This window comes from Ruegeria sediminis (assembly GCF_005938215.1).
Lineage (GTDB): Bacteria > Pseudomonadota > Alphaproteobacteria > Rhodobacterales > Rhodobacteraceae > Ruegeria > Ruegeria sediminis.
In genome coordinates this window covers 678,324-735,994 of the sequence record NZ_VCPD01000002.1, presented here as the reverse complement: position 1 = coordinate 735,994, position 57,671 = coordinate 678,324, and the positions used below count along the sequence as shown (strand labels likewise).

At 60.2% G+C, this 57,671-nt stretch carries 46 protein-coding genes and 4 pseudogenes (2 of these 50 cut by a window edge); 26 read left to right on the top strand and 24 right to left on the bottom strand.

From position 1 onward, the window contains the following. On the bottom strand, positions 1-205 hold the 5' portion of the coding sequence (locus FGK63_RS08105) for a GlxA family transcriptional regulator (protein WP_138841098.1). The gene continues 881 nt to the left of window position 1, outside the view; only the first 205 of its 1,086 coding nucleotides appear in the window; the start codon lies at positions 203-205; the stop codon falls past the left edge of the window. Between the two features lie 134 nt (positions 206-339). On the opposite strand from FGK63_RS08105, the gene FGK63_RS08100 reads away from it, so the two are divergent. The 10 genes and pseudogenes from FGK63_RS08100 (at position 340) to FGK63_RS08055 (ending at position 11,443) form a co-directional block, all read left to right on the top strand. Further along, the gene (locus FGK63_RS08100; protein WP_138841097.1) at positions 340-1,230 is read left to right on the top strand and encodes a beta-keto acid cleavage family enzyme; all 891 of its coding nucleotides are present in this window, start codon (positions 340-342) and stop codon (positions 1,228-1,230) included. Continuing rightward, positions 1,231-2,232 carry an ABC transporter ATP-binding protein gene (locus FGK63_RS08095; protein ID WP_138841096.1) on the top strand — a complete coding sequence of 334 codons (1,002 nt, stop codon included), beginning with the start codon at positions 1,231-1,233 and terminating at the stop codon, positions 2,230-2,232. It begins immediately after the preceding gene. Positions 2,233-2,311: 79 nt separating this feature from the next. Further along, entirely contained in the window at positions 2,312-3,421 is a 1,110-nt protein-coding gene (locus FGK63_RS08090; protein WP_138841095.1) for an extracellular solute-binding protein, read from the top strand. Between the two features lie 59 nt (positions 3,422-3,480). Continuing rightward, positions 3,481-4,329 carry an ABC transporter permease gene (locus FGK63_RS08085; RefSeq protein WP_138841094.1) on the top strand — a complete coding sequence of 283 codons (849 nt, stop codon included), beginning with the start codon at positions 3,481-3,483 and terminating at the stop codon, positions 4,327-4,329. Then, positions 4,326-5,123 carry an ABC transporter permease gene (locus tag FGK63_RS08080; protein ID WP_138841093.1) on the top strand — a complete coding sequence of 266 codons (798 nt, stop codon included), beginning with the start codon at positions 4,326-4,328 and terminating at the stop codon, positions 5,121-5,123. The genes FGK63_RS08085 and FGK63_RS08080 overlap by 4 nt, the downstream gene beginning before the upstream one ends. Positions 5,124-5,136: 13 nt before the next feature. After that, positions 5,137-6,297 carry an acyl-CoA dehydrogenase family protein gene (locus FGK63_RS08075; protein WP_138841092.1) on the top strand — a complete coding sequence of 387 codons (1,161 nt, stop codon included), beginning with the start codon at positions 5,137-5,139 and terminating at the stop codon, positions 6,295-6,297. Then, a complete protein-coding gene (locus FGK63_RS08070) occupies positions 6,294-8,387 on the top strand; it encodes an acetate--CoA ligase family protein (RefSeq protein WP_138841091.1) in 2,094 nt (697 codons plus the stop codon). The genes FGK63_RS08075 and FGK63_RS08070 overlap by 4 nt, the downstream gene beginning before the upstream one ends. Before the next feature lie 2 nt (positions 8,388-8,389). Then, the gene (locus FGK63_RS08065; RefSeq protein ID WP_138841090.1) at positions 8,390-9,535 is read left to right on the top strand and encodes a serine hydrolase domain-containing protein; all 1,146 of its coding nucleotides are present in this window, start codon (positions 8,390-8,392) and stop codon (positions 9,533-9,535) included. Between the two features lie 289 nt (positions 9,536-9,824). Then, positions 9,825-10,496 (top strand): annotated as a pseudogene (locus FGK63_RS08060) (IS6 family transposase). Positions 10,497-10,733: 237 nt separating this feature from the next. After that, positions 10,734-11,443 (top strand): annotated as a pseudogene (locus tag FGK63_RS08055) (IS6 family transposase). Here the strand turns inward: FGK63_RS08055 and FGK63_RS08050 are convergent. Continuing rightward, a protein-coding gene (locus FGK63_RS08050) for an IS5 family transposase (RefSeq protein WP_246043983.1) occupies positions 11,431-12,155 on the bottom strand; the annotation gives its coding sequence in 2 pieces (ribosomal slippage) (positions 11,431-11,859 and positions 11,862-12,155; 723 coding nt in all). The pseudogene FGK63_RS08055 and the gene FGK63_RS08050 sit on opposite strands and share 13 nt — an antisense overlap. Positions 12,156-12,463: 308 nt before the next feature. Here FGK63_RS08050 and FGK63_RS21190 point away from each other — a divergent pair. After that, on the top strand, positions 12,464-13,399 hold the full coding sequence (locus tag FGK63_RS21190; RefSeq protein WP_138841216.1) for an IS110 family RNA-guided transposase: 936 nt from the start codon (positions 12,464-12,466) through the stop codon (positions 13,397-13,399). Between the two features lie 207 nt (positions 13,400-13,606). On the opposite strand, the gene FGK63_RS08040 is transcribed toward FGK63_RS21190, so the two are convergent. Both FGK63_RS08040 and FGK63_RS08035 read right to left on the bottom strand, forming a co-directional pair. Continuing rightward, positions 13,607-15,835: a glycosyltransferase gene (locus FGK63_RS08040; protein WP_138841089.1), complete on the bottom strand. Its 2,229-nt coding sequence runs from the start codon at positions 15,833-15,835 to the stop codon at positions 13,607-13,609. Then, positions 15,832-17,901, bottom strand: a complete 2,070-nt coding sequence (locus FGK63_RS08035; RefSeq protein ID WP_218961117.1) for a class I SAM-dependent methyltransferase — start codon at positions 17,899-17,901, stop codon at positions 15,832-15,834. Before FGK63_RS08035 ends, FGK63_RS08040 begins: the two co-directional genes overlap by 4 nt. Positions 17,902-18,212: 311 nt before the next feature. Here FGK63_RS08035 and FGK63_RS08030 point away from each other — a divergent pair, with 311 nt between their 5' ends. Further along, positions 18,213-19,208: a hypothetical protein gene (locus tag FGK63_RS08030; RefSeq protein WP_138841087.1), complete on the top strand. Its 996-nt coding sequence runs from the start codon at positions 18,213-18,215 to the stop codon at positions 19,206-19,208. After that, on the top strand, positions 19,205-20,329 hold the full coding sequence (locus tag FGK63_RS08025; RefSeq protein WP_138841086.1) for a hypothetical protein: 1,125 nt from the start codon (positions 19,205-19,207) through the stop codon (positions 20,327-20,329). Before FGK63_RS08030 ends, FGK63_RS08025 begins: the two co-directional genes overlap by 4 nt. A 567-nt stretch (positions 20,330-20,896) precedes the next feature. Here the strand turns inward: FGK63_RS08025 and FGK63_RS20945 are convergent. The 3 genes and pseudogenes from FGK63_RS20945 to FGK63_RS08010 all read right to left on the bottom strand — a co-directional run. Beyond that, positions 20,897-21,049: pseudogene (locus FGK63_RS20945) on the bottom strand (IS5/IS1182 family transposase); the annotation flags it as partial. A 46-nt stretch (positions 21,050-21,095) separates the two neighbouring features. Beyond that, positions 21,096-22,877, bottom strand: coding sequence for a DUF4422 domain-containing protein (locus FGK63_RS08015; protein ID WP_138841085.1), 1,782 nt, complete (start codon positions 22,875-22,877; stop codon positions 21,096-21,098). Positions 22,878-23,140: 263 nt separating this feature from the next. Beyond that, complete coding sequence (locus tag FGK63_RS08010) at positions 23,141-25,864, bottom strand: glycosyltransferase (protein ID WP_171052597.1); 2,724 nt, start codon at positions 25,862-25,864, stop codon at positions 23,141-23,143. Between the two features lie 499 nt (positions 25,865-26,363). On the opposite strand from FGK63_RS08010, the gene FGK63_RS08005 reads away from it, so the two are divergent. After that, complete coding sequence (locus tag FGK63_RS08005) at positions 26,364-27,656, top strand: hypothetical protein (protein ID WP_138841083.1); 1,293 nt, start codon at positions 26,364-26,366, stop codon at positions 27,654-27,656. 674 nt (positions 27,657-28,330) lie between these two features. Here the strand turns inward: FGK63_RS08005 and FGK63_RS21015 are convergent. Beyond that, positions 28,331-28,551 (bottom strand): annotated as a pseudogene (locus FGK63_RS21015) (transposase); the annotation flags it as partial. Between the two features lie 309 nt (positions 28,552-28,860). On the opposite strand from FGK63_RS21015, the gene mtnA reads away from it, so the two are divergent. From mtnA to FGK63_RS07955, 9 genes are all read left to right on the top strand, one after another. Beyond that, positions 28,861-29,964: an S-methyl-5-thioribose-1-phosphate isomerase gene (gene mtnA, locus FGK63_RS07995; protein ID WP_138841081.1), complete on the top strand. Its 1,104-nt coding sequence runs from the start codon at positions 28,861-28,863 to the stop codon at positions 29,962-29,964. Next, positions 29,964-32,000, top strand: a complete 2,037-nt coding sequence (locus tag FGK63_RS07990) for a bifunctional aldolase/short-chain dehydrogenase (protein WP_171052596.1) — start codon at positions 29,964-29,966, stop codon at positions 31,998-32,000. The genes mtnA and FGK63_RS07990 overlap by 1 nt, the downstream gene beginning before the upstream one ends. A gap of 385 nt (positions 32,001-32,385) precedes the next feature. Next, positions 32,386-33,369 (top strand): AAA family ATPase, encoded by a 984-nt coding sequence (locus tag FGK63_RS07985; RefSeq protein WP_138841080.1) that lies wholly within the window; start codon positions 32,386-32,388, stop codon positions 33,367-33,369. Between the two features lie 7 nt (positions 33,370-33,376). Next, positions 33,377-34,321 (top strand): DUF58 domain-containing protein, encoded by a 945-nt coding sequence (locus tag FGK63_RS07980; protein WP_138841079.1) that lies wholly within the window; start codon positions 33,377-33,379, stop codon positions 34,319-34,321. Further along, the gene (locus FGK63_RS07975; protein ID WP_138841078.1) at positions 34,318-34,800 is read left to right on the top strand and encodes a DUF4381 domain-containing protein; all 483 of its coding nucleotides are present in this window, start codon (positions 34,318-34,320) and stop codon (positions 34,798-34,800) included. The genes FGK63_RS07980 and FGK63_RS07975 overlap by 4 nt, the downstream gene beginning before the upstream one ends. Further along, a complete protein-coding gene (locus tag FGK63_RS07970) occupies positions 34,797-35,780 on the top strand; it encodes a VWA domain-containing protein (protein WP_138841077.1) in 984 nt (327 codons plus the stop codon). The genes FGK63_RS07975 and FGK63_RS07970 overlap by 4 nt, the downstream gene beginning before the upstream one ends. Beyond that, positions 35,780-37,306 (top strand): vWA domain-containing protein, encoded by a 1,527-nt coding sequence (locus tag FGK63_RS07965; RefSeq protein WP_138841076.1) that lies wholly within the window; start codon positions 35,780-35,782, stop codon positions 37,304-37,306. The genes FGK63_RS07970 and FGK63_RS07965 overlap by 1 nt, the downstream gene beginning before the upstream one ends. Then, positions 37,303-38,571, top strand: coding sequence for a BatD family protein (locus FGK63_RS07960; RefSeq protein WP_171052595.1), 1,269 nt, complete (start codon positions 37,303-37,305; stop codon positions 38,569-38,571). Before FGK63_RS07965 ends, FGK63_RS07960 begins: the two co-directional genes overlap by 4 nt. Positions 38,572-38,686: 115 nt before the next feature. Beyond that, the gene (locus FGK63_RS07955; protein ID WP_138841074.1) at positions 38,687-39,592 is read left to right on the top strand and encodes a complex I NDUFA9 subunit family protein; all 906 of its coding nucleotides are present in this window, start codon (positions 38,687-38,689) and stop codon (positions 39,590-39,592) included. Between the two features lie 10 nt (positions 39,593-39,602). Here FGK63_RS07955 and FGK63_RS07950 read toward each other — a convergent pair whose 3' ends face one another. From FGK63_RS07950 to FGK63_RS07885, 14 genes are all read right to left on the bottom strand, one after another. Continuing rightward, positions 39,603-40,298: an RraA family protein gene (locus FGK63_RS07950; RefSeq protein WP_138841073.1), complete on the bottom strand. Its 696-nt coding sequence runs from the start codon at positions 40,296-40,298 to the stop codon at positions 39,603-39,605. Then, entirely contained in the window at positions 40,295-40,993 is a 699-nt protein-coding gene (locus tag FGK63_RS07945; protein ID WP_138841072.1) for an alpha/beta fold hydrolase, read from the bottom strand. Before FGK63_RS07945 ends, FGK63_RS07950 begins: the two co-directional genes overlap by 4 nt. Next, complete coding sequence (locus tag FGK63_RS07940) at positions 40,990-42,108, bottom strand: cobalamin-independent methionine synthase II family protein (RefSeq protein WP_138841071.1); 1,119 nt, start codon at positions 42,106-42,108, stop codon at positions 40,990-40,992. The genes FGK63_RS07945 and FGK63_RS07940 overlap by 4 nt, the downstream gene beginning before the upstream one ends. 67 nt (positions 42,109-42,175) lie before the next feature. After that, positions 42,176-43,138, bottom strand: a complete 963-nt coding sequence (locus tag FGK63_RS07935; protein WP_138841070.1) for a cupin domain-containing protein — start codon at positions 43,136-43,138, stop codon at positions 42,176-42,178. Between the two features lie 154 nt (positions 43,139-43,292). Further along, the gene (locus tag FGK63_RS07930; RefSeq protein WP_138841069.1) at positions 43,293-44,267 is read right to left on the bottom strand and encodes a nuclear transport factor 2 family protein; all 975 of its coding nucleotides are present in this window, start codon (positions 44,265-44,267) and stop codon (positions 43,293-43,295) included. Beyond that, positions 44,264-45,307 (bottom strand): LacI family DNA-binding transcriptional regulator, encoded by a 1,044-nt coding sequence (locus tag FGK63_RS07925; protein WP_425471838.1) that lies wholly within the window; start codon positions 45,305-45,307, stop codon positions 44,264-44,266. Before FGK63_RS07925 ends, FGK63_RS07930 begins: the two co-directional genes overlap by 4 nt. Beyond that, positions 45,307-46,071: an SDR family NAD(P)-dependent oxidoreductase gene (locus FGK63_RS07920; RefSeq protein WP_138841068.1), complete on the bottom strand. Its 765-nt coding sequence runs from the start codon at positions 46,069-46,071 to the stop codon at positions 45,307-45,309. Before FGK63_RS07920 ends, FGK63_RS07925 begins: the two co-directional genes overlap by 1 nt. Continuing rightward, positions 46,068-47,087 (bottom strand): ester cyclase, encoded by a 1,020-nt coding sequence (locus FGK63_RS07915; protein WP_246043975.1) that lies wholly within the window; start codon positions 47,085-47,087, stop codon positions 46,068-46,070. The genes FGK63_RS07920 and FGK63_RS07915 overlap by 4 nt, the downstream gene beginning before the upstream one ends. 47 nt (positions 47,088-47,134) lie before the next feature. Further along, positions 47,135-48,463, bottom strand: coding sequence for a histidinol dehydrogenase (gene hisD, locus FGK63_RS07910; protein WP_138841066.1), 1,329 nt, complete (start codon positions 48,461-48,463; stop codon positions 47,135-47,137). Positions 48,464-48,475: 12 nt separating this feature from the next. Next, on the bottom strand, positions 48,476-49,006 hold the full coding sequence (locus FGK63_RS07905) for an ester cyclase (RefSeq protein ID WP_138841065.1): 531 nt from the start codon (positions 49,004-49,006) through the stop codon (positions 48,476-48,478). 3 nt (positions 49,007-49,009) lie between these two features. Next, on the bottom strand, positions 49,010-49,891 hold the full coding sequence (locus FGK63_RS07900) for a carbohydrate ABC transporter permease (RefSeq protein ID WP_138841064.1): 882 nt from the start codon (positions 49,889-49,891) through the stop codon (positions 49,010-49,012). A 3-nt stretch (positions 49,892-49,894) separates the two neighbouring features. After that, the gene (locus FGK63_RS07895; protein ID WP_138841063.1) at positions 49,895-50,920 is read right to left on the bottom strand and encodes a carbohydrate ABC transporter permease; all 1,026 of its coding nucleotides are present in this window, start codon (positions 50,918-50,920) and stop codon (positions 49,895-49,897) included. Positions 50,921-51,005: 85 nt separating this feature from the next. Next, positions 51,006-52,232, bottom strand: a complete 1,227-nt coding sequence (locus FGK63_RS07890) for an ABC transporter substrate-binding protein (protein WP_138841062.1) — start codon at positions 52,230-52,232, stop codon at positions 51,006-51,008. A 79-nt stretch (positions 52,233-52,311) separates the two neighbouring features. Further along, positions 52,312-53,361, bottom strand: a complete 1,050-nt coding sequence (locus tag FGK63_RS07885; RefSeq protein ID WP_138841061.1) for an ABC transporter ATP-binding protein — start codon at positions 53,359-53,361, stop codon at positions 52,312-52,314. 226 nt (positions 53,362-53,587) lie between these two features. On the opposite strand from FGK63_RS07885, the gene FGK63_RS07880 reads away from it, so the two are divergent. From FGK63_RS07880 to FGK63_RS07870, 3 genes are all read left to right on the top strand, one after another. Next, positions 53,588-54,589, top strand: coding sequence for an ester cyclase (locus tag FGK63_RS07880; RefSeq protein WP_138841060.1), 1,002 nt, complete (start codon positions 53,588-53,590; stop codon positions 54,587-54,589). Beyond that, positions 54,586-55,473, top strand: a complete 888-nt coding sequence (locus FGK63_RS07875) for an amidohydrolase family protein (protein WP_138841059.1) — start codon at positions 54,586-54,588, stop codon at positions 55,471-55,473. The genes FGK63_RS07880 and FGK63_RS07875 overlap by 4 nt, the downstream gene beginning before the upstream one ends. Before the next feature lie 130 nt (positions 55,474-55,603). Beyond that, positions 55,604-56,563 carry an asparaginase gene (locus FGK63_RS07870; RefSeq protein WP_138841058.1) on the top strand — a complete coding sequence of 320 codons (960 nt, stop codon included), beginning with the start codon at positions 55,604-55,606 and terminating at the stop codon, positions 56,561-56,563. A gap of 22 nt (positions 56,564-56,585) precedes the next feature. Here the strand turns inward: FGK63_RS07870 and speB are convergent, their stop codons facing one another. Both speB and FGK63_RS07860 read right to left on the bottom strand, forming a co-directional pair. After that, positions 56,586-57,575 carry an agmatinase gene (gene speB, locus FGK63_RS07865; RefSeq protein WP_246043974.1) on the bottom strand — a complete coding sequence of 330 codons (990 nt, stop codon included), beginning with the start codon at positions 57,573-57,575 and terminating at the stop codon, positions 56,586-56,588. 84 nt (positions 57,576-57,659) lie between these two features. Then, positions 57,660-57,671, bottom strand: partial view of a LysR family transcriptional regulator gene (locus FGK63_RS07860; protein ID WP_138841057.1) — the end only. The gene runs 882 nt beyond the window's last position; 12 of the gene's 894 nt are visible here — the last part of the coding sequence; its start codon lies off the right edge, out of view; the stop codon is at positions 57,660-57,662.

Below are 57,671 nucleotides of genomic sequence, written 5' to 3'. Positions count from 1 at the left end.
GCACCCGCACGCCGTTGCTGGCCCCCAAGTTCAACCCGTCGAACGAGGTCACCTCCCACGAGAACAAGCGCTCGGATGACAGGTAGTTTCCGATCCGCATGGTCTCGATCATCGTGATCAGGGTCGTCAGGTTGAACCGCGGCACCACCACGAAAACCGAATGGACCTGACCTCTGTCCTGAGGGTTCAACAAGTCGAGCTGCATGACGTTTCCCGAGGTTACAATTCTTTGCACCGTATCAGTATTTTTCGACATGAACACGTCAAATGCGGCGAATAATCGATAGTTTTCGAGGGGATCGGGCCAGCAAATTGGAGTAAACAACAGGGAAAATTCGCATGAACTACGAAGTCGTGCTGACCTGCGCCGTTACCGGCGCCGGTGACACAACCGGAAAAAGCCCGCATGTCCCGGTCACGCCCAAAGCGATTGCCGAGGCCGCAATCGAAGCCGCAAAGGCCGGCGCGGCCATCGCCCATATCCACGCCCGCGATCCGGAAACCGGCCAGGGCTCGCGCGATCCAAAACTGTTCAAGGAGATCGTCGACAGGGTGCGCGACAGCGGCACCGACGTCGTGATCAACCTGACCGCAGGCATGGGCGGTGACTGGACTTCCGACCCCGCCAATCCGGCCATGCCCGGACCGGGCACCGACATGATCGGCCCCGAGGACCGGCTGGCCCATATCGAGGAATGCCGCCCCGATATCTGTTCGCTGGATTGCGGGACGCTGAACTTCTCGGATACCGACATGATCTACATTTCCACCCCACCGACCCTGCGCCGGATGGCGGCGCTGGTGCAGGAATGGGGTGTGAAGCCCGAACTGGAAGTGTTCGACCTCGGCCATATCCGGTTTGCAAAGGCGATGATCGCCGAGGGCCTGATCGACGCGCCGCCGATGTTCCAGCTGTGCCTCGGCATCCCCTGGGGCGCGGAACAGGATGTCGAAACCATGGTGGCGATGAAATCGAAACTGCCGGCAGGGGCCAGCTGGGCCAGTTTCGGCATCGGGCGCGGCCAGATGCCGATGGCCGCCTCCGCAGTTGCGCTAGGCGGCAATATCCGCGTCGGGCTGGAGGACAACATCTATCTCGAACGTGGCGTCATGGCGACCAACGGTCAATTGGTGACCCGCGCGCGCGAGATCATCGAACGCATGGGCGCGCGCCTGCTGACACCGAGCGAGGCCCGCAACAAGCTGAAACTGCGCGGGGCGGAGGGGTAGATGGCCGACGCGTTCTCCGGTGGGAGCCTGCGGATCGAGGGGGTGTCGAAGTATTTCGGCGCGTTCCGGGCCGTCAATGAGGTCGAACTGGAAATCCGCAGGGGTGAGTTCCTGACCCTGCTTGGCCCCTCGGGCTCGGGCAAGACGACTCTGTTGATGATGATCGCGGGGTTTCTGGACATCACCAGCGGCGATATCGCGCTGGACGGAACCTCGATCGCCAACGTCCCTGCCGAAAAGCGCAACTTCGGGATGGTGTTCCAGGGCTATGCCCTGTTCCCGCACATGACGGTGCGCGACAATATCGGCTATGCGCTCAGCGTGCGCAAACGGGCTGAGGGCGAGATCCGGGCCCGCGTCGACGAGATGCTGGAACTGGTGCAGTTGCAGGATTTCGCCACGCGCAAGCCCGGCCAGCTTTCGGGTGGTCAGCAACAGCGGGTGGCGCTGGCGCGGGCGCTGTGTTTCGCGCCGCCGGTCCTGCTGCTGGACGAGCCGCTGGGCGCGCTCGACAAGAAACTGCGGGTCGAGGTGCAGGAACAGCTCAAGGACATTCACCGCCGGGTGGGGACGACCTTCATCTATGTCACCCACGACCAGGAAGAGGCGCTGTCGATGTCCGACCGCATCGTCATCATGCGCGACGGCGCCATCGAACAGGTGGGCTCGCCGCAGGAGCTGTACGAACGGCCCGCAACCCGCTTTGCCGCCAGTTTCCTGGGCAAGTCGAACTTCGTTCAACAGAACGGCGCCGTCTTCGCGCTGCGCCCGGAGAAGATCGACATTCACCTGGGCACCGGCCATCCGCAGGCCCGGCGCCGGGGCACGATCGCCAGCATCACCTATTTCGGGTCGATGCAGCGGATCATCGTCGAGACCACCCAGGCGGAACAGATCGAGGTGGATATCGACGTCTGGCGCAACCGTCAGGCTTTGCACGAGGGCGAAACCGTCGAGCTGAGCTGGCAGGACGAGGCGGCGGTGGAACTAAACGAAAGCTGAATGAGCACCCGAAGAACGCCGGTCAAGGCGTCGCAACAATCGCCCGGCAAGGCCTTGGGCATCTGACAAGGAGGACGAAATGCAAGACAAGCAATTCATGAAGGAAATGCTCACCGAAAGCGCCCATGCCTACAAGGAGGGGCGCATGGACCGGCGGACCTTTCTGGCGCTCTGCGGTGCCTCGGGTGTCGCCATGAACGCCGTGCTGGCGGGCGACGCGCAGGCGGCGGCCGACCATGTCGTGATGTGGAACTGGGGCGGCCAGTCGGTCGAATGCCACGGTTCGGCCATTGGCGATGCCTTTACCGCGGCCACCGGCAAGGGGGTGAAATTCGACACCTCCGGCCCGCTCGAAGGCAAGATCAAGGAAATGGTGGACAGCGGCAACGTGACCGCCGATGTGGCCGATGCGGACCTGTTCAACGCCGTGTCGCTTGGCCCGACCGGGCACCTGGAACCCATCGACTATGACATCGTCAGCAAGGACAAGACCCTGCCGGGCTATGCGCTGGAATACGGGGTGTCGGTGATCCTCTACGGCTATGCCTTCGTCTATGACACCGAGGCCTATGGCGACAACCCGCCCAAGGACTGGAAGGACTTCTTCGACACCGCCAATTTCCCGGGCACACGGGCGCTTTACAAATGGGCCAACGGCTCGCTCGAGGCGGCGCTGATGGCCGATGGTGTGGCTGGCGACGCGCTGTATCCGCTCGACATGGATCGGGCGCTGAACAAGATCAAGTCGATCAAGGATGACAGCATCTATTGGGGCTCGGGCTCCGAAGTGCATTCGATGGTAGTCAACAACGAGGTCACCATGGCCATCATCTGGCAGAATCGGGGGCGCAATATCGAGAACGATACCGACGGCCGTTTCAAGCTGGTCAACAACCAGGCCATGGCCATGCCCGGCGCCTATATCGTGCCCAAGGGCAACCCGGCCGGCCGCGAGGCGGTGATGCAGTTCATCGCCACCGCACAGGAGGTCCCCGCGCAGCTGAAACTGCTCGATTGCCTTGGCATGACGCCGTCGAACCCGGCGGCCTTTGGCGAAATCCCCGAGGACCAGCAGCCCTATGCGATCACCTCGGCGATGAACATCGACAAGATCGTCTACAACGACCCGACCTGGTGGGGCGAGAATGGCGGCGACGCGGTGAACGCCTTCCTCGAGGCCATCAGCTAGGACCCTGCGGCCGCGCCCGCCGCCCGCGGCGACCGGGCGCGGCCGTTCGGAACACGGACATGAACGCAGTGGCAAGACATATCCACCCCGGCTGGGCCATCGTCGCACCGCTTCTGGTGCTCGTGGTCGCGCTCTATCTCGGCCCGATCCTGAACATCATGTGGCTCAGCGTGACCGATCCCGAACCGGGGCTTGGAAACTATCGCAAGCTATATGAAAGCGACTCGCTGTTGCGGATCGTCTGGACGACCCTGCGTATCTGCGTGATCACGACCATCTTCAGCGTGTCGCTGGGCTATTCGATCGCCTATGCCATGGTGCACTGCCATCTGCGGCAGAAGAACTACATGCTCACCCTTCTGCTCGTCTCGTTCTGGATCTCGATTCTGGTGCGGACCTTTTCCTGGCTGATGCTCTTGGGGCGCAACGGGCTGGTCAACAACACGTTTGAGACACTCGGCCTGATCTCGGCCCCGATCGCCTTCATGCGCAACGAGCTGGGGGTGCTGATCGGCATGGTGCATTACATGATCCCCTATGCGGTGCTGCCGCTGCTGGTCAGCATGCAATCGCTCGATTCACGGGTCATGGACGCGTCGCGCAACCTAGGCGCCAGCGGCAGCCAGACCTTCTGGCGCATCTACCTGCCGCTGACCCTGCCGGGCATCGTCGCCTCGACCCTTCTGGTCTTCATCCTCAGCCTCGGCTTCTACGTCACCCCGGCGGTGTTGGGCGGTGGCAAGGTTCTGATGGTGGCCGAATACATCTCGGTCCAGCTACTCGTCACCTTGAAATGGGGCACCGCGGCGATGCTGGCGGCGCTGATGCTGGCGGGCGTTCTGGCCATGCTGTGGATCATGTCGCGCTTCATGAAACTCAGCGCCGTCTTCGGAGGCAGCACGCGATGAGACCGGGCCTGTTTTCCCTGTTCAACCGCGCCGGCGCTTGGGTGCTGCTGCTGTTCCTGGTGACGCCGGCGCTGATCGCCATCCCGGTCTCGCTGACGCCCAAACGGTTCCTGTCGATGCCCGGGAACGAGCTGTCGCTGCGGCATTTCCAGCACCTTTTCACCAGCGAGGAATGGCTGTCGAGCTTCTTTCAAAGCGGGGTCATCGCGCTGTCGACCTCGGTGCTGGCCACGTTTCTGGGCACACTCTGTGCCATTGGCCTGTGGCGTGTCTCGTCGAAATACAGCGAGCTTGTCCGCGCCTTCCTGCTGCTGCCGCTGATCATTCCGCAAATCATCTCGGCCATGGCCTTCTACCGGCTCTGGATTCCCCTTGGCCTGCTGGACAGCTATCTCGGGCTGATCCTGGCCCATACGATCCTGGCCGCGCCGATGGTGCTGATCACGGTCAGCGCCTCGCTTGCCACATTCGATCCCCGGCTCGAGCAGGCGTCAAAGAACCTGGGAGCATCGAACTGGACCACCATGCGGCGGGTCATCCTGCCCTCGATCCGGCCAGGAGTCTTTGCCGGGGCGCTCTTTGCCTTCATCCTGAGTTGGGACGAGATCGTCGTGACGCTCTTCATCTCCAAGTTCAGCGTCTACACGCTGCCGCGCCGCATGTGGAACGGGATCCGCGAAAACACCGACCCGACCGTGGCCGCCGCGGCCGTAGTTCTTATCGCGATCACGATCATCGCCTTTGTCGTCTCGGCCATCCTGTCGCGGCGCAACGCGGGTGAGAGCAGAAGCTGAGAAAGGTTCCGAAATGTACATGGAAACCAGCCACGAGCACGAATTGCTTACAGCCACGGTCCGCAAGTTCGTGGAAACCGAAATGATGCCGCACGAGGACGAGGTCGACCGGCTGGGATATGTCCCCGAAGAGATTGGCCGGCGTATCGAGGCAAGGTCCCACGAGCTTGGCCTTTTTTCCTGCAACCTGCCCGAAGAGGTCGGCGGCGGCGGTCTTGACCTGTCGGCGCAGCGCATCATCGAGCAGGAATACGGCAAGACCACCCACGCCCTGCACAGCTGGGCCGCCCGCCCGACCGAGATCCTGCTGGCCTGTGAGGGCGACCAGCGCGAGAAATACCTGCTGCCCAGCGTGCGCGGCGAGAAGCGCGAATTGTTCGGCCTGACCGAACCCGATGCCGGGTCGGATGCGATGGCGATGAAATCCAACGCCCGCCGGGATGGGGACGACTGGATCCTGAACGGCTCCAAGCATTTCATCTCGGGCCCCTGCATGCCCGATTTCGCCATCGTCTTTGCCGCCACCGGTGCGGATGACACACCGCGCGGGCCGCGCAAGCGCGTCACCGCCTTTCTGGTGGATGTCGGCACGCCCGGATTTGTCTGTCGCGAAGGCACGAAATCGGTCAGCTATCGCGGCTACAAGACGTTCGAACTGCATTTCGACAATGTCCGTCTTGGCCCCGGCCAGGTCCTGGGCGAAGAAGGCAGGGGCTTCGAGATCGCCGGTCAGTGGCTGGGCATGGGGCGCATCTGGGTCGGGGCGTCCTGCTGCGGCAAGGCCGAGCGCATTCTGGACATGGCGACCGAATGGGCCGCCAGCCGCCGCCAGTTCGGCAAGCCGATCGGCGCGTTCCAGGCAACCGGGTTCCGGCTGGCGGACGGGGCGATGAACCTGCGCGCGGCCAACCTGATGGTGACGGACGCGGTTGCCCGCCATCAGGCCGGCCGGATCGCCGATCAGGATGCGGCGATGGTCAAGGTCTTCTGCTCGGAAATGCTGGGCCGGATCGCCGATGACGCGGTGCAGATCTTTGGCGGCATGGGGCTGATGGAGGAGTTGCCGGTTCAGCGTCTGTGGCGGGATAGCCGGCTGGAACGGATCTGGGACGGAACCAGCGAGATCCAGCGCCATATCATCACCCGCTCGATGCTGAGGCCGCTTGGTGCATGAGACTGGCGCAGCGTGAGAATTTCCAGCGCCTGCTGACACCGCGCCATATCGCGTTCATTGGCGGGCGCGATGCGGCGATTGCCATCCGCGAGGCGCGCCGGCGTGGCTTTGCCGGGCAGATGTGGGCGGTGAACCCCAAACGCGACAGGCTGGAAGGGGTGCCCTGCGTGCCGACCATCGCGGATCTGCCCGAGGCACCCGACGCGGCCTATCTGGCCATTGCCGCCGGTGCGGTTACCGAAGCGTTGGCGCAATTATCGGCGATGGGCGCGGGTGGTGTTGTCTGCTTTTCCGCCGGGTTCAAGGAAACCGGTGACGCCGCCGCGGAACAGGCGCTGATCGAGGCGGCGGGCGATTTGGCGTTGGTCGGACCCAATTGCTATGGTCTGATCAACTATGTGGGCAATTCCGCGCTGTGGTCATTTGAGCACGGCGGCTGGTCGCCGGGATATGGCGCGGCGATCGTCACCCAATCGGGCATGTTCTCGTCGGATATCACGATGAGCCAGCGTTCGCTGCCAATGGCCTACATGGTGTCGGCGGGAAATCAGGCGGTTCTTGGGCTCGAGGACTACCTCGACGCCTTTGCGACCGACCCGGCGGTGCGCGCCATCGGCCTGCATATCGAGGGGCTGCAGGATGTCGCCCGGTTCGAACGCGCCGCGCTGCGCGCGCTGGAACGCGGGCTGCCGGTGGTCGCGCTGAAATCCGGCAGATCCAGGATCGGGGCCGCGCTGACGATCAGCCATACCGGCTCGCTGTCCGGGGCGAACGAGCTTTACGAGGCGCTTTTTGACCGCTGCGGCGTGATCTCGGTGACCAACCCCTCGCAATTTCTGGAAACGCTCAAGCTATTGTGCGTGACCGGCGCTCCTCGGGGTGCGCGGGTGGCGGGATTCACCTGTTCGGGCGGCGGGGCCACGATGCTGGCCGATCACGCCGAAAAGATCGGCCTGAGCTTTCCGGCCATCGAAGGTGCGGATCGCGCCGGGCTGAAGGCCCTGCTGCCCGAGATCGCCACCGTGTCCAATCCGCTTGACTACACGACACCGATCTGGGGCCAGCCCGAACACACCTATCCGGTGTTCTCCCGAACGCTCGAGGCCGTGGCACCCGATTTCACGGTGCTGGTGCAGGATTACCCCGCCGCAGGACTGGACGACTCCAAGGTGTATTATCTGAACGACGCCGAGGCCTTTGCCCGCGCTGCCACGGAACGTCAGGTGCCCGCCGCGATCCTTGCCACCATTCCCGAGAACATGGATCCCGATACCCGCCGGATGCTGATCGAACAGGGGGTCGCGCCGATGCAGGGCATACACGAAACCCTGAATGCGATCCGGGATGCAGCGTGCTGGAACGCGGCACGAGCGCGGATCCTGACCTCCCCGCCTGCGCCGCTGATCCCGCCCCATGCCCCCGCCGCACTGACCGGGCAGACAGAGGATGTGGGCAAGGATTGGCTGCGACGGGCCGGTGTGCCGGTGCCCGAGGGCCGCGTCGTGCCCGCCCGAGAGGTCGGGAGCGCTGCTGGTGAGATCGGCTTTCCCGTCGCGCTGAAGATGATGAGCCGGCGACTGGCCCACAAGACCGAGGCGGGAGCCGTCGCGCTGAACATCAGGGACCAGGCCGGTCTGAAGGCGGCGATTGTGCAGATGAACGACGCGGTTGCTGCATATGACGCCGAGGCGATCAGCGACTGCTTTTTGGTCGAGACAATGTCGCCGCCCCCATTGGCGGAACTGATCCTGACCTTGCGGCGCGATGCTCAATTCGGGCATGCGCTGGTGCTTGGCAGCGGTGGCGTTCTGGTAGAGCTTCTGGGCGACGCGGTGACATTGCTTCTGCCGTGCAGCGACGCGGATGTACGGCGCGCATTGGAGGGGTTGCGCTCGGCAGCGCTCTTGCGAGGTTATCGCGGGCGTCCAGCAGCCGATCTGGCACGGATCGCCCGCGACATTCATGCGCTCACTCAAGCCTATCTGGCGGACTGCGCCGAGATTGCCGAGATCGAGATCAACCCGCTTTTCATCTTTCAGGACCGGATCGCTGCGGTGGACGTGCTCCTGCATCGCGAGGCCCGTTGCTGACCATGCTCTCCCGCATCCCGAACCCGGACCTTTCCGTCGACCACACCAACAAGCAACGCTGGAACCGCCCGGCCCATCGGCGCCACGGGTTTCACAACGCGCATCGCCTGTTCCGCCGGGCATTGATGGTCAGGTCACGTACGGTCCTGCCGCTCGAACCGGCACCGATCGACCTGCCGGCAGAAGTAACCGAACTGCGCGCGTTGCTGGACCACCCGGCATTTTCCGCCTTCTGCTGCCTGAGGGGCGGCACGCTCGTTCACGAGGCAGCGGCCAGCGATTTCAGCCCCGTAGCCCCCCATTCGATCCAGTCGGTCACAAAGCTGCACATGCATCTGATTGTCGGACGGCTGCTTGCGCAAGGCCTCTTGTCTCTGGATGCGCGGGTGGCGGATTATCTGCCAGGAATTGGCAGCGGCTATGCCGAAGCGCCGGTTCGCGCCGTTCTCGACATGGCGGTTCACAACGATTTTTCAGAGGATTACTCCAATTCGCAGTCGGACTGCTACGCCGAGGAAATGGCGCTCGGCTGGCGGCTTCCGCCCGGTGGCGCCCCGGAGCCAAGCCTGGCCGAATTCGCCGCGCGTGTCACCGGCTACAAACCCGGGCCGCAACCGGACCGAGCCGACTACAAGTCGGCCAACACCGACGTTCTGACGTTGATCGCGGCGGCGGCGTCACCGGTGCCCCTGGCAAAGCTGATTGAAGAGATCGCCGACGCCGCCGGCTATGAGGGCGCGTTTCACATCAGCCTGAGTCCCGAGAACCTTCCCGCGTTTTCCGGAGGAGGCTGCCTTTGTGCGCGCGATCTGGCACGGTTCGGACTGCTGTTTGCTGGAATGTCCGGCGACGCAAGATACCCGAACAAGGGCTTCCTGAACGATTGCCTCGACCGCCCCGCGCCATCGCTTGAACCTCCGAGGGACTGGCTCAGGTACTCGGGCCACATGATGACCGATGGCCGTCTTCTGGGTCATGCCGGATATGGCGGCCAGTTCCTGATGGTCGATTCAGCCTCCGGGACCTCCTGCGCTTTTCTCAGCGTGCTTGAAAACGAAGACGGGTACGATCAGGACTACATGTCCCGGGTGGCCGATTGTCTGAGGAAACTGTGCAAGTTCCTTGAAGAGCTCCCCAAGTGTTCTTGATCCGGCAAGCGCATTGGCGTCAGGATCTGTGATTTGCGCAGCTCTACGGTGTTTCCCTTGAGGGTTCAAGGATCTCTCCGGGCGCTGTCAAAGCAAACCAACTTCAGGCGAGGAGGGCGGTTTTGTAGCGTCGCGCCATGATCAAACGATCGCCTTTGCGCTGTTTCAAGAGCACTGTCAGAGAGATGTCGCTTGAGACGGGCAGGGCGGTTTCGTAGCGTTTTGCAATTACGAATCCGAACCCGTTTCGCTATTTCCGATTCACCCCGAGATCATCCGCTTGGCGGTGATGATGTGCGTTCGGTTTCCGCGTTCGCTTCGGAATGTGGAGGATCTTCCAAATGAGCACGGTATCGGCGTTAGCTGTTGATTGGTGCGGTTTTGGTGGCAACGGTTTGGGCCGAAATCTGCGGCTGAGCTCCGAAGGAAACGCGTCCAATAACTGCACGCTTGTTCGAATTGGCGATGCCACATGGATGAGATGTTCGTGAAGATCAACGGTGAGATGCACTACCTCTGGCGCGCCGTTGACCACGAAGGTGAGGTCCGGGAGGGCTTCGTCACCAAAAAGCGGGACAAGAAGGCGGCGCTGAAATTCTTAAGGAAAGCAATGCGCAAGCACGGACGGCCTGAGACAATTGTTACCGATCGATTGCGCTCCTATGGCGCTACTCTGAAAGAAATTGGTGCATCGGAACGGCAGGAAACGGGAAGCTGGTTAAAAAAATATCGGGCCGAGAATTCGCACCTGCCATTCCGTCGACGCGAACGGGCGATGCTACGCTTTAGGCGGATGCGAAGTTTGCAGAAATTCTCCGCCGTCCACGCCTCGGTCTACAACTGGTTCAACGCGGCGCACAGCCTCACCTCCAGATCAAATTTCAAGCTGAACCGCGCGGCTGCTCTCGCCGAGTGGGCGGTCTCCGCGCAGAATATGCGACAGCGATCCTGCCCTTGGTGAGACTGGTTAGAATCCGTCAGGCAGTACCGCACCCATGCCTGCCTCACTTCAGTGGTGTTTGTTGACCCGAAATTGTGCCACGATTCCCGCGGGTTGTCGTGTCCATTTCCCATCCGGGACGATCCAACAAGCACACCCAGGGCGCGGTACTGGCGGGTGTCTCTGTTGGGCGTATTGGCGGGCTTTGTCAGAGAAATTTGCCTTGAGCTGGGCAGGGCGGTTTCGTTGCGTCTATCGATGATCAAGCGCAGCCCCTTCCGCTATTTCCGAGCCTCGCCCGAAATCATCCGCCTGGCGGTGATGATGTATATCCGGATTCCGCTGTCGCTTCGGAATGTGGAGGATCTCCTACGCGAGCGCGGCATCGACGTTGGCCATGAATCCGTACGGTTCTGGTGGCAGCGGTTTGGGCAGAAGTTTGCGGCTGAGATTCGCAAGAAGCGCGTTGAAAACCTTCGCTCGTATTCGAGTTGGAAGTGGCATCTGGACGAGATGTTCGTGAAGATAAATGGAGGGCCGTGGACCACGAAGGCGAGGTTCTGGAAAGCTTCGTGACGAAGACACGCGACAAGAAATCCGCGTTGAAATTCTTAAGGAAATCAATGAAGCGCTATGGTGGGCCTCAGATCATTGTGACCGACAAGCTTCGGTCCTACGGTGCTGCAACGAAGGACATTGGCAATGCCGTTACGCAGAAAACTGACCGCTGGCTGAACAATCGAGCGGAGAATTCTCACCTGGCATTCCGACGACGGCGACGGGCGATGCAGCGCTTCCGTAGAATGCGAAGTTTGCAGAAATTCGCCGCTGTTCACTCGTCCGTCTCATACCATTTCGATCAGGAGTGCCACCTCTGTACCCGGGCAAACTTCAAGCTGATCTGCAACGCAGCTCTTGCTGAGTGGCGTCAACTCTGTCCCCCTAGGGTCAGGATTCATAACCAGTAGATGACGGTTGCTGCGAGGGCGATGGCTGAGAGGAAGACTTTCGGACAGCGATCATAACGTTTTGCCACGCGCCTCCAGTCCTTGAGCCTACCAAACATGATCTCAATACGGTTGCGCCGTTTGTATCGGCGCTTGTCATACTTCACGGTTGTCTTGCGTTGCTTTCGACCCGGGATGCAGGCGCGTATCCCTTTGTCTTTCAAGGCGTCCCGGAACCAGTCTGCATCATAGCCACGATCCCCGAGCAGCCAGTCCACATTTGGTATGCTGCTGAGCAAAGCCCGAGCACCGATGTAATCGCTGACTTGCCCCGCGGTGACAAAAAGGCTGAGCGGCCGCCCTTGGCTGTCACAGATGGCATGCAATTTGGTATTCATGCCGCCCTTGGTTCGGCCAATCAGGCGACCACGCCCCCCTTATTCGCGGCCATGCTGGTCGCAGTACGGTGTGCCTTCAGATAGGTCGCATCGATCATCACGGTCTTTTCCTCGCCGTGTTCGACAGCCAGGCCGACCATCATCTGGGCGAAGATGCCTTTCTCGCTCCAACGTTTCCACCGGCTGTAGAGCGTTTTGTGTGGCCCGTAGGCTTCGGGCGCATCTCGCCACCTTAACCCATTGCGGTTGATAAAGATAATCCCGCTCAGTACCCTTCTATCATCGACCCGTGGTCTGCCGTGCGACTTCGGGAAGAAAGGGGAACGCTTGGCCATCTGCTCATCGGTCAGCCAGAAAAGGTCGCTCTTATCACCGCTCCGTTTTCCGAACTGTGAATCATGCAGCGCTTTCAAAATCAATGCATCTTGACCCTTCTGTATCTGACCTTTGCTAATCTGCCCCCGTCACCGCCCTGGGCCTAGGGTGATGACGGGGCGGTGTTTGGCGTCTGAGCCTTGTGGCATTGACCACGTTTGTTGGCGTGCCAGCACCGTCTCTCTTTATCGTCTCGAACAGTTGAAAGCGGCCGATCAGGACCGCGGAGCAGAAGGAAGAGAGCATGAATATGGTAGCATAAGGGCAGATTATCGGAATAGATGTCTCGCGCGATTGGCTGGACATCCATTGCCTGCCCGACGGCCATCGGCTTCGATTTCCGAATACGGCTGAAGGTCACGCGCGACTGACAGATGTCGCCACTGAAAGGCGTGCTTTGGTTTGCTTTGAATCCACAGGTGGGCAGGAGTGGCGACTATGGGCGGCCCTGGACACAGCAGGTATCCGCACCCGGCAATTGCCGCCCGCACAGATCAAGGCCTTCGCTGCCAGCTGTGGCACACGCGCCAAAACGGATCGGATCGATGCCGAACTGATTGTCCGCTTCATGGCCTTCCGCCCGGAGGCCGGGCGGTGTCTTCCACATGAGAAGTTACGCCTTCTCAGGGCCTTGACTTCAAAGCGTGGACAGCTTGTCGAAACACGCAAACGGCTCCTTGCGCAAATCAAAGCACATGGAAAGCTCGGAACAGCCGACCTCTTTGATGACATGAACGATGCCCTCAAAACGCTCCTCGATGGCCAGATTGCCGAACTGGAAATGCGAATGGACCGGGTTATCGCGGCCGATGTTGAGTTGGCTGAGACCGCGAAAATCCTGCGCTCCATTCCGGGGATCGGCCCGGTATCCAGTACGATGCTGATCGCCGAGATGCCCGAACTCGGCCAGATCTCTGGCGAACAGCAGGCCGCCTTGACCGGGCTCGCGCCAATCGCCCATGACAGTGGGACCTTGCGCGGGAAACGAGCCATTGGCGGTGGACGACGCTTGTTGCGTCATGTGATGTTCCAGGCCGCGCTGGTTGCGGCTCATCACAACCCGGCTCTGAAAGTCTTCGCTGATCGCCTCCGCGCGGCTGGAAAACCGCACAAAGCCATTATCACCGCCGTTGCCCGAAAACTCGTCACAATGGCAAATGCTCTGTGCAAATCCCGCCAATGTTGGGGTTCTCAACGCGTATGAGGAATACAGTTGCTAAGTTCCCGGGGTTATTGAGAAAATGAGATTGGTCGGAAGCGGTTTGGCAGCACCCTCTGGGAAACTGACCCATTTTGCGCTGGGATTGTCACCTAATTGCTCCAAAATTTGAGGAAGAAGGCGTCCAAAATGAGAAATTCGTTTAATCGATTTCAATGCAGCCGGGTTCGCCCAGATTGATCTCGCAGCGCTTTATTCGAACGTTCTTGTTCGTCGCATGCGAAGGTAGGCGCTCCTCGCGTTGGACATTTCCTCGCGCGACCATCCCTTGACGCTCGGATCCTGCAAAAGACAGTCCGGGAAATCCAGCATGTCGACAATATGCCCCAGTCGGACCCCGGAATCGTGCGTTAATTCGGCAGGCGACCCTGTTTTCAAGAAATCATGGTAGATTTCCCAGAACATGGCAGCCTGTGCCAGTTCGCGATGCCGTGCACCTGCCTCGGGAAGCTTGAACATCAAGGAAAGAAATGCATGAATCGAATTGATCCGGGCGTCGGAAGATCGCGAATACGACAAGTGCCGGGTCGAAGTGCGATCCCGAATCCAGCGATATGTAATCTTCTTGGTTAGTGAGATCGAGCGACTTGCTGCAAACAACTGTTGATTGAACAGCCGGTCTTCACCCAGAAGAAGCGTTTCATCGAACCGAATTCCCGTTTCTTCAAGGTATTTCCGATCAATCAGCATGTTCCAAGACGTATAAAGAAATACAAGGCTCGGCATTGCCGCATACGTTACGCCGTTTATGTCCGGCTGGTGATACTGGTCGAAAGTATTGGGCGAACTGTCACCATTTTCGAAGCAAAACATATGTGAACCACGGACTACTTCGGATCGATTTCGAAGCGAAAGATCCAAGAGATATTGCAGCGCATCTGGAGTCAGTTCGTCATCGGCATCGGCGAACAGGAGAAATTTTCCGTTGGAGGCCTCCATACCCTGATTGCGCCGCGCAGAAGGGCCGCGGCTATCGGTGTTGTCCCACAGAATGAACCTGGAGTCCTTCCTTGCAAAATCGGAAACGATCTCTCCGGATTCGTCGTCGGAGCCATCATCGACCAAGTGCACCTCAAAACTTGGCTCATTCTGTTCGGATAGAGTGCGCAAAAACCTACCGATCCGCTCCCTTTCGTTTCTGAACGCCACAATGACCGATACGATTGGCTCGTTGCCGACAATCGGAGGGGCCGCGATCAGCCGTCCTTCTTCCGGGCATTTCTGTTGAGATTGCGCGGAAAACTGCTGCGAAATCTGGGCCCGTATTTCGTTCATGGACCGTTCAAGTTTCGTCAACGCGTCCCACGTGAATGGGTGGGTGTCGGTGTCATCGAACGGCTCCGGATGGGGAAGATTGGCGTTTTCGCGATCCATCACATAAACTGAGAGGTTCTCGTAGCGGGTAACGAGAACGGGGGCGTTCCAACCCGGAATGCGCTCAAGCATGTTATGCAGCGGCTCATGAAAATAAATGATGCTGCTCTTGGGCACGGGGTGATCATAGCCTGAAACCACGATTCGCTGGGAGGCGCAGGAGACAAGGGTGTCGATCAGTGCTTTCGCGGCTTTTTGACTGGGCGCATGAATGAGAACTTCGAAACAGATCGCTGCGTCGGCAACCGGCCCGGCAGAAGCGTCTACCGGAGCTAGCTGGAAGGACCAGTCCGGCCGTTTCTGTCGTGCAATTTCCAGCGCCTGTGGCGCTTCATCGACGCCAAGATAGCTGCGAAAGGAAAGGAAACGGCAAACCTCGAGGTCCCCGCAGCCAAGATCTACGACTGACAAATTGTGAGCGACCACGTACCGGTTCAGGACCTCGCGCTTGATGGTCTGGTAGATGCCACGGGAGCCCACTCCGCTGCCAAGTTGCGGGTTGGACCGGTAGCGATAATCCCAGAAATAGCCGTTCCGGTGGTGCCTACGGATGGTTTCGCGCAATTCGGCGAACACAGCGTCGTTGATATCGGGAAAGACGTGCCGATCGGGTTGCGAGGACGCGCCGAGCCTTGCCTGCAAGGGAAAAATGTCTGCAGGCGGCGGTGTCTCAGGAGACTCCTGGCCTCGGGTGATACAGACCGCACGGCGTGATCCGTCAGAAATCGTGAATGAATGCTCTATCGTCAACTCTTGGCACGCGAGCACGATAGGCGCACCCCGGATCAGAAATCCACCTTCGGGAGAAATATCGTCGACGCCCAGCGATGGAATCTCGACAATAGAAATTTCCATTTCTTTCGCGAGCGACCAGTTCGCCCGCGCATCATGTGCAACCGCCGGATCAGGAATGACAACCTCGATCTTACTCAACTCGTTGCCCAGGAGTCTCTGCAGCGCTATCAGGCTGACCGTCGCCAAATAGAGATCCCCTGTTCCTTCAGTGATCTCGTAACTTACCAGTACAGGGCAGGCAATTTCGGTCATTTGCCGCTCTTATTGCCTCTGATGCGTAAACGGACGGATTGCTCAAATCTGCGCAGAAACTCCGGGGTGCGCTTTCGTTTCTTCCTTTGCGCCAGTTTCCGGCCAACTTTGACCGCCTCTACCGTTACCACGTCGGTTGGATGCCCGTAAGGCAAAGGCAAGTGCTTCACAGAAGTTGCTAAAAGAGAATGATTTTCCAACAAGTTGACTATGTCGCCGCACGACAGGGATTTTCCCTCGTCCTGACAAACAACAGAGCTTGAGCGTTTTCTTGTCGGAAGTGCAACAAAAACAGTCCCGCCCGGCTTCAACAAGCTGGAAACCCGTTCAATGAGCCCTGCATTGATCGTCCGCGCATCGACATCCGGCAACACGACAATAAAATCGAACTGCTCAATGTTTCTTTGATCTGCATCGGTGGAAGTGGTCGCAGCATCGCTTTCCAGGATACCTGCATTGACGGCTGTGCCGTCCGTGGCGGACTGGTTCGACGCGAAACGAATGGCACCTCGCAAGTCAAGGGCAGCCTCAAAAACACTGTGGTTAGCCTTACCGGCGAACAAGCAGATCCGACAGCCGTGCAACTGTTCCGGAAGGCGTTTCAGTATACGGATCTCCGCCGCGCATCCAGCGTCGGGCGACCACCTGTCCACAGTCCTCTTTCCATCCAGCCAAGCATACAACCGCTCGACGCCGGAACCGAGCAGTCGGGTCGCATCGGTTACCTCGCGCTTGGAAAACGCGAGAATAGCCCTGCGGCCGGCAAAGACGCCCAGTTCGAGCATGTCTTGAAACATTCCGGTTCCTGCAAGGGCACTCGCCGCGTCAACTTGCGCGGCACCTTCGGCGTTCCAGATCGGGTCGCTTGGCGGCTCCGCCAGTACCAGCAGTCGGTTGGCCGTCAAGTCACCCAGTAGTTTGGCAGCGTCTTCCGGATTGCCAATGTCCTCCACGAATCCGCGAAAATCGAGACAGAGGACAAGTTCTGCCCGATCGTCTGCCTCAGGCAAGGCCTCGATGAACAGGGCATCGATCCCCCGTCTTCTTGCGAGCCCAATTTGCGTCGGGCGCGTATCGAAGCCGCGGTAGTACTTCAGGTCCAACCCCTCGACGTGGCGGGCTGTTGCACATCTTACATCTAGTACTGTCTCGGCCGTGCTTATCCCTGCCGCTTTCAACAACGTATGCAATTGCGCAGCGTTTTCCGTGGTCATCGAAAAGTCCTTCTCCAGCGGCCGCCAGCTATTGAAAGGCTTATTTTTCGCACAGTCCTTATCAATACCAAGACCGCGGGCATCGAGACAGGCGTTGACCTTAGCCGATACGATGTCCACTACCCGGATCCCGTTCAGGCCGAGCATACCGTCTTCGCCCAGGTTGTTGTGAAAGTGGATCGCGTGGGGCCTCTCGACAGATTTCAATCTTGCAGCAGGGTACCGCACATGTATCGGAAAGTTGAATCTTTCATCAAGTGTGTGGGCGTGTATGGCTAGTTCCCGCATTGCGAAATAGAAGGAAATCTGGTCGACATGCCATAGAAAGTCGCCCAGGATTTCTCTGGCCTTGCCGCTTTCCAGCAGACGTGTAGCCCATTCCTGCCAGACCGAACCGAACTCTTTCAGAAGGGGCACAGGAAGCCCGTAGACCCCGCCGTTGAAATAACCTTTAGGCATCGGTTCCATCGCGAGCGTATCGAACGCGAGCGGCGTGGGCGCCCCGATCTGAAAGTGCGTCATAAGACGGGACATGATCGCCAGAGGCGGATTGCAGAAATCGACCGTCTTTCCAAGTGCGAAACGCCCGCCATTTTCAAAGGCAATAGCGGCTTCATGCTTGATAGCAGGCAGGAAGCTGCCGGTCATGGCGATATCACAGTCGTTCATGATCAGAATATCGGCGTCGTACTCGGCTGGACTCAACGGCTGGGCAAGTTTGTTGCAGTGTTTTCCGTCGCCGAAGCGCTCAATTTCCACGATTTGGACTCCGAGCCGCGCTAGCGGCTCCAGAACCGCCAAATCCGGCTCGACGGTATGTACAAAGATCTGGTTGGGCTCGATCTTTTCCATTCCGAGCAAAGAGTTGGCCCAGATCAACGCTGCACGTTCAATGGCGTCGTTGCGGTCGACAACGCAAGTGAACGCTACTCTGGGGTCGCCTCGGCTCATTCTATCCCGAAATATTTCTTCTTTATTATCCATCACTTGAAGTGGTTTTGAGTAGTATGAAAAGCTTTCGGGCCAGCGTCGGCGGTGTCTTGCCACACATCTATTGAAGTAGCTGTAGGGGCTGTGTAGAGAGTTAGCAACCCTCAATGGGAACCATTCCGGCCACTCTCTCTTCCGGTTTTCGAGTGACGGACAGAAGTGCGGAGCGTTGAATGACGGGGCTGATCGTTGCCGGTTTTCACCGAAGTGGAACCTCGTCCGTGGCGCAGATGCTCGACAGCTACGGGATTTCGCTGGGGGACGAACTCATGGCTGGAAATGAATTCAACAAGTTCGGTCATTTCGAGAGCTGGCCGGTCGTTCGGTTTCACGATGAGGTTTTGGGCAGGATTGGCGCCGACTGGTCGACTCCGCTGAATGAGCCGATAACCCTGACCGACCTTGAGCGACAGTGGGTGCGCACCTACGTCGAAAAGCGAGAAACAGACAGCGGCGACTGGGCACTCAAGGACCCCCGAATGTGCCGTTTCATGCTTCAGTGGAAGGACGTCGCCCCCAAGCTGAAATTCCTGATTGTCTACCGCAGCGCGGCGGATTCCTGCCAATCCCTGAACCGGCGGTCGAACCTTCTTATGGCTCGCAGCGCAGATACCGACGCAATCTCGCGACGTTTCTACAACGAACCGGACTTGGCGCTGCGCCTCTGGATAGAGCACAATCGCGAGTTGATAGCGCTGCAGAAAGCCTTTCCGGAGGATTGTATGGTTTTGGGCCACCATCACATACTTGCTGGCTTTCCGATCGTACCTGCCATGGAGGATCAGTTTGGGATCAAACCGGCCAAGACGCCAGAGCGGGCCACGATCGATCCTGAAGCGCTCTCGAAAAAGACGCCTAACCTTCATGTGAAAAGCCAGGAGTTGATCGAAGAAGCGGTTCAAGTCTGGCGAGCGCTTGAAGCCGAAGACGTGGCAGTGGCTGAGGGGCGGCCGGGGATGAGTATCGCGCCAACCCTGACCCACGATCCGACCGGAAATCATGCGCGGGCAGAAATGGCGGAACTTCAGCTTTCTGAATTGTACCGCCAGTTGGCTCAGTACCGACAAGCGATCCCGCTCATAAGAAAAGCTTCCAAGCGACCCTTCAGCTTCTATTTCATGAACAAGAAAAAGTACCGAAATATCATAGAAAAGGTCTTGAACTCTTGATTTATGTCTTCACCACCTGTGCTCTCAACTATTTCCCGAATGCCCGAATTCTCGCGCATTCGCTGCGAAAGTACCTGCCCGAGGCACGGACGGTTTTTTGCATTACGGATGTGCCGCCGCCGGGCTTCGATGCCGTCGAGGAAGGTTTCGACGAGTATTGGACGTTGGAGGACCTGCGTCCGCAGATACCGGATCTCGAGCAGTGGGTTTTCCGCCACGACGTGATGGAACTGGCGACTGCGGCCAAGCCATTCGTGTTAAGCGCACTGCTTGAGCGCGAGGACTGCGACGCTGTGTTGTTTTTCGACCCCGACTGCGAACTGCACTCGGCCCTACCTGAAATCCAGAAAAGCGTTCGCGACCACTCCATCACGCTTACGCCACACAGTTGTATACCGCATACTGTGGAACCGTGGGTTTTTTTCGAGTTGAATCAACTCAAAGTTGGAGCGTTCAATCTTGGCTTTTTCGGTGTCAAGAACGATGAAGAGGGCCGGACATTCGCGCATTGGTGGCGACATAGGTTGAAGAACTACTGCGTCATCGACGAATCCCGCCATTTGTTCACCGATCAGAAGTGGATCGACCTGGTTCCAAGTTATTTCTCGTCCGTCAATGTACTGCGCAGCCCTACCTACAATGTTGCGCGCTGGAATTCCTTTCAGCGCAAGATCACGCGCGGAATCGAAGGCACGGTGCTTGTTGACGGTCAACCGCTGGATTTCATTCACTATTCCGGCTTCCTCAAAAAGGGCACCTATGTCCGTGGGCTCTACGATTCCAAATCTGCGGAATGGTGTGAGGATCTGCAGGTCATGGACGAATTGTCCGAGTCCTACGCCGAAAGGTTGGCTGAGGATCAGGCGAGACCCGAGCTTTCCGCCGCTTTCGGGTTCGGCACCTATGACGACGGTACACCTATCCCCGCCGATCATCGGGACGCCTTTCGCAAGTGGCCTAGCCTGCAAAGGGATTTCGCAAACCCATTCGCTGCCGGCGCAGAGTTGCGAAAAAAGATTGCGCAACTGCAGGCAACCGCTGGGGGCAAACCGAAAAGGAAATCTGGTAAGCCACGCTCGATACGGGACAAATTGAAAAAGTTGGTCGGAACAATATCCTAGGTTCAGGACTCGTAGACTTTGGATGGTGGTTGCGGAGAGCGGGATTTCCGTCGGGAAAACCATTTGGCATCTGTCATATGGTGTTACGACGGGTCTGATAGTGATTGAGAAAGTGGCGGAATTTCCTCCGTCTTTTGCGCTGTTAGCGAGGTGGCCTTCGAGGTGTAAGAAGGTGTTGGAGTTTGCCGACTTCAAATCATCGAACGTAGGCCTGGATTACGAATACCGATATGTCCCACACTGAGTCGCTTGAGAGGCAATACAAGGGAAAATTTCTGTGCGCCATTGCCGAGGCGGTCCGACAACTCATTGTGTTATTACGGAAGCCGAAATGGAAGGTGTGATCGGTGTCGGGCGGCGCGAACGGGCCTAGGGCCCGACGACCTACCGCTACGGGTATCGCGGCCGGCCGCTAGTCACCCGGTTCGGGACGTTGAACCTTCGGGTGCACAAGCTGCGGCACGTTTCTGGTATTCCGGGCTTTCTGGAACTGCGGCGAACGTACGAAAAGGCGCCAGTTACCGCGACTTTAAAGGGCCGGATCTGTCGCGTCTTCGCGCACCAGGTGGGCGCGTCTCTCGACCGTAATGCATTGCGATATTTAACGTTAAACCTACTCAACACGCGCCGCTCTTCGACACGTGGCTTGCCGTGAGACTTTGGGAAATTGAACTCAAGGCGAGCCAACCGCGCGTCGATCAGCCAGAAAGGATCAGAAATGTCACCGCTCGATTTTTTGCCGGTGAAGCATGCCGCCAACTCGAAATCAATTGGTCCTGGCCTTTCGCAACCTGCGGTTTTTAGCCACGACGCGATTTCGAATTAAAGTTAGGAGTTGGCGTTTCACTGTCTTGAGTTTCGTCTCTCGCCAAGCAGTTTCATTCCTGTGCAACCAGTACAATTCCTGCAATGGGTGCGGGCATTTTGTGTTCCACGGCTTTATTCGGTCGGTAAAATGAACGATCTTAGGATCCAATGCCGATTCCTGTGCTTCTTCCTCGCTATAATCGGGTTCCAATGAGTTTCCCGTGAAGATTCTTGTATTGGCATTCCAAGCGAGTGGAAGTGACGTAGTCTGGCCTGAGAAAATGATGTTCAACAGATCCTGGTCCTGAAGCGTGATCAAATCTCCATATTTCCGGAACGCTCGAAGAACTTCTTCAGTTATGTCAAACTGCCGAAGCGCATGCAGGTCGAGCACACAGACCCCCGCATTGAAATACCTGTGGGAAAGCGGCAATTGCAACCTGCGCGATTGAGATCGACCTCCCTCATCTGGTGCTCCGGCTATCGGGTTTCCATTCAGGGGAATGTCCCACAGTTTCCTTAGATCGGCACAGACGATAATGTCGGCATCCAGATAGATCGCTTTGGCAATGTTCGGCAATAGCTCGGGTGTGAGTAACCGGAAATAGGTTTGGAGCGAAATGTGTGAGCGATTCAGCGGAAGCCATCGCAGCTTCTTGTCGTCGACATCCACGACGTGCAATTCGGCGCCGAACTGGGAAACCGTCGCTTCAAGCTTGATACTGTCAGATTCACGCAGAGCGCGGCCATCCAAAAGGTGAAAACGCATATCCTGAGGGCGTTCCGATCTAACCAGCGCGGAGTGAATCGCCGCCGCAGCGTGCGGAGCATATTTGCTGTCCACCGCCATTACGATGTCGATGAAATCATCAGGCCCGTCGTCCTTCGGCTGAGCGACCTGCGCTATCCGCTTTTTGGCTTGCGCGATTTGCAGCAATTCATTGGTGCTGCATGGTGGAAGCTGACGTAGCACAACTGGCAGTTCACGCCGCGTCGCACCATGAACCGCCATCGCGTAATCGACGAAAGTCATCGTAAGACGCTCCGCCAAAAAACCCCACACACGTTTCTGGTATTCATCGTAACAGGAAACATCGATCTTCTTCTCGGCTTCGAAGAGTATTTTGAACAGCCACTCGCAATACTCTCGAAACAAAGAACGTTTCATCACCGTGATGTTGCCAAAAAAAGCAGTTCGGGAATTGAGCATGTTGATGAAGAAGGGACGCATATTCGGGCTCATTTCAGAAACGAGCCGTTCTACAATGTCCATGTCTTTCGAAAAATGTTCCCTCTTGTAAAATTCGTAGTTCGACATTGACACGTGAGACGCTCCACTCGGGTGGATAACGCAGGAATGCGCCGTCAATATATCTGCCGATGAACAGGCGTTGCGAATGCTGGCATCATTCCAACCGAATTTCGCAATCTCTCGATCGGTTACTTCAAAAAAGCTTTGAGTACGATGGGATTCCCTGGGTTTAAAATTCAACAACCTGCGATAATGCATAAGCCCGTAATAGTCAGCATCGACGTTTTTCCAAATCCAGTACAGGCCAGTTAGTTCACACCAATTTGGATTCCGATTTGAAATGGAATCTCCCACGTCATCTCGAATAGCAAAATCAAGCTTCTCTTTCGAAAGCGTCGCGCCAACGTGCAGCGGTCTCAGGTATTGAGAGCTGATAGTGGGGGAGTTTTTGTGATAGCAGACGCCGATGAAAATATCCGGTTTTTCCAACTTTAAGATCTTTCGTTTCCTATACGGCGCCGGATTTGTCAGTGTGCCAATTCATACTGATAACACTTACAGGAGATTGTCTTTCAAGAACCACACAACCCTCGAATTCTCTTGGTTGGCCATTCAAGGCCATTGAAGTTGGCGTCGGGTAAAACATTTGGATACGCATTCCGCCGTTTGTCGAACTATGGATATCGCAAGTAGGTTTGACAGCCGATTTTGCAGGTAAAGTGATACCCAGGCAGGTCACATGGTCAAACAAGTTAACGGATGTCATCAACGGTCGGCAGAACCTCGCCTGCGGCACGTTTTCGGAAAATTCGGTACAGCTCTTTGACGCGTTTTCTTTCGCCGGGCAATATTTTCAACAGGCGACGAAGGGTCTTCGGCGAACTCTCGAACTGTTCCGGGCCAAAAATGTCACGAGCGGCGCGCAATTCATACTGGTCAAAGAACTCCGGGCGGAGTTTGCTCAATGCCCAGTTGTGCATATAGAACTGAATTTCGAGAAAATAGTCATAGGCTTTTTCGTCCCATGCATCCGAGAGATAGTCCCGCATCATCTTCAGTATCGGGAAGTGGACGTTCAAACGGTCGTCGTCAGCTGCAACATCCTGACCCACTCTTTGTTGCCGGTAGAAAAGACAACACTCATCCAGATAGGGTACATCTTTCGAATTTATCAGAGCTTTGAATTGAAACGGAGCATCGTCGAAGCGAGGCAACGCGGTTTCAAATGTAATGCCGTACTGGTTCAAAAAGCGTCTACGATATAGTCGGCGCCAAATCGTAGGTTTCTCTAGGATCGCCGATTTCAGAGGCCGGTACGACAACGCGGATACCGTTGAATAGCATGTTTGGGCCTCCCTTGGGGTCTCATCATCGAATTGCCCATTTGGATAAGCATAGCTCCAACCGCCTTCAACCACGTTTTCCCCAGTGACCAACGCCAGATCGTAGAGCTTTTCAAGCATGGTCGGCGCCGTCCAGTCGTCGCTGTCGACGAATGTCACGTACTCGCCGCGAGCGGCTTCAAGGCCGGCCTGCCGAGCTGAAGCACACCCGCCATTTTCCTTGTGGAGAACACGAATGGTTGGATTCCGCTCGGCCCAGCCATCACAGATTTCACCAGAGCGATCAGGAGAGCCGTCATCGACCAAGATAATCTCTCTATCCTGCAGGGTCTGGTTGGAAAGTGATTCAACACAGGCGTCCAGGTACTCCTCAACCATGTACACTGGAACTACGACCGAAACTGCGGGCCCGGATGAGTTCTCCGGCTGGTAATTCAGCAAGCGGCCATCGTTCTGACGAAGTTGGCACCGTTTCTTTGCGAAGCGCCCCAACTTTTTCAAAAGTTTTGCTGGCTCGAACTGTATGGGATTGAAACAACCATACAGCACCTGGATCTCCAGATCCTCAAACTTGCCGATATCTTGGAAATGGTGCACCTCGCCGAGGGCGGCCCACGCAAACTTCCGATTTTCGGCCAGAGCACTCGAAACCAATTTTTCGACGTTTTCGAAGCAGCGCAAATTCGACAGCGCGTCTGTAATGCTTGAAAAAGCGTTCTGAGGTCCCGAGACCGCAAACACCGTCAGATCTGGCCGACTGCGAGCTAGGCGCACTGCGCGCATGATATCATGTTCGGCAAAAAAACCTGCATTCCCACACCAAGGAATTCTTGCAAATTCTGGTCCGTACTCTCGGTAATCCGAGAACGAAAATAGTTCGATCAATTTTGGCTCAGGTCCTGGTTTGTTCGCGCCGAAGAACCTCCACCCAATTTGCTGATGTTGACGCTTTCTCGCTTCCTTTTTCGTGCGTCGTAGAAACGACCACTCGCGCAGCTTTGCAAAGTTGTTCATCGGTTTTTTGTAGGAACGAAGGAACAAGTTGCACGAATCTCCGTCAAGGCTCGCCAGTCTTTTCACCCAGCTTTGAGGTACGTTGCGATAACATTCCGCCAGACGCAGGTCAAAATTCCCTTTGAGATCAATGTGAACCTCATTTCGACTCCATTCACAAATCCTAATGATCTGTTTCAATGCATACGCGCCGCACTCCACCGGAATATTGGCCACATCAGAGGATACGAGTGCATTTTCATAATTTTCGATGACGTCAAATCGCTGTCTGCTGCGATCCAGAGACAGGGATTTGGGGCGCCCGGCGCGATAGAACAACCCTTGGACGTTCACGACCCCAATCTTCTGGTTCAACGCCAAAGATTTTAGGTGAACGCCGACATCCTCAAATATCAAACCCTCGGGAAACCACAAATTGTTGGAAACAAAAAAGCTCTTCAGCCATATCCGTCCACATATTTTGGCCTCTGTGAAGAAAACCAGGGGTTCGGAAAACGGCCGAAAACTGCGTCGAAATGCGCCTGAAAGAATTACGTCCCAACTGGAGAAGTCGGTGAACATGTAGTCTTCAAGGCGGTCGGAAGCAAAGGTAGAAGTTCTGCCGAATACCTGAACACAATTCTCGTACTCGGCATGATCCACAAGACAGCGATAGAGATCTGGAGCGACGAAATCGTCGCTATCAAGAAAGGTAATGTATTTACCTGAAGAATGGGCGACCCCGACATTACGCGCCGCGGAAAGACCAGAATTCGGTATAGAAACAACTATAACGGGTATGTCTGTTTGCTGCAAAACCTCGATTGCTTTGGCAATCGTGGAGTCTGTGCCACCATCGTCGACAATGATCAGTTCCAGCGGGCAATGCACTGCATTCGCCATGACGGAAACGCATGCGTCCGCAACATAGTCTTCAACATTGTAGCATGGCATGATGACGCTCAACATGGCTGCAGTGTCATGATTTCTTGGGGCTGCGGCCTTGGCAGCCTCTGGCGAGGGGTAAGATAGATACCGGATGCCGCCGACATTCCTGGTGGCTGACGCAAACGTTGCCCGAATGTCATGCATAACTTGCAAATCCTCGTGTTTTCGAACGCCTTCGCCGGCTGGCAGCATGCATACCAGCAGCGTATAGACGAGCGATATTTGGATTGCAATGCAACCTGTTCCAAGTTCGTATCTCGGGAGCACATTTTTCTTGCATAAACAATAAAATAGTCGGAATTTTCGGAATGCTGTCTTGTAGAAAATTGTAGCCAACATCTCACAACGCGAAAGGGTCTTGCCACCAACGTTTCTCCTTCAGAAGGGGCATCGTTTCGCGTCGAACGTTTGAACCTCTCGAATCCGCTCCTTTTGAGTGTTGAAATGCCCTGGGCACCTAAATGCCGTCGGAATCGGTTTGCGCAAACAATTTGCCGGTGCGTTTTTTGCTGGTTGCAAACGAGAACCGGAATGTATTGGAGTTCCCGCCAAATAGCGTCGCCTTGTTGCGGCAGTTTCGGTCGATTTGGCTCCAGTCTCTTGTGCGGTTGGCTTCCCGCGAACGGCAAGCTACGTTGTGAGAAGTCGGGATAGATTAGAAATCTCAATAGTTCGCGGATCGACAAACTAAATGGCAACGAACAAGACCATTTTTCTGCACATCGGCTGTGAAAAAACCGGCTCGACTTCGCTTCAAGAGTTTCTCTGTGACAACGCAGAAGCTCTTGAAAGACAAGGATTTCACTACCCACGGGACGGAAAGCTACCGTATGTCGAAGGTTCAGGACACTTTCCGGTCGCCGGCGCCCTCTTGCCCGAGGCCTCGGTTCGCGAGTTTGTTTCAAAAGAAAAGGATCAACTCCGGGGTCTTGCACTAGATCAGCTGGTCGAAGATCTGAGGGTACGACCGGACAACGTGATCCTCTCTTGCGAACACTTTTCGTCGCGTGTCCGCCGCTCCGATGAGCTTTCAATGCTGAAGGATCTAATGCTTGGCACAGGAAAAGATGTTCGCATAGTGTGTTATATCCGGGATCCCATCAGCCTGGCGCGGGCGGCCTATTCCACCGGCATTCGCGTTGAGCGACGTTCCCCTTTGGACATTCGAGAAATCAATCCAGAGATATTCTACTTCAACGCGCTGGAAATATTGCGCCTATGGGCTGACGTCTTTGGCAAAAACAACCTAATTGTGAAGGAATACAATACAGAATTACTCGCAAACGGAGACATTTGCGAAGATTTTTGTCAGTCAATCGGTATCGACACACAGGGTTTTGCGGCCAGCAGCAGAAAAAACGCCTCTCTCGCTTCAAATCACTTAGAGATTCTGCGACGCGTGAACACCCACCTTCCGACACCAGGTGAGTCGTTGGAGGAGTGGCGCAGCACTCGACCGTTGAGAACTGCCTTGGCAAACCATGCACCAAAGTTGAGTGCCGAAAACCAACTCCACGAAGATCTGTCATGGGTGCTAAGTAGCTTCGAGACGGCCCACAGAGAAATTGAGCGATTTTTTCTGCCACAGGGGCTTTCGTCAAAGTGGTTTGACAGTGCGCCCGATGCGAGTGCGGAAACCAAAGAAACTGAATTGTCAAAGCCTGACCTGGAATTTTCGGATTCCGAGTTATTGGACGCTGCAGTTCTATGGATGATCAATTTGTCTCGCGCACTCGCCGAAGCCAAGGAACACGAAAAGTCTACTGAGCGAAGCTTGAACGCGCTCAAAGAGAGAGAAAAGAGCCTGGAGAGAGAGATCGTCATTTGCGAAAATAAGATTTCTCAGAAAAATAGCGAAATTGAGCAACTGAAAGCGGACACGAAAGAACTGCGAAAACAGCTGGAACATTCGAAAAGATACCCGTGGAAATACCTTCGCGAATCCTTTCGGCAACGGATTGAAGACCGGCAAGAACGGGGCTAATCGGGTCGTTGCAAGTACCTGATCGAAAGCTCGTTTATTCCCGACTCGGCAGTGTCAATGGGCGTTATTATTTGTGGATTGCTCCGTTTGCGGAAAGGTTGTTTTGATCTGACGTAAATGGTTGCAGAGTGCGGTCTTGTGTCCGGCCTTCGTGTACGGTGAAATCGACGGCTGGCTCTCCTGTGGTTGCCGCGAGTTGTACAAGATATTTCTGAGACATATGCGTGTGATCGGGTGAGGTCTTCTGTCAGGCCTCGATATCGGCAGTGCCTGTTGGTTTTCCTGGACGTGAGAAGCCCAGTTCGACCTTGTTCAGATAGACCCAATGATCGAGAAGCCGGTCAGCGAGCTCCGGGTCGCTGTCAACACGAATGCTCCGTGGCTTTCCTCTGTCGCGCGCCAACTGGTCCAATTCGTCGTTGACTTGGCAGGTCCGGAAGTTGGTCCTCGCAGGGGTCGCGGGGCCTCTGCCAAAAATAAGTCCACGATGGTCAGAATCTGGACCCGAATCTCAAGGCCGAGCAGCCCCGGTGCTCCGATATTTCAGGGATATTCCGACAATACCGGACAACTTCGCGGTGGCGGAAAGGCTCACCACTATTTTCTGAGCGTGTCCGTTCGCCAATGCAACTCGGACCATTAGCGTTCCATTGGTTCACTATCGATTTTTCGAGTGTCAGATCGGCGACCAGGCGCTTCAGTTGGTCGTTCTCTTCTTCACACTGCTTCAGCCGCCGTATCTCCGATACGCCCATCCCCGCATGGACCTTTCTCCAGCGATAGAATGTGACTTCGGCGATCGCCATCTTGCGACAAATATCCCGACAGTTGTGCCGGATTCAGACTGCCTCTGCGCAAAGGCAATCTGTTCCTCGCTCAATCGTTTCTTCGGCACTAGTATACTCCACTCCTGCCTGAAATCCTCCACTAGGCAATCAGCCTATTCTGCTCCAAAGGTGCTGACCGGATCGGATGGAATTCGCCGTTTTGGCAAATGCGGCATTTCGGATGGGCCTGCATGCACCCGGTCGTTTCTCTTTGACCCTCTTTTCAGGGACAAAGCGCTTGCAGATCAAATCCCTGTGCCTGATCCTATCGAGAACAGGAAGAGAAGGCCGACTTGACCAGTTTGCCCTGTCGGGGCCGGTGTTCTATCGGTCGCCCACGTTCCCGGCCTCACGGCCCAGCGGTCAGGAGACAGAATATGAAAGTGAATGGCACGCATTATCGCTCGATCTGGTTCGATCATGATCTGAGCGAAGTTCGGATCATCGATCAGCGCTGGTTGCCGCACCGGTTCGAGGTTGTTTCCCTGACCACTCTGGACGCCTTTGCCACCGCAATTCGCGACATGTGGGTGCGCGGGGCGCCGTTGATCGGGGCCACGGCGGCTTACGGAATGGCGATCGAAATGGCACGGGACGCCTCGGATGCCGCAATGAACCATGCTTGGGATAAACTGCACACGACACGGCCCACGGCGATCAATCTGAAATGGGCCTTGGACAGGTGTCGCGCCGCGCTGCTGCCTTTGCCGGTAGATGAACGGGCAGGGGCCGCGCTCCAGCTTGCGCACGAAATCGCGGACGAAGACGTGGAGATCAACCGAAATATCGGCCTCAACGGGTTGGAAATCATCCGGCAGATCGCCGCGAGGAAACCGGCCGGCGAGCCTGTTCGACTGTTGACCCATTGCAATGCGGGTTGGCCCGCGACAGTTGATTGGGGCACTGCCACAAGCCCGATGTATCATGCGTTCGAGGAAGGCATTCCGATACATGTCTGGGTCGATGAAACCCGACCGCGCAACCAGGGCGCGATGACCAGTTGGGAACTCGGCAGTCATGGGATCAGTCACAGCTACATCACCGACAATGCCGGCGGGCACCTGATGCAGCAGGGAATGGTGGATATGGTGATCACGGGCACCGACCGGACCACCGCGACCGGCGATGTCTGCAACAAGATCGGTACATATCTCAAGGCGCTGGCGGCTCGGGACAATGGCGTGCCGTTCTATGTCGCGTTGCCCTCTCCAACAATCGACTGGACGGTGCGGGACGGAGTGGCGGAGATCCCGATCGAGGATCGGCCCGAGCGCGAAGTGACATTCGCCTTGGGCAAGCTGACGGACGGAACCATCGGCGAGGTGCAGGTCGCGCCCGATGGCTCGCCCGGCGGCAACCCGGCCTTTGACGTGACCCCGGCGCGGCTTGTGACCGGGTTGATCACCGAGCGCGGAGTGGCCGAGGCGTCCGAGGCAGGCCTGGCAAAGATGTTCCCCGATTTGAAAGGCCGGGCGCAATAATGATTGAAAACCGATACAATGAAACAGACGCCCAGCACTGGATGGAACAGGCGGGCAGCGATCCTGCGGATCAGGAACTGGCACGTCGGGTTTATACCAGTCGGCTGATCGGCCAATGTCCCGATCTGGTCATGCATGGCGGCGGCAACACATCCGTGAAGCTCGAGCGCGAGAACCTGTTTGGCGAGGTCGAACAGGTTTTGCATGTGAAAGGGTCAGGGTGGGACCTGGATACGATCCTCGCGCCGGGCCTTCCCGGGCTGCGTCTGGAGCCACTACGCAGGCTGCGCCAGTTGGATCGACTGAGTGACGAGGACATGGTGAATGTCCAGCGTTGCAATCTTCTTGACAGTTCGTCGCCGAACCCGTCGATCGAAACGCTGCTGCATGCCTTCCTGCCGCATCGCTATGTGGACCATACCCACGCGACGCCGTTCCTGATCCTTGCCAACCTGCCCGATGCGGAGGGTGTCTGCCGAAAGATCTTTGGGGAACGGCTCGGCATCGTTCCGTACATAATGCCCGGTTTCGCTCTGGCGAAACGTGCCGCCGAAGTCTATGAGGCCGATCCTTCAGTGGAAGGGCTTCTGCTGTTGGGGCATGGGCATTTCGCGTTCGCCGAAACTGCCAGGGAAAGCTATGATCTGATCGTGGCGCACACCAACGAGGTAGCAGCCCATTTCGGGTTGCAGGGCGAGACGTCCTTGCGCGTACGGCATCCGGCATCGGAGCCTCATGTTCTACCTCTGCTGCGGGGTGCTATTGCCGATGTTTCCGGCGGACGCGACGATGCGATGCCGGTTTGCGATCTGCGAAACGCACCGGACGTGATGGAATTTCTGAAGCGGTCTGACCTAGCCGCGCTCGCAACAAGGGGAACCGCTTCGCCGGACCATGTCATACGGATCAAGGGCGCACCGCTTGTGCTGCCGAAAGCCGTCTGGAGCCAGGGATCGCAGGCCATTCAAGAGGCGGTCCGGGCCTTTGCGGACGAATATGCCGCGATGTTCGAAAGACAGGCGGCGCGTGCGGAAGAACCCAAGACCATGCTGCGACCGGATCCAAAGGTCGTTTGGATCGAGGATGTCGGCATCGTCGGGCTGGGCGCTGACGCAAAGGCCGCGAAAGTGGCCGCCGATCTGGCTGAACAGAACGCGCGGGTCCGCTCGGTCGGCGAGCATGCCGGCGGGTTTCATCCCATTAGAGAGGCCGACTTGTTCGACTTGGAATACTGGTCGCTGGAACAAGCCAAGCTCGGCAAAGGCGCGCCACCGCCTCTGCGCGGTCGGGTGGTGATGGTCACCGGCGGCGGCGGTACGATCGGCCGCGCCATCGTGCGGAAGTTCGCCTCATTGGGGGCCGACTGCGTATTGGTGGATCGGGATGCGGCGATGATCGAGGCCGCATTGAATGAAGTTGGCGGCACCCATGTTGGACATGTCTGCGATGTGACTAAACCGGGCGCTGCCGAGGTGGCCATGCGTGTAGCCTGCGAAAGCTACGGCGGGCTCGATATTCTGGTGTCCAATGCCGGCGCGGCCACGGCCGGCGCGCTGACCGAATTGAGTGACGCGGACATCCGGCAGGCGTTCGAACTGAACTTCTTTGCGCATCAGGCCTTCGCCTTGGCCGCCGCCAACCTGTTCCGAAAGCAAGGGCGGGGCGGGCAAATTCTGTTCAATCTGTCGAAGCAGGCGGTCAACCCGGGAAAGAATTTCGGGGCTTACGGTATGCCCAAGGCAACGACCATGTTCCTGATGCGTCAACTGGCATTGGAGCTTGGGGCGGAAGGCGTACGGGTGAACGGCGTCAATGCCGACCGGATCCGCTCGGGCCTGCTGACGGACGAATTCATCGTCAAACGCGCAAAGGCGCGTGAGGTCAGCGAAGCGGAGTACATGTCCGGCAACCTGCTTGGACGCGAGGTCGAAGCGCGCCACGTCGCCGAGGCTTTCGCCGCCTTGGCCAGCGCCGAACGAACGACGGCTCATGTCATGACGGTGGATGGTGGCAACATCGAAGCGGCGCTCAGATGAGCAATATGCGGGTAGTGTGATCTGATTGTAGCCGGGCGTTTGTTCAATTTTCGGATGTTGGAGTCTTTTGATGGCTGCGTCTTGTATGTGACGGGAAGCCGTTTTTGCGCGCTCAAACCGGTGATGGCTCGAACTCACAAGTCGTCCAGCACAAGGCGGACGATGCCCCCGGAAGCTCAGGTTGCAGAAACGCGTGCCTGCAATGTTCCGCTACCTGATCCTATCCGGGTTGCAGATCAGTTGGAAAACGGCCGATCCCTTGGTTTTTCAATTCATGATTTGATCACCGGGCGTGAAACAAAATTACCGGCTGGATCGATGCCGGTTCCCCGCTAGTATTGGTCTGCAACCGAGGCAGTGGCTGACCAAAGGGACGGGAACCATCATGAACTCGCGAGAGCAGATCGCGTTGCTGCGACAGCGCATTGGCGAATCCATCATCGGCCAGGAACACGTGATCGACCGGCTTGTGATCGGCTTGCTGGCCAACGGCAACCTTCTCATCGAAGGTCTGCCTGGACTGGCCAAGACGAGAGCGGTCAAGGCCATGTCGAAGAACTTGGAGGCGGATTTCAGCCGGATCCAGTTCACCCCCGATCTGCTTCCTTCTGACGTGACTGGCACCGAAGTCTATCACCAGGCGGGAGGCAGCGGCGAATTCAGGTTTGAACCGGGCCCGATCTTTGCCAACATCGTTCTGGCAGACGAGATCAACCGCGCCCCGGCCAAGGTGCAGGCGGCGCTGCTGGAAGCAATGGAAGAACGGCAGGTCACGGTCGCCGGTACGACCCACAGGATGCCGCCGCTTTTCATCGTCATGGCCACGCAGAACCCGATCGAGCAGGAAGGCACCTATCCGCTGCCCGAGGCGCAGATGGACCGCTTTCTCATGAAAGTGCTGATCGAATACCCTCCGGTCGAGGACGAGGTCGAAGTGATCCGCCTCGTTCGTGGCGAAGAACAGGGGAACAACTCGCCCAAGACGGATAACCCGGGCGACGATCCAGAAGTCCCGCAGCAGGCCGTGTTCGACGCGCGGGCCGAGATAGGTGGGTTGCATGTCGCCGATGCGATGGATCGCTACATGGCCGATCTGGTGCAGGCTACCCGGACGCCGGACGCGCTTGACGCCGATCTGGCCAGGTGGATCGAGATCGGGGCCTCGCCACGTGCGTCTCTGGCGCTCGACAAGTCCAGCCGCGCCCATGCGTGGCTTCAGGGGCGCGACTATGTCGATCCCGAAGATGTCCGCGCCATCGCCCATGACGTGCTGCGCCACCGGATCTCGCTGAGTTACGAGGCGCAGGGTGACGGGATGTCCAGCGACGGTGTGATCGACCGTATCCTGTCGCTGGTAGCCCTTCCCTGAGGCGGTCATGGCGGGCGCTGCGGATACCGGGCCTGATCCACGAATTCATGTGGACCTGGCCCACCTGCGCCGGTTCGAGCGGCATGCGCGCGCCATCAGTTTCCTGCCGAGGCAACCGGCGCGATCGGCGCTGAATGGGCGCCATGCGTCCCGGCTGAGGGGCAGGGGACTGAATTTCGAAGAGCTTCGCCACTACCAGCATGGCGACGATGTCCGCACCATCGACTGGAAGGTCACCGCCCGTACCGGCGAGCCGCATGTGCGCGTTTTCACCGAAGAACGCGACCGGCCAGCCTTGCTGCTGGTCGATCAGCGAATGAGCATGTTCTACGGAACCGTTCTCAACATGAAATCAGTGACCGCGGCCGAGGCCGCCGCGCTTGCTGCGTGGCGGATGCGTATTCAGGGTGATCGGGTCGGCGGGCTGGTTTTCGGGGATGCCCGCGTCGCGGAATTGCCGCCGCGAGCGAGCGGAGTGGCTCTGAACCGTTTCCTGTCGGTTCTGGCCGAAGCGAACCAGAGCCTGCATGCAGGGTTGCCCGCCAATGGGGCGGTGACACTGAACGGTCAGTTGGAGGCCGCCGCCCGCATTGCCAAGACCGGATTCACGATCCTGGTGTTCAGCGACTTTGCGGGCATGGATACGCAAACAGAGAAACTGGTTCACCGGTTGTCGCTGCACAATGATGTGGTTCTGTTTCCTGTGTCCGACCCGACCGGAGTCGAGCTGCCCGAGGGGTTTCGCATCGTTGCCTCAGATGGGCAACTCCAGATGTCGCTTGAAGGCGCCAGTTCCGAAACCCGCAGACGGCTGCAGGACTATCTCGACAAGCGTCTGGAGCCGGTGCTGGGCTGGAGCCGCAAATACGGAACGCCGGTTCTGCCTTTGACGACGGCCGAAGAGACCTTGCCTCAGATGCTGTCGCTGTTCGGCGCAGGAGAACGGCGATGACCGAGGAAGACTTCGCCGGCAAGAACCTTGCCCAACTGATGGACATGCTTGTCCCACCGCCCGAACCTGATCCCATTCCGATGTGGCCGCAGACCCAAGGATGGATCTGGTTGGCGGTCGTAGTCCTGGCGCTGCTGATCTGGGCCGGGCTGCGCTGGCATGCGCATAGGCAGGCCAACGCTTATCGCCGCGCTGCATTGCAGGAATTGAAGGCCGCGGGTGAGGATCCGGTGGCCATTGCCGTCATTCTTCGCCGCACGGCGCTGAGCGCCTATCCCCGGTCGGAAGTAGCCGGGCTGCTGGGGCGGGAGTGGCTGGCCTTCCTGGATCAAAGCTACGGGGGTAGCGGTTTTGCCGATGGCCCGGGGCAGGCGATAACCCGCGCGCCGTTCGCTGGTGATCGTGCGCCGGTCGCCGGACTGGCCGCGCTGGCCGAGCAATGGGTTCGCCGCCACAGACCGGTGGAAGGGCTGACATGACCCTTTCTCTGGCATTTCCCTGGGCATTCCTTCTGCTGCCCGCGCCGTTCATTGCCTGGCGGTTCCTGCCGCCCTACCGGACGACCAGTCAGGCCATTCGGATTCCCTTCTTCCGCGAGGTGTCCGAGGCAACCGGGCTGACGCCGCGCGAGGGATCGGTCGTCCTGATCCGCAGGCGGCTGCAGGTGGCCACGGCAATCCTATGCTGGCTTCTTGTCCTGACAGGTCTGGCGCGGCCGGAACTGTTGGGTCAGCGCGTCACCGTAGAAAAAGCCGCACGTGATCTGGCCCTGGCGGTGGATCTTTCGGGGTCCATGGACGAACGCGACATGAAGGACTCCGATGGTCAGCCGCAGCAGCGTCTGCAGGTGGTCAAGGACGTGGTGGCCGATTTCGTCTCGCAACGGGATGGCGACCGCATCGGCCTGATCGTGTTCGGTACCAAGGCCTATGTGCAGACGCCATTTACCGAGGATCTCGAGACGGTCGCGCAGATGTTGGACGATACGCGGGTCGGCATGGCCGGTCCCGATACGGCGATCGGCGACGCGATCGGCTTGGCGATCCACACGTTCGAGACAAGCGAGGTCGAACAGCGCCTGCTGGTGCTGCTTTCGGACGGGGCCGACAATGCAAGCCGCATGAGCCCGGTCAACGCGGCCGAGATCGCGGCGCAGGAGGGTGTCACCATCTATACGATCGGCGTCGGAGATCCCTCGGGCAGTGGGAATGACAAAGTGGATCTCGACGCGCTTCAGGATATCGCCCGGCGTGCGAACGGTGACTTCTACTATGGCTTCGATCAGGAAGGGCTGGCGCGCATCTATAACGAGATCGACAGGTTGAACCCGCGGATCACCGAAACTGTGACCTTCCAGCCGCGGCAGCCGCTGGGTTGGATCCCGTTCGGGGCAGCCGTGGTTCTGGCGCTTTGCGCGCTCTTCTGGCTGTCGTTCTGGCCGCAAAGGAAGGCTGTCTGATGGACTCCGTGCTCGACAGCCTGTCGGTCCTGCACCTGCTGCGCCCGTGGTGGCTGCTTCTGGTGCTGCCGGTACTGCTGTTGTGGTGGCGGGTTCGGAGGACGCGTGGGAAAGCGGCGGACCAGCCTTCAGGCATCGCGAGGCACCTGGCCGAGGCGCTGACGGTCGGCGAGGCCGGCGCGAGACGCGTTCAGCCCATCGACGGCGCCGCGCTCGCGATGGTGCTGTTGACCCTCGCTGCTGCCGGCCCGACCTGGAGCAGGGTGCCCAACCCCTTCCTGGCTCAGACGGCGCCGTTGGTTGTGGTATTGGAGGTCAGCGACTCGATGCAGAACCCGGACGTTCCGCCCACGCGGCTGGATCGGGCGCGATTCAAGATAATCGATCTGATCGAACGCCGCGCCGGGGCCAGCACGGCCTTGGTCGCTTATGCCGGCACCGCGCATCGGGTTGCCCCTTTGACCGACGATCCGAACATCCTGAAGGCGCTGCTCGATGGTCTTGGCCCCGAAGTGATGCCCGCCGACGGCGACAACGCGTCGGCGGCGATGCAATTGGCCGAGGCGGAATTGGCGCGAGTGGAAACGCCCGGGGCGATCCTGTTCGTGCTCGATGGGTTGAACAGCGTGGACCTGCCTGCCTTCACCAACCGCTCAGAGGCCGATCCGCCGGTCATGGTCTTGTTCGCAGCGCCTGAAACGGCGACGAAGGGCGCTCTGGACAACATCACCGGCGCCGAGATCATTCAGATGACAGCGGATGACGCGGACCTCGACCGGATCGAACGCGCGGCTCAGGCGGCCTATCGCGCGGCGCTTCTGGGCGATGACCGCCTTGACTGGGAAGATCGCGGCTGGATGCTGGCCTGGCCCGCCGCCGTGATCCTGCTTTTCTGGTTCCGCAAGGGATGGACCGCGCGCTGGGCTCTGGTTCTTGGCCTCGCGCTGGGGTTGTCGGGCCCGAAAAGGGCGGAGGCAGACGTGATCGACTGGTTCTTCACGCCCGACCAACAGGGCATGATGGCGTATCGCGACAAGGATTTCGCCAAGGCGGGTGAGCTGTTCCTCGACCCGATGTGGCGCGCCTATGCCAAGTTTCGCGCGGGTCAATATGCCGATGCCGCCGAGATTTTCGCCCGGATCGAAACGGCCGAGGCGGCGATGGGCGAAGGCATGTCCCGAATTCGCAACCGCGAGTACAGACCGGGCGTCGCAGCTTTTGAGCGCGCGCTGGAACTTCGCCCGGACTATCCGGAGGCGCAGCACAATCTCGAAGTTGCGCGTTACATCGTCGACTATGTCGAAACAGCACGCGAACAGAGCGACACGGGCGAGGAATCCGGTATCGGCGCGGACGACGTCGTCTTTGACAATGAGGCGCAGCGTGGCGCGGAAACGCAGCAGGAATATCAAGAAGAGGTTCCCGAGTTCCAGACCGCCGAACAATGGATGCGCTCGGTCGACACCGACATGAGCGACTTCCTTCGCACTCGGTTTCGACTCGAAGCGGCGGAGGACGGGCAATGAGACCACTTCTGATGCTTCTTGCCCTGATCTGGCCGCTGGCCGGGCTGGCGCAAGACACGCCGCCCGAACCGCGGGTCACGGCCGAACTCAGCGCCGAAAGCGTGACGGTCGGACAGGCGGTGGTTCTGCGGATCACCGTTCTGGTGCCGACCTGGATGCCGACGCCGCCGACCTTTCCCAGCTTCGAGGCGCCGAACCTGATCGTTCGCCTGCCGCAGAACGCCTCGGGCCCGGTCAGCCAGAGTATTGAAGGCGAGACCTGGTCTGGCGTCAGCCGGGCCTACCGGCTCTATCCCATGGTCGAGGGGACATTCACGCTGCCCCCGCAAGTCGTCGATCTGGTCTTTGCCGACCCGCCTTCGACCGATCCGGTTGCGGCCTCGGTTTCCTTGCCGCCGGTTTCCTTTGCCGCCACGGTTCCGGAGGCGGCCCGAGATCTGGACCCACTCATCGTAGCCGGGAGCCTGACGTTGGAACAAACCTACGAAGGTGGTGCCGAAACGCTGGAAGTCGGCGCGGCGGTAACCCGCGAGGTCACGGCCAAGGTCGATGGAACGTCGCCCCTGTTCATCCCGCCGCTTATCGCGCCTGTCGAGGCCGAGGCGGTTCAGGCCTATCCCAAGGATCCGGCGTTGAAGGAAACCGACAACCGCGGCACCTTGTCGGGCCAGCGGATGGATAGCGTGACCTATGTCGCGCGATATGGCGGCGGTGTGAGCCTGCCAGAGATCCGACTCGAGTGGTTCAACAGCACGACGGGCAAGGTCGAAACTGTCAGCGTGCCCGGCATGGATTTCACTGTCGGGGGGCCGGCGCCGCCGCGCGATCCAGTGCTGACGCCGCGCCAGATGGTTCTTGTGGTGGTCGGGCTCTTGTTTTTGGTCTTGATCGGATGGGCGGCCAAACGCTACCTGGCTCCCCCCTTGCTCGACGCTTTGGAACGGCGCAGGCAGCGCCGTTTGGCCAGCGAAGCACATGCGGCGAAATTGCTGCGCTCGGCAATCGGCAAGCATGATCTTCCCTTGGTGGCGCAGCGGCGCCAGATCTGGGACGCAAGGGTATCGCCTGTGGACGACCCAGCAGAGGCAGTCTTTTCGCGCAGCCTCCTCAAGGTCGGCGAAGCCCGCTACGGAAGCAGCCCACAGGCCGAAGCGTCCGCTTGGGCAGAAGTGGCCGCTTCATTTGAAACGATCCGCAAGGCGCGGCTTGCCGCAGCGCGGCATCAGCCCTCCGACAAGGCGTTGGCCCCGCTCAATCCGTTTTGACGCGGTCGTGTTTCCAGCCCGGAAGTTCGAGCTATTTCTGGGACGAGGTTCCTGATTGTTGGGATGGAACACATGGCCGGCTGATGGTTGGCCGCGCGAAGGGAGCGCTGAAGGCGTGACCGCATCAAAACCGGAGAGAAAGGTAATCGTCCTCGGAGGCACCGGCTTCCTTGGCAGCCGGGTCGTTCGGGAATTGCGGAACCAAGGGTTCGCCGTCAGCATCGGAACACGCTTTCCGGAACGGGTGGTCCGGTCGCCCGGTGGGCTCGACGCGGAAGTCGCGGTGGCCAGAAGCGACCTGCGCGACGCCGAAACGCTGAAACGCGCTTTCCAAGGCGCTTCGGCGGTGGTCAATTGCATCGGCCTGTATGTCGAAACCCGCACGGACAGTTTTCGCGACGTGCATGTGACCGGAGCCCGCAACGTGGCGGCGACCGCGGCAACCCTCGGGGTGCGCGACCTGATCCAGATTTCCGGGATCGCAGCGACACGCGATTCTCCCTCTGCCTATGTTCGGGCCCGCGCCGAAGGAGAGGATGAAGTGCGCAGCGCCTTTCCAGCGGCGACGATCCTGCGCCCGAGCGCGATGTTCAGCCGAAGCGGCGCGCTTTTCGGAGATCTCGACGCGCTGGTTCGAAGGATGCCGGTCATTCCACTGTTTGGCGACGGAAGCACCCGGCTCCAGCCCGTTCACGCGGGGGATGTCGCCAAGGCGGTGTCAATGACCGCCGGGGGTGCCGGTCACGGTGGTGTGTTCGAACTGGGTGGGCCTGACGTGTTCACCTACAAGGAAATCCTGGAACGCCTTGCGCGGCGCGCGGGAAAGCGAAGGCTTCTCATGCCTGTGCCTTTCGGGGTCTGGTGGACATTGGCTTCGACTCTGAGCGGGCTTTCCAACCCGCCCCTGACCCCTGCGCATGTCGCGCTCATGCAGCGGGACAACGTGGTCGGCGAAGACGCCGCAACATTTTCGGACTTCGGGATCGAGCCGCAATCCGCGATCGCCCTGGGCCTGGTCTGATGTCAACCCGTTACGTACGAGCCTTTTCAAATTCGGCCCAGGCGGCCTCAAAGGCATCGAAATCGAACCCCTCGACGCGCGCCGGTTCCAGGATCAGGTTTTCGGTCTCCAGCAGCTTTTGGATCGCTCTCTCGAGGGCGGGAATGACCTCGGGGGGAATCACCAAGCCGCCGTGGCGGTCGGCATGGATCAGATCGCCGTCTTGCACCGTCAGGCCGAAGATGGTGACGGGTGTGCCGATCTCGCGCACATGCACGAAGCCGTGGGATGGCCCGACAGAGCCGGCGACGACCGGAAACCCCTCGGGCAGATCGCCGAGGTCGCGCATCACTCCGTTGGTCAGTGCGCCACTGATGCCGAAGCCCCTGTGAATGGTGGTGTTTATCTCGCCCCAATATGCGCCGACGCAGTCGGGAAAATCCATGTCTTCGACAACGGTCACTGCCGGTCGCGGGCCCGAAGCCATGTGGCGGTAGTAGTCCATCCGCCGCGCCTTGATCACTTCGGGCGGCTCGGCCGGAGGGTTCACAGCAGCGATCCTGGCGGTTCGGGCGTAGCCCACCATCGCTCCCGCACCGGTGTCGGAACACAACATGGTGCCCCGCGTGAAGGCGTCGAAGCCGCGCTTGCCCTGCGCCACTTCTATCGCGTTGCAAACGGTCGGAGTGTCGACCTTTTTCAGCAGGTCCAGAAGGGAAGGTGTCATGTGGCCTCCAGCCAGCGGCGCAGCGCCGCGTTGGTTGTCTCGGGTTGTTCCAGTGTGGGTAGGTGCCCGGCGTTTTCCACGATGTGCAGTACCGCACCGGGGATCAGGCCCGCCATGAGTTCGTGCCGCTCGACCGGACAGAGCAGGTCGCCACGTCCGCACAGAACCAGCGCCGGAATGCGCGCGGACAGCAGCGTTTCGGTCTGGTCCGGGCGATCCATCAGGGCCTTGGACTGGATGATGAACACGTCGGGCCCCAGATCCAGCGCCATCTGCATACAGAGGTCGAGAATGGCCCGCTTGTCCGGGCCCTCGGCCAGATAATTGGGCTTCATCTCGTCGCGCATGACCTCGGCCAGCCTGCCTGCGCGCGCGGCGGCGATCTGCGGGCCACGGCGGGCCTTGACCTCGACCCGTTCCGCCAGAGGGTTCGTATCCAACAGCGCGATGCGCTCGACACGCTCGGGGGCTTGCCGCAGAACCTCCATGGCCACGATCCCGCCCATCGACAGCCCCGCCAGCGCGAAACGTGGCGGAGCGTTGGCCAGAACCTCGGCGGCCAGCGCCTGCACCGTGTCATGCGCCGAAATCGGGGCCAGATGGAGAGCAGCCGTTCCCGACAGCGCGGCGATCTGCGGGCCGAACAGCCGCGCGTCGCACATCATTCCCGGGATCAGGACCAAAGGCGCCGTCATCGGGTCAGCGCCGCCCCTTCTGCCAAGGCCGCCAACTTGGCGTAGGCTATATCGGGGTCAACGGCGCCGAAGCCCGCGAAAGTGCCAAAGCCGCAATCGGATCCGGCGATCACCCGGTCGCGGCCCACGATATCGACGAAGCGTTCGATCCTTTGCGCCACCAACTGCGGGTGTTCGACGAAATTCGTGGTCGTATCAACGACGCCAGGAACCAGAACCTTGTCTTCGGGGATTTCCGCCCGGCGTTCCTTGAACACCGTCCATTCATGGGCGTGGCGCGGATTCGAGGTTTCGAACAGCACGTAACGGGATTTCGTGGACATGAGGGTGGAAAAGACCTTGTCCATCGGGATGTCGCAGCAATGCGGACCCTCGTAGTTGCCCCAGCAGATATGCACCCGCACCCTATCCTGCGGCACATCCGACAAGGCGTGATTCAGCGCCTCGACATGCAGGTTGGCAACCTGGACGAAGTCTTCGTCGGACAGGTCGGTGAACAGCATGTGGCGGCTGAGCGCGAGATCCGGGCAGTCGAGTTGCAGATCCAGCCCCGACGCGACGATGGTCTCATACTCCGCCTTCATCGCGTCGGCCAGCGCCGCCAGATAGGCTTCGCGCGTCGGGTAGAAGTCGTTCTGCAGGAAAAGCGAGATCACCCCCGGCGAAGCCGCATTCATGAAGCCGCGTTCAACACCGTGCGCGGCCATCGCAGCCTTGAGATTGGCAATGTCCTTTTCAAGCTCACCCTGGCCCCTGGAGCGCACTTCGCCCACGCACATCGGCCGCGCGTATTGCGGCGTTCCGCCCTCGTTGGCGATGCGCTGGAGGAAACCGGGAAACATCTTGAGATCCGCAGGCGCATTGCGCGGGCTGTCGCCGGCAAAGCCGGTGTAGCGGTCTTTCACGTAGGTCGCATAGGAGATCTTCGAGGTTTCGCCGTCGCTGACGATGTCGATGCCAGCCTCGGCCTGCCTGCGCACGGTTTCCGACACGGCCGCCGTCATGCATGCATCGAAGGCTGCCGGATCATAGGGCTCCTCACGCTCGCGGGCGAATATGAAATCCACCACTTCCTGCGTGCGGGGCAGGGACCCTACGTGAGTTGTCGGAACCATGGCTGATCTCCCTATGTTTGCTCGGGCGGACCGTCTTTTTTGCGGTCCACCCGTTTCGTTTCGCGGATCAGGCTCCTGTCCAGATCGGACCGGCCGGATCGTCGGTAGCGGTGATGCGGAAAAGGCCCGCCGCGCCCGTCATCGAAGGCTCGACGCCATAGCTTTCGCCCGGCAGGACCAGCGCCGTGTCGCCGTTGGACAGTGTAGCTTCGACATCATCAATCGTGACCCGCCAATGGCCGCTGGCCGGCATCAGAACCACCGGCTTTTCGGTCCTGGCCCGTTCCGTCACGCTGGAACCACGCGCCAGGAAATCGACCTCGAAGCCGGGCTTGTCCTTGATCAGGGCGTTCTCGCCGATCACCTTGGCCGGCTTCCGGGCCGCCAGCGCCATCAGATCCCAGTAGCGGGCGACGTAGTCGCGAACTACGTTCTCGACCGGCACCTCCGGGTAGGCTTTCAATTCCTCTTCGGTCAGAACAGGCATCGGTCGCACATTATGCGGCAGTTTCTGGCCCTTCTTGCTGTCGTACAGAACTCCGTTGTCGCCCAGCATTAGCCCATGAGCCTTGGCGTCTTCGATGACCTGCGGGGCCCAGGTCACGCCGCCGCCAGCATCGTCACCGCCCAGGATCGACATGATCATCCCGTAATCCGTGCCGACATTCTCGAAACCGCGGAAGATGCCGGTCGGGATGTTGAAGATATCGCCTTCCTCGGCGATGAACTCGCCCGCCGTACCGTAACGGCCCCAGAAAAAGCGCCACCGCCCTTTTGCGACGAAGAACACCTCGGCCGTGGTGTGGCTGTGCAACGAGTTGCGGCACTTCGGCGGCTGGCCCGCGGCGCCGATATTGAACCCGATCTTGTCGGTGATGTGGACGTGCTGGTCGGGGCTTTCGCTGACACCGCCACCGATGATGGTAAAGTTCTCTTTCTGGTCCGAGCCGGGCGTATGCGCGTCGATGAAGGCGGTCTTGCAGGGCTTCAACTCGCCATAACGTACGATGCGGCTTTCGATAGTGCTCATGTCTTTCATCCTTTTCTGCATTGAGGTTTGATCGGATCAAACCGCACTACCGGGTGGGTGGTTGTTCAGCCGCCGGGCGCGCAGGGCCGCGCGGTGGGTGTGGAACCGCTGGGTCGTTTGTCCGGCATCCAGATTTGAGAAACGGTAAGTCATCCTACAGATCGCCGGTTTCCAGCAGGATCTGTTTCCAGATCGAAGTCTCGTCGAACAGCGTGTACTCGCGGCGCAGACCCCAAGGCCCGAACTCGGCATGCGAAATGCCCAGCACGTAGACCTCGGCGCCGGTTGGCGTTCCGAAGGCGCCCCAGCCGTCATGCTTGCCATGCAGCGACCAGCGAACCGCGGCGCGGGGCGGCATCATCCGGTCCTCGCGGCCGATCTGGTGATAGATGGAGAACTTTGCGTCCGGGACCGAGGCGCGTAGCCCCATCCAGAACCTGTCCACCGGGCTCCAACTCACGCCACTGACGCCTCCGGGATATTCGGACTGCACGCAGCGGTCGTACTCGGACTCGATCACCGCCATGTCGGCGCCCATGATGCGGGTCAGGATGTCGGCGTATTTCTGGCCCCATTCGTTGTCATTGCCGCGGCCCGTGTAGGGGCCTTCGGCGTCGTTGGCCGGGGTCAGGGGTCGGACGCAGTTTTCCGGTCCGCCTTCGCGGGCAATCAGGTCTCGGGCATAGTCCACCACGTCCCAACCCATCTGCCGAACGATGGCGCCCTGGTCGCGGATCAGCCATTCGTCGTTGATCTGGTTGTCGATGGCATGGCAGTCGGCGAGGATCCTATACTGCAGTTTCCTGCCGGTGGCCTTTCCATAGACGCCATCGCCAAGATGCGTCGCGGTCGAGATGATGCGGTGCGAACTCAGCATCCCGTCTTCGGGCGTGCCGCACCAGATCACGTCTTCGCCATAGAGGGCGCGGTCGGGGAATTCGGCCAGTGTCGCCATCGTGGCGCCGATCACCTTCTGGTTGCCCAGCACTACCGAGGCGGGCGAACGCACCACGATGTCCGGTGCGTAATAGTGGTGCAGCGTGGCAATGCCGCGGTCTTCCCAGATTTCCTTGGTGATGCCGATTACGTAATCGGGGAAATCCTTGAACTTCGGGTCGAAGCCTTTCATGTGTTCCGTCCTTCCAAGGGCAAATTCATGGGACGGCGGGCCGATCCGCGCGGGATCAGCGGACCGTCGATCTCGACCCGGCGCGGGGCCGCGGTCTGTGGGGTTTCGATATGTTCCATCAGCGCAGCTACTGTTTCCTCGACCATCAGGTTCGCGCGCTGGCGCACGGTGGTCAGGTCATAAGCGGGCCATGCGGCGGGGGGAACGTCGTCGTACCCCACGACCGAAACGTCTTCGGGGACACGCAACCCGAGTTCGAAGCGCAGCACGTCCATCACCGCCAGCGCCATGTGGTCGTTGGCGATGAAGACGCAGTCGGGCCGGGTTTCCGGCGCCCCGCCGAACATCGCCCGCGCTGCCTGCCGAGCCCTTTCGGTGTGAAAGTCGCCCACTTCGCGCGCGAAAAGAGGTATCCCGGCGGTTGCGAGACCCTGCCGGAACCCCGCTTCGCGATCGCGTTGGGTCGATGCGCCCTCCCATCCCGCGATGTAGCCGGGCCGGGTATGTCCGCCCGCCACGAGAAACTCGGCCACCTTGCGCCCGCCGGCGAAGTTGTCCGAGGTAACCGAGGTGATGCCTTCGATGTCCTGGCTGCGGTTGAACAGGACGACCGGCACGCCCGCCGCCAGGCAGCGCGAAGTGATGTCCGAGGACATGGCGACCGAGGCGGTAACGATGCCGTCAACCTGATAGTCGAGGATTTCATCCATCACGTTGTCGATGCTGCCGGAGGTCTGGGAGGCCATGAAGACCAGCACGTGGTAACCGCGTTGCTGCAGTGCGTTGGACAGTTTCTCCAGCGCAGATGGGTAGAACTGGTTTTCGAGATAGGCGACGACCAGCCCGATGATCCGGCTCTTGCCCGACACCATGGCACGGGCAAGGACGTTGGGGCGATAGCCCAGTTCCGCGGCCGCCTTGCGCACCTTTTCGGCGGTCTTTTTCGAAACCGAAGCGCCGGGGGTGAATACCCGACTGACCGCCGACTGGCTGACGCCAGCGCGCGCCGCAACCTCAGCCGATGTGACCTTGTCCGCCATCAGTCCGCCGTCCAACCCCCGTCGATCATCAGCGCCGTGCCCGTGACCAGCGCCGAAGCGTCCGAGGCCAGGAATACCACTGCGCCCATGATGTCCTCGACCTCGCCGATACGTCCCAACTTGATCTTTTCCTCCACCCAGGCTCGGCGCTCGGGGCGGTCGAAGGTCTGCCGGGTCAGGGGCGTCACGATGAAGGTGGGGCAGATCGTGTTGACGCGGATGCCATGCTTGCCCCATTCGATCGCCATCGACTTGGTGAACCCCTCGACCGCATGCTTGGTCGCGGCATAGACCGCCCGATCGATGCCGCCGACCTTGGCCATCTGGCTGCTGATGTTGATGAGTGTTCCGGGCTTGCCTGCGTCCAGCAATCCGCGCGCAACCGCCCGGGTCAGGAAATAGGCGCCCTTGACGTTCAGACCGGCCACCGCGTCGAAGTCCTCTTCGGTGGTGTCGACGGCCGGCGCATGGCGGGCCAGCCCGGCGGAGTTTACCAGGATGTCGAAAGGGCCATGCGTGGCCACGGCGGCCTGTGTCGCGGTCACGTCGGCAACGTCCAGCGGCATTGCCTGCGCGTTCATTCCGGCCTTGCTCATCTCGTTCACCAGTTCCTCCAGCGCCTCGACGCGACGGGCGGCTACGGTGACGTCGGCACCAGCTTCGGCCAGCGCCACTGCGCAGGCGAGTCCAATGCCGGAACTGGCGCCCGCGACGAGGGCGCGTTTGCCGTCAAGACGGAACGAGGGCGTTTTCGGCAGGGTCACGGGCGGCCTCCTTTCAGGGCGAGCGGCGCAAGGTTTCTGGCCTTGTTGAACTCTCTGAGCCTCGCCAGAACGTCAATGCCGACCTGTGCATAGAGGTCGAGCAGATCCACGAGCACCCAGTTCTCGCGGATGAGGCCGTTCTCGATCCGCCAGAAATCAAGGCTGCGCATGGTGACAGTCTGTCCTGCGGGCGCGATGCCCAGCCAGCCGCCGCAGGTGATCGTCTGCTTCATGTTGGGCCAACCGGTGACGGCGGCATAGTCGCCGTCGCCAAAGAAGTGAAAGACCAATTCGTCGTTGTGCGCCCCTCGATCCGGCATGGCGTTCAGGAACGGGATCTGATGCCAGTTGCGGAACCCTTCGATGCCCCGCGCAGTGCCGATACCGGCCGGTCCATACCAGTTCATCCGCGGGTGCCAGAACCGCTCCATCTCCATCACTTCGGGGCCGCCCTGTTTGGGATGGCGGGTCAGGTGGTCCAGCATGTCGAGCACGCGCCGGCAGGACGCTTCGGCGCGATCGGCATCCCAAGGACCGGGAACCAGGCCGTCCTGCGTCGCCGGGCCGGGCACGAACATCTCGCGCCCGAGACTGGGGGCCAAGGGCCAGGCGTTGGCCTGCATCATCAGTTCGGGAATGTCCCAGATTGCCTGGATCTCGGCGACGCGGCCGTTTTCGATCCGGTAGAACTCGTGAAACCGCATGTGTACAAAATGGCCGGTGGGCGGAATGTCCAGCCACGGGGCAGTGAATGTGCCGACATAGTGCCCACCTGCGCCGACCCAGTCGGCGCCCTCGGCGGTGCGGCCCGCCATGATGATCCAGTCGCGGCGTTCCAGGTCGGGGATCGCCCGGAACAGCGGCGCCAGGGCGCGGTCAAAAAAGGCGTCGGGTCCGGCCAACTCTCCGAGCGGATGTGCCAGCCGGACCGGGGTGTCTGGAGCCAATACCTGCGCCAGAACGGAGCGGACACGCGCCTCATCAAAGTCCCGCATGGCCGCAAAAAGCGGCTGCATGAGGGCTTTGTTCCGACTGTGCTCGTCCATCTTTCTGACCGCTCCGGTTACTCGGCCGCCTCGCGATAGGGCGCGCCCTCGCCGTAGGGGACGTTGATGCCGCCATAGCGGCGCACCCGGACGTTGCACTGTTCGGCGTGGCCGACGAAGCCTTCGAGGATGCACAGGCGCGAGCCGTATTCGCCGATCAGCGTCGCCGCCTCGTCGGTCAGGATCTTCTGGTAGCTGTGCGTCTTGAGGAACTTGCCGACCCAGAGCCCGCCGGTGTAGCGGCCGGCCTTTTTCGTGGGAAGTGTATGATTTGTACCGATCACCTTATCCCCGTTTGACACGTTTGTACGCGGCCCCAGGAACAGCGCGCCGTAGCAGGTCATGTTGTCCAGGAACCAATCGTCGCGGTCGGTCATCACCTGCACGTGCTCGCTGGCGATGTCGTCGGCCACCTGCAGCATCTCGTCATAGGTGTCGCACAGGATCACCTCGCCGTAGTCCTGCCAGCTGACCCGGGCGGTGCCGGCGGTGGGCAGGATGCCGAGGAGGCGGTCGATCTCGGTCAGCGTCTCCTCGGCCAGCCTGCGCGAGTTGGTGACCAGGACCGCCGGCGAGTTGTAGCCGTGCTCGGCTTGGCCCAGCAGGTCGGTGGCGCAGATCTCGGCATCCACGGTCTCGTCCGCGATCACCATGGTCTCGGTCGGGCCCGCGAATAGGTCGATGCCGACGCGGCCGAACAGCTGTCGCTTGGCCTCGGCCACGAAGGCGTTGCCGGGGCCGACCAGCATGTGAACCGGCTCGATCGTCTCGGTTCCCAGCGCCATGGCGCCGATCGCCTGGATGCCGCCCATCACGTAGATCTCGTGCGCGCCGCCCAGATGCATCGCGGCGATCACCGCCGGGTTGGGCTTGCCCTGGAACGGCGGGGTGCAGGCGATGATGCGCGGCACGCCGGCGACCGTCGCGGTGGCCACCGACATATGCGCCGAGGCCACCATCGGGAACTTGCCGCCCGGCACGTAGCAGCCCACCGACTGCACCGGAATGTTCTTGTGCCCGAGGATCACCCCGGGCAGGGTCTCGACCTCGATGTCCAGCATCGAGTCCCGCTGGGCGCGGGCGAAGTTCATCACCTGCTCCTGCGCGAACTTGATGTCGGCCAGCTCGCGCTCGGAAAGCTGCGCGATCAGGTCGTCGATCTCCTGCTGGCTCAGCCGGAAGGAAGCCGGCGAATAGTTGTCGAACTTCTCGGAAAGTTCGCGCACCGCCGCGTCGCCCCGCGCCTCGATGTCCTTCAGCGTCGCCTCGACCACCGCCCGCGTCCTGGCGTCGTCCTCGGCCCGGTCAGCCTCGGGCTTGCCGCGTTTGAGATACTCGATTGCCATTGTCTCAGATCCTCACTTTTCGGGTCGGGGCGGTGTCTTTTCGCCCCGGTCAAATGCTTCCCAGCCGTGGCCGTCGAACAGATCGACGCCCAGCTGCGCGGCGATATGGGGGAAATCGACGTTCACCCAGTTGTCGACGATCTTGCCGTCCACGACCTTCCAGAAATCCATGTAGCGGATCTCGACCCGCTTGCCGGTGGGCGCGATGCCGAGAAATTCGCCGGAATGCGTCGCCTCCTGCCGGCCGAAGGCGGCCGCCCATTCGCCCATGTAAAGCCGCGCCTCGTCGATGCAGACCTTGTCCGAGAAAGCGGCCTGGAAGGGGCGCTGCCAGTTCTCCTGGAACTCGCGCAGCCCGGTCTTGGTGCCGCAGCCCCGGTTGCCCATCCAGCGGAAACCGTCGGCGAAGAACTCGCCGATGTCGTCGATCCGGTGGTCGTTGAGGCCGTCGACCATACGCTCGATCACGGCGCGGGTCTCGTCCGTCTTGTCCATGTCGGTGCCGCGGGTCAGCACGGCCTGTTCGGGGCGGGTGCCTTTCATCGGTCAGCCTTTCACCGCGCCCTGGGTCAGGCCGGAAACGATCTGGCGCTGGAAGAACATCACCAGGATGAACAGCGGCACGGTGGCCGAGACCACGGCGGCGACCGCGAACATCACGTTGCCCTCGGTCTGGGTGGTGCCCAGGAAGCTGGCGATCTTGGGCACCATCGTCTGGTTCTCCTTGCTCAGCAGCATCGCGGTCACGGCGAAGTCGTTGTAGGCCAGCAGGAAGCTGAACAGCCCTGTGGTGATGACGCCCGGCCACATCACCGGGATGATCACGTGGCGGAAGGCCTTGAACTGGGTGCAGCCGTCGACCTTGGCGCTTTCGTCAAGTTCCTTGGGGATCTTCTGGAAGAAGCTGTAGAGCATCCACAGGGTGAATGGCTGGTTGATCGCCACCAGGACGATGATGGTGGTGGCCAGGTGTCCCCAGAGGTTCCATTCGAAGAACGGCAGCAGATAGCCGGACACCAGAGTGATCGGCGGCATGGCGCGGAAGATAAGCGCGGTGATCAGCAGCCAGAAGGTGTAGCGGTAACCGGACCGGGACAGCGCGTAGCCGCCCAGAGTGCCGATGGTCAGCGAGGTGCAGACCACGAAAAAGCAGACCAGGGTCGTGTTGATCGCCGAGCGCCAGAATTCCTCCTGCACCCAGGCTCCGTAATAGCCGTCGGTGGTGAAGGGCGAGCCTTTTTCGGCCAGGGTGCGCGGGCCGGTCAGGGCGTTCATCCAGTCGGCCTTGGAGAAAAAGTCGAGTTCCACCTTGAACGACCCCCAGAGCGTCCAGAGGAAGGGGAAGGCGGCCACCAGAAGCCAGAGCACGACAAAGGCCACGGTGACGATGCGCAGATAGGCGGGGGCTTGTTGAGCTTTCGATGCCATGGGTCAGACCTTCGCGTTGAAATCGCGCCAGGTGCGCACGAGGACCGGCGCCAGCAGGATCGCCACGCCGAGGATTGTGAGGACGGACGATGTTGCGGCCGAGGACAGCAGGCGGGTTTCGCCGCCGAGATCGTTGTAGATGAACCAGCTGAGCGAGGTTGCATGCGCCTCGGAGTTGAAGCCGAGGATCGGCTCGAAGACGCGGAAATTGTCCATAAGCTGGATCAGCGCCACGAATGTCACCAGCGGCATCAGATGCGGGATGATGACGTAGCGGGTCCGCTGCCAGCGGGTCGCGCCGTCGATCTGCGCGCTTTCCAGCTGGTCCTGCGGCAGAGTCTGCAGGCCGGCGTAGAAGACCACGAAGGAAAACGGCGCGGCGTGCCATACGCCATAGACGATCAGCATCACCCAGGTGAGCCCGGTCGAAGCCTTGAGCGACAGGTTGGGATCGCTGAACAGCCATTGCAGCGCGGCGCCGATGACGCCCCTGCTGTCGATCATCCAGAACAGCACCAGCGAGCCGATGAGTGGCGACACGATCATCGGCAGCAGCGAAAAGAAGATCACCAGGCCCTTGAGGTGACGGTGCAGCGTGTTCACCGCGACCGCGATCATGAAGCCCAGGATCAGCATCAGCGGCGTCACCGTGAAGGTGAAGGTCAGCGTGAAGGCCATCGCCCGGTAGAAGGGCAGGTTGCTGAGTTGCGAGAAGAACGCGCCCAGGCCGTCGCTGGTTCTCCAGGCCTGCGCCACTTCGGCCACGGCCAGGTGCCCGCGGTCGAAATAGATGTCGAGGCCGACGAACTTGCCCAGCGGCTCGGCCGTCCGCAGGGCGGCGGTGGCCTCCTGGTCGATGACGGTCGTGTCCTTGCATCCGAAGGGGCCGCAGTTCTTTGTCACTGTCAGCACCGCGTCATGCGGCGTGTGCAGCGACTGCGTCACCACCGAGACGATCGGCAGGGCGATGAACAGCAGCATGGCCGCGGCCGTCGGCAGGATGAACCAGAAGAACGTGCGATGTTTCATTGACCCTGTCCGCGTGTTTTGGAGTTTCGGTTCGGGTTGTGGCCGGGCGGAGGCGCCTCCTGCCCGGCCACGGGGAGGAAGAAGGTTACTGCAGGAAGCCTTTTTCCTTGGCCGCGGCGGTATAGGCCGCCTCGACATCGGCCAGCGCCTGCTCGGCGCTTTCCTTGCCCTGCATGAAGTCCGAAAGCTCGGTCCCCAGCGCGGTGTGCAGCAGCCCCATGTAGGGCAGCATCGGGTAGGGGGTCGTCTCGCTCTGGATCGCGTCATAGACGCCCTGTGCTGCCTCGGTCGGCTCGTAGCCGTCGATCAGCCAGACCGCCAGCGGCCTCATCTCGTCGTTGAGGCGCTCGGGCGCGATGCCGTGGGTCATCGCGACGAAGGTGGCCTCGGCATCCTCGTCGGTGATGTTCTTGGACACGGTCCAGCCGTCCCACCACAGGGTCGACGCCGGTGTGGTGCCGCCGCCGACAGTCAGGGGGCCGGCGATCGCGAAGCCGTTCTTCACGTCGTCCGTGACACCTTCGGCCTCGGTCATGGTGGCGGCGCGCGAGCCCCACATGTGCATCAGCGCGACGTTGCCGGCGCGGAATTCGGCGTTGGTTGCGTTCGAGTCATGGGTCAGGAAGTCCGGGTTCATGTACTCGGACAGCGCCTTCATCATGTTCAGCGCGGCAACGCCCTTTTCGTTGTTGATCGACACCTCGGCGGTGCCTTCCTTGAAGAACTCGCCGCCGTGGCCCAAGAACATGTTGTTGAATTCCTGCGCCAGGTTCCAGCCCGCCTTGTAGGGGCCGCCGATCGGGTTTTCCATCAGCCCGGCCTCGCGGATCTTCTTGGCGGCTTCCAGCATCTCTTCGTAGGTCGTCGGCGTTTCGACGCCCGCCTGTTCAAGGATGTCCTTGCGGTAGACGAGGTGCTGCGCGTTGGCCATGAAGGCCACCGCCATCACCTTGCCGTCCACGACGATCAGCTGGTTCGGTGACAGGCTCTGGCCGTGCTTCGCGACCAGGTCGTCCAACGGACGGATCACGTCCTCGTTCATCAGCGCCACGATCGACGAGTTGGCGATGATCGCCGAGGTGTACTCGGCCGGGTTGCCGGTCATGCCCGCGACGTTGATCTTCTGGTGATCGGCGGTCAGGTTCGCTTTGACCTCGCCGCCGGAGCATTCCTTGGCACCGTCGGCCACGGCGTGGATCGCCGGGAATTCGTTGCCGATGATGTTGACGCGGCCGGAGATTTCGCAGGCGGCATGTGCACCCCCCGCCGACACCGCCAGAACGCTGGCTGCGATGACTTTCTTCAGAAACATCAGTTCCTCCCTGAGAATATGGGTGCATCTTCGAAGTCTGCACCCGTTGATCCCGCACGCGGCGGGAATAGGCGGGGCGTCACGGCCCCATCCGCTCACCCGTCGTGGCGTCGAACAGGTGGCAGTGATCGGTATGGACATGGAGCGAAACCTGGTCGCCGATTTCGGCCCGGTAGTTCTTGTCGGCCTTGACCGCCACCAGCGCGCCGCCGATGCGGACCGAGACCATGGTCGCGTCGCCCAGCAGTTCCATCGTATAGATCGGGGCGTTGATCTCGCCGCCCGACTCGACGACGTTGGCATCCTCGGCGCGGAAACCCAGCGTCACGGGGCCGTCCGGCGCATCGAGGCCGGGGATCACCGAATTCTGGGCCTTGAACACCCCGCCTTCGATCACCCCGTCCACAAGGTTCATGGCCGGATTGCCGATGAAGCTGGCGACGAAGGTGTTGGCGGGCGTGTCGTAGATTTCGGTCGGGCTTCCGACCTGCTGGACGACGCCCTTTTTCATCACGACGACCCTGTCGGCCAGCGTCATCGCTTCGATCTGGTCATGGGTCACGTAGATCGTGGTGGCGGCCAGGTCGTGGCTGAGGTTCTTGATCTGCGCGCGGGTGGACACGCGCAGCTTGGCGTCGAGGTTCGAGAGCGGCTCGTCCATCAGGAACACCTTGGGCTTGCGCACGATGGCGCGCGCCAGCGCCACGCGCTGACGTTGGCCGCCCGACAGCTCGGCCGGCTTGCGGTCGAGGAAATCCAGAAGCTCGACCCGCTCGGCCGCCTGCAGGACGCGCTCCTTGTGGGTCGAGGGGTCGGTGCCGCGCACCTTCAGCGGGAAGCGGATGTTCTCGTAGACGTTCATGTTGGGGTAGAGGGCGTAGCTCTGGAACACCATGGCGATGTCTCGGTCCTTGGGCTCCAGATCGTTGACCCGTTTGCCGCCGATCAGAATGTCGCCTTCTGTCGTATCCTCGAGTCCCGCAATCATGCGCATCGTGGTGGTCTTGCCGCAGCCCGAAGGGCCCAGCAGCACGAGGAATTCCTTGTCAGCTATCGTCAGGTCGAAATTGTTGACCCCGACAAAACTGCCCCAACGCTTGCTGATGTTGCGCAGCTGGATCTCGGCCATGGTTCCTCCCTGAGCAGAATCGCTTTTGCATACGTTTGCAAAATTTGTAGAGCCGATAATTCGTACTTGCAAGACATATTTGCAAGCGTATGCAATATTGTCGGTGGCGGCCGATTCACTTCTGCGGTGATGCGATGCGCGTTGGCGGTCCCGGATGCGCACATTCGGACAATGTGGCGGCGGATCCGAAGGCATTGAAAAACAGATACTTGCAGGCAAAGAGGCGATGACAAGTTTCCAGACAGAAAAGCAGATCGTCCGGGCCTTTTATCAGGATCTCGACGCCGCGGATGAGCAGGCGATCCCAGGTGTCTTGGCGAGCCATTGCGCCGATGATCTGCTGTGGCGCGGCTATCATCCCTTTGACGAGATCAGGGGCCCCGCAGAGGTCGGGCAACGGTTCTGGCAGCCGTTGCGCAACGGTCTGACGCGCCTGCAGCGGCGGATGGACATCTTTATGGCCGGGCGCAACATGTTCGAAGAGGACGCCACCTGGGTTTGCTCGATGGGGCATCTGATGGGCCTGTTCGACCGCCCGTGGCTGAACATCCGGCCGACCGGCAAGATGGCTTTTCTGCGTTATTGCGCCTTTCACCGGGTCGCCGATGGCCGGATCGCGGAAACCGCGATGTTCTTCGACATTCCGCACTTGATGATGCAGGCCGGGTTGCAGCCATTTCCGCCACAGACCGCCGCGCATCTGGTGCAGCCGGGGCCGATGACCCATGGCGGGCTGATGTTCGATGCGCAGCCTGCGGAAGAAGGCGAACGCACGCTGGCCCTGATCAACGCCATGATCTCGGATCTTGGCCAATGGAAAAGCGGCTTGCCGCTGGAGGAAGAACTGGCCCGAACCTGGGCCGACGACATGATCTGGTGGGGTCCGGCGGGGATCGGGGCGACCTACACGATCGAACGCTACGCCAGGCAGCATTCCCGCCCGTTCCGGGCGTCCTTCGCCGACCGGTCCGGCACCGGCCATGTCTGCCGGATGGCCGAGGGGCGTTTCGGCGGCTTCTTCGGCTGGCCCAACTTTACCGCCGCGCCCACGGGCGGCTTCATGGGCATGCCCGCAACCGGCAAGGCCGGGGAGTTCAGGGTGATCGACATCTACCGGCGCGAAGGCGACAAGCTGGCCGAGAACTGGGTGTTCATCGATTTGCTGCATTTCTGGCAGCAGCAGGGCGTGGACATCCTGGCCCGAACCACTGAGATCGGAAGCCCATGAGAGTCGACGCGCATCATCACCTCTGGGATTTGGACGCGGTAAGGTATCCGTGGCTGATGGAGCGCGGTGCGGTCAGGTTCTTCGGCGATCCGACCCCGATCCAGCGCAACTACCTGATCGACGAATTCCGTAGCGCCGCCGAAGCCTGCGGCATCGGCGGCTCGGTCCACATCCAGGTCGGCGCCGAGGATGGCTGGGCGGAGGCGCAGTGGGTGCAATCCGTCGCCGACGCCAATCCCGATTGGCCGCTGGCGCAGGTGGCGTTCTGCGACCTGACCGCGGACGACCTCGAGGCGCAACTGGGCCGATACCAAAGCCTGCCCAGCCTGCGCGGCGTCCGCCAGATCATCGGCCGCGCCCCGGGCGAGGATGCGCGGACCGGGACCAATGCCCTGCTGGACGACCCGAGATTCCTGCGCGGGTTGAAGGTATTGGCGGATCGGCAGCTGTCTTTCGACCTGCAACTGCTTCCCGAACTGATGGCAAAGACGGCTTCGGTTCTGGCGCATTCGCCGGAAACGCGCGTCGCGCTGTGCCATGCGGGCTCTCCGCATGACCGCAGCCCGGCGGGGTTGCGCAATTGGGCGGGCGAACTGGGACGCCTTGCCCGGTTGCCCAATGTGGTCTGCAAACTGTCGGGGTTGGGCATGTTCGAGCACAACTGGACTCGCGACAGCATCGCTCCGATCGTCGAGACCTGCCTGGACGCGTTCGGGGCGAACCGGTGCATGTTCGGATCGAACTTCCCGGTGGACAGCCTGTACTCGGACTACGCTGCGATCGTGCGCGCGCAGGAAAGCCTGGTTCCCGCCGAGCACCACGAGCGTGTGTTCAGTGCGAACGCGGCGAAATTCTATCGGATGCACCCGACTTCCGGGTCGTAATTCGCCGCAACCCTTGCGGCGTGCCGTGCGCGGTGGCAGACGCAGTTTGTGGTCGCGGAAGGAGGGCAAATCCGACCTTTCCCGACGGGCAGGGTTGTTCTGGACCTCGATCAAGGGAAGGGCAAGAAAATTGGCGGTACTCCTGATCCATACGGGCGGCACGATCGGCATGGTTGCCGCCGAGGACGGTTTCGTGCCTTCGGAAGGCGTCGTAGAGGGCTTTGCCCACAACCGCGCAGGCCGGATCGACGGTCTGGATCAGCTCGACATCGTGGTTTTGAAACCGCTGATCGACAGCGCCAACGCAACGCCGGCCGATTGGAACCGTATCGCCAGAATCATATTCGAGTCCCATGCGCAATATGACGGGTTCGTCGTCACGCACGGGACCGATACGATGGCGTTCACCGCCGCCGCGCTTTGCTTTGCGCTTGGGGGGCTGTCCAAACCGGTGATCCTGACCGGCGCGATGCTGCCGTTGACCGTCGAAGGCAACGATGGCGAGCGCAACCTGACGGACGCGTTCGCCGCCGCGACGACCGCACCCGCGGGGGTCTGGGTTCAGTTCGCCGGGAGGCTGCTGCACGGCGCGCGTGTTCGCAAATCGCACTCGCGCGCTTTCGACGCCTTCGCGGCGGACCCCAGCGATATTAAGCCGTGTCAGCAGGCAAGCGCGCTGGGGCTGCATGAAGCGGGAACACATTCCATCGCGGTGCTGGCGGTCGCGCCGGGAGTGTCCGCCGGGGTGCTGGAATACGCAGCCGAAACCTGTGACGGATTCGTCCTGCGATGCTACGGCTCCGGTACGGTTCCGAACACGCCGGGTTTGCGCCGGGCGCTGGAGATTGCCGGGACACGGCGCATTCCGGTCGTCGCGGTCAGCCAATGCCCCGAAGGCGGTCTGGCGTTCGGAACCTACGCCTCGGCCGCGATCCTGCGGCGGCACGGCGTGATCGACGGGCGCGACATGACGGTCGAGGCGGCCTATGCCAAGCTGGCCTATGCGCTGGCCCGGCATGACGAGGCCGAGGCCCGGCGGGATTGGCTTGGCCGGTCGATCTGCGGTGAGATCGGCGCAGGGGACGCATAGCGGCGTGAACGGTGCCTGGGCGTCAGGTTTTCTGGGCCTTCGGCAGGACGCAAAGCATCTCGTACAGCAGATTGGCGCCGATCAGTGCCGTGTTGCCGCTGGGGTCATAAGGCGGCGAGACCTCGACCAGATCGGCGCCGACGATGTTCAGCCCCGCGCAGCCGCGCACGATTTCCAGGGCTTGAATGGTGGTCAGCCCCCCGATTTCGACGGTGCCGGTGCCGGGCGCGTAGGCCGGGTCGAGGCTGTCGATATCGTAGGTCAGATAGACCGGCGCATCGCCGATCTTGCCGCGGATCTCGTCCATCAATGGCGCCAGGGATTTGTGCCAGCAGGCCTCGGCGGGGATCACGGTAAAGCCCTTTTGGCGGCCCCAGTCGAAATCGTCCGGCGCGTAGCCGGTGCCGCGAAGGCCGATCTGGAAGACCTTGTCGTTGATCAGCAAACCGTCCTCGACGGCGCGACGGAAGGGGGTGCCGTGTGCGATCTTCTCGCCGAACATTTCGTCATTGGTGTCGGCGTGGGCATCGACATGGATCAGCGCCACCGGGCCGTGTTTTTCAGCGATGGCGCGCAGCACCGGGTAGGTCAGCGTGTGGTCGCCGCCGAGCGTGAGAGGCACGGCGTCATGGGACAGGATGCCCCTGTAGGCCGCGGTGATGATGTCGATGGTCTTTTTCAGGTCGAACGTGTTGATCGCGACGTCTCCGATGTCCGCGACCTGCATCCTGGCAAAGGGCGCCGCGCCCGTGGCCATGTTGAACGGACGCAACATGCAGCTTTCGGCCCGGATCGCGCGCGGTCCGTGGCGGGTGCCGGCGCGGTTCGAGGTGCCGATGTCCATCGGGATGCCGACGAAACACGCGTCCAGCCCCTGGGCGGATTTCTGGGCCGGCAGGCGCATCATCGTGGCGTCGCCGCCGAAGCGCGGCATCGCGTTGCCGCCAAGCGGTTGGTTGAACTGGCTTCCTGACTTGTCGCGCATCAGAGACCCTTTGTATGGAAAACGCATGAACTGTCCCGGCGACGCTACTGCACGGCATTCGCGTTCGTAAATATCGCCGTCTCAACAGGATCATTTGTCTGGGCAAATGTATCAGCGGGAATG

Bases quoted from the DNA above. Each gene is read 5' to 3' on its own strand.
- FGK63_RS08065 (WP_138841090.1), top strand. From the start codon at position 8,390: ATGCTCTCCCGCATCCCGAACCCGGACCTTTCCGTCGACCACACCAAC.
- FGK63_RS07965 (WP_138841076.1), top strand. From the start codon at position 35,780: ATGGACTCCGTGCTCGACAGCCTGTCGGTCCTGCACCTGCTGCGCCCG.
- mtnA (WP_138841081.1), top strand. From the start codon at position 28,861: ATGAAAGTGAATGGCACGCATTATCGCTCGATCTGGTTCGATCATGAT.
- FGK63_RS07970 (WP_138841077.1), top strand. From the start codon at position 34,797: ATGACCCTTTCTCTGGCATTTCCCTGGGCATTCCTTCTGCTGCCCGCG.
- FGK63_RS08030 (WP_138841087.1), top strand. From the start codon at position 18,213: ATGACGGGGCTGATCGTTGCCGGTTTTCACCGAAGTGGAACCTCGTCC.
- FGK63_RS07930 (WP_138841069.1), bottom strand. From the start codon at position 44,267: ATGAAAGGCTTCGACCCGAAGTTCAAGGATTTCCCCGATTACGTAATC.
- FGK63_RS07875 (WP_138841059.1), top strand. From the start codon at position 54,586: ATGAGAGTCGACGCGCATCATCACCTCTGGGATTTGGACGCGGTAAGG.
- FGK63_RS07935 (WP_138841070.1), bottom strand. From the start codon at position 43,138: ATGAGCACTATCGAAAGCCGCATCGTACGTTATGGCGAGTTGAAGCCC.
- FGK63_RS08005 (WP_138841083.1), top strand. From the start codon at position 26,364: ATGGCAACGAACAAGACCATTTTTCTGCACATCGGCTGTGAAAAAACC.
- FGK63_RS08100 (WP_138841097.1), top strand. From the start codon at position 340: ATGAACTACGAAGTCGTGCTGACCTGCGCCGTTACCGGCGCCGGTGAC.
- FGK63_RS07885 (WP_138841061.1), bottom strand. From the start codon at position 53,361: ATGGCCGAGATCCAGCTGCGCAACATCAGCAAGCGTTGGGGCAGTTTT.
- FGK63_RS08070 (WP_138841091.1), top strand. From the start codon at position 6,294: ATGAGACTGGCGCAGCGTGAGAATTTCCAGCGCCTGCTGACACCGCGC.
- FGK63_RS08085 (WP_138841094.1), top strand. From the start codon at position 3,481: ATGAACGCAGTGGCAAGACATATCCACCCCGGCTGGGCCATCGTCGCA.
- FGK63_RS07990 (WP_171052596.1), top strand. From the start codon at position 29,964: ATGATTGAAAACCGATACAATGAAACAGACGCCCAGCACTGGATGGAA.
- FGK63_RS08075 (WP_138841092.1), top strand. From the start codon at position 5,137: ATGTACATGGAAACCAGCCACGAGCACGAATTGCTTACAGCCACGGTC.
- FGK63_RS07980 (WP_138841079.1), top strand. From the start codon at position 33,377: ATGGCGGGCGCTGCGGATACCGGGCCTGATCCACGAATTCATGTGGAC.
- FGK63_RS07960 (WP_171052595.1), top strand. From the start codon at position 37,303: ATGAGACCACTTCTGATGCTTCTTGCCCTGATCTGGCCGCTGGCCGGG.
- FGK63_RS07950 (WP_138841073.1), bottom strand. From the start codon at position 40,298: ATGACACCTTCCCTTCTGGACCTGCTGAAAAAGGTCGACACTCCGACC.
- speB (WP_246043974.1), bottom strand. From the start codon at position 57,575: ATGCGTTTTCCATACAAAGGGTCTCTGATGCGCGACAAGTCAGGAAGC.
- FGK63_RS07895 (WP_138841063.1), bottom strand. From the start codon at position 50,920: ATGAAACATCGCACGTTCTTCTGGTTCATCCTGCCGACGGCCGCGGCC.
- FGK63_RS08080 (WP_138841093.1), top strand. From the start codon at position 4,326: ATGAGACCGGGCCTGTTTTCCCTGTTCAACCGCGCCGGCGCTTGGGTG.
- hisD (WP_138841066.1), bottom strand. From the start codon at position 48,463: ATGGCAATCGAGTATCTCAAACGCGGCAAGCCCGAGGCTGACCGGGCC.
- FGK63_RS07890 (WP_138841062.1), bottom strand. From the start codon at position 52,232: ATGTTTCTGAAGAAAGTCATCGCAGCCAGCGTTCTGGCGGTGTCGGCG.
- FGK63_RS07925 (WP_425471838.1), bottom strand. From the start codon at position 45,307: ATGGCGGACAAGGTCACATCGGCTGAGGTTGCGGCGCGCGCTGGCGTC.
- FGK63_RS08035 (WP_218961117.1), bottom strand. From the start codon at position 17,901: ATGGAAAAGATCGAGCCCAACCAGATCTTTGTACATACCGTCGAGCCG.
- FGK63_RS07880 (WP_138841060.1), top strand. From the start codon at position 53,588: ATGACAAGTTTCCAGACAGAAAAGCAGATCGTCCGGGCCTTTTATCAG.
- FGK63_RS07900 (WP_138841064.1), bottom strand. From the start codon at position 49,891: ATGGCATCGAAAGCTCAACAAGCCCCCGCCTATCTGCGCATCGTCACC.
- FGK63_RS07985 (WP_138841080.1), top strand. From the start codon at position 32,386: ATGAACTCGCGAGAGCAGATCGCGTTGCTGCGACAGCGCATTGGCGAA.
- FGK63_RS07940 (WP_138841071.1), bottom strand. From the start codon at position 42,108: ATGGTTCCGACAACTCACGTAGGGTCCCTGCCCCGCACGCAGGAAGTG.
- FGK63_RS08040 (WP_138841089.1), bottom strand. From the start codon at position 15,835: ATGACCGAAATTGCCTGCCCTGTACTGGTAAGTTACGAGATCACTGAA.
- FGK63_RS07915 (WP_246043975.1), bottom strand. From the start codon at position 47,087: ATGCAGCCGCTTTTTGCGGCCATGCGGGACTTTGATGAGGCGCGTGTC.
- FGK63_RS07945 (WP_138841072.1), bottom strand. From the start codon at position 40,993: ATGACGGCGCCTTTGGTCCTGATCCCGGGAATGATGTGCGACGCGCGG.
- FGK63_RS08090 (WP_138841095.1), top strand. From the start codon at position 2,312: ATGCAAGACAAGCAATTCATGAAGGAAATGCTCACCGAAAGCGCCCAT.
- FGK63_RS07905 (WP_138841065.1), bottom strand. From the start codon at position 49,006: ATGAAAGGCACCCGCCCCGAACAGGCCGTGCTGACCCGCGGCACCGAC.
- FGK63_RS08095 (WP_138841096.1), top strand. From the start codon at position 1,231: ATGGCCGACGCGTTCTCCGGTGGGAGCCTGCGGATCGAGGGGGTGTCG.
- FGK63_RS08010 (WP_171052597.1), bottom strand. From the start codon at position 25,864: ATGCTGCCAGCCGGCGAAGGCGTTCGAAAACACGAGGATTTGCAAGTT.
- FGK63_RS07975 (WP_138841078.1), top strand. From the start codon at position 34,318: ATGACCGAGGAAGACTTCGCCGGCAAGAACCTTGCCCAACTGATGGAC.